General features: G+C 62.1%; 54 protein-coding genes and 2 pseudogenes (2 of these 56 running past the window's edge). 35 read left to right on the top strand and 21 right to left on the bottom strand.

From position 1 onward, the window contains the following. The 9 genes from ABID26_RS23165 to ABID26_RS23205 form a co-directional block, all read left to right on the top strand. Window positions 1–380: the final stretch of an APC family permease gene (locus ABID26_RS23165; protein WP_354416692.1), read on the top strand. The gene continues 1,075 nt to the left of window position 1, outside the view; only the last 380 of its 1,455 coding nucleotides appear in the window; the start codon falls outside the window, past its left edge; the stop codon is at window positions 378–380. Window positions 381–548: 168 nt separating this feature from the next. Next, a complete protein-coding gene (locus ABID26_RS23170; protein WP_354416694.1) occupies window positions 549–1,799 on the top strand; it encodes an SfnB family sulfur acquisition oxidoreductase in 1,251 nt (416 codons plus the stop codon). A gap of 517 nt (window positions 1,800–2,316) precedes the next feature. Beyond that, window positions 2,317–3,738, top strand: a complete 1,422-nt coding sequence (locus tag ABID26_RS23175) for an LLM class flavin-dependent oxidoreductase (protein WP_354416696.1) — start codon at window positions 2,317–2,319, stop codon at window positions 3,736–3,738. Then, complete coding sequence (locus ABID26_RS23180) at window positions 3,738–4,505, top strand: ABC transporter ATP-binding protein (protein WP_354416698.1); 768 nt, start codon at window positions 3,738–3,740, stop codon at window positions 4,503–4,505. The genes ABID26_RS23175 and ABID26_RS23180 overlap by 1 nt, the downstream gene beginning before the upstream one ends. A 7-nt stretch (window positions 4,506–4,512) precedes the next feature. Next, window positions 4,513–5,394, top strand: coding sequence for a branched-chain amino acid ABC transporter permease (locus ABID26_RS23185; RefSeq protein ID WP_354416700.1), 882 nt, complete (start codon window positions 4,513–4,515; stop codon window positions 5,392–5,394). 11 nt (window positions 5,395–5,405) lie between these two features. Then, window positions 5,406–6,455: a branched-chain amino acid ABC transporter permease gene (locus tag ABID26_RS23190; protein ID WP_435528601.1), complete on the top strand. Its 1,050-nt coding sequence runs from the start codon at window positions 5,406–5,408 to the stop codon at window positions 6,453–6,455. Between the two features lie 95 nt (window positions 6,456–6,550). Continuing rightward, window positions 6,551–7,891, top strand: a complete 1,341-nt coding sequence (locus ABID26_RS23195) for an ABC transporter substrate-binding protein (RefSeq protein ID WP_354416703.1) — start codon at window positions 6,551–6,553, stop codon at window positions 7,889–7,891. A gap of 28 nt (window positions 7,892–7,919) precedes the next feature. Continuing rightward, complete coding sequence (locus ABID26_RS23200) at window positions 7,920–8,690, top strand: ABC transporter ATP-binding protein (RefSeq protein WP_354416705.1); 771 nt, start codon at window positions 7,920–7,922, stop codon at window positions 8,688–8,690. A gap of 48 nt (window positions 8,691–8,738) precedes the next feature. Next, on the top strand, window positions 8,739–9,968 hold the full coding sequence (locus ABID26_RS23205) for an acyl-CoA dehydrogenase family protein (protein ID WP_354416707.1): 1,230 nt from the start codon (window positions 8,739–8,741) through the stop codon (window positions 9,966–9,968). A gap of 20 nt (window positions 9,969–9,988) precedes the next feature. Here the strand turns inward: ABID26_RS23205 and ABID26_RS23210 are convergent, their stop codons facing one another. Continuing rightward, complete coding sequence (locus ABID26_RS23210; protein WP_354416709.1) at window positions 9,989–10,126, bottom strand: hypothetical protein; 138 nt, start codon at window positions 10,124–10,126, stop codon at window positions 9,989–9,991. A 520-nt stretch (window positions 10,127–10,646) separates the two neighbouring features. Here ABID26_RS23210 and ABID26_RS23215 point away from each other — a divergent pair. The 11 genes from ABID26_RS23215 to msuE (ABID26_RS23265) all read left to right on the top strand — a co-directional run bounded on the left by ABID26_RS23215 (window position 10,647) and on the right by msuE (ABID26_RS23265) (window position 21,998). Further along, window positions 10,647–10,916, top strand: a complete 270-nt coding sequence (locus tag ABID26_RS23215) for a hypothetical protein (protein WP_127409947.1) — start codon at window positions 10,647–10,649, stop codon at window positions 10,914–10,916. A gap of 11 nt (window positions 10,917–10,927) precedes the next feature. After that, a complete protein-coding gene (gene ssuD / locus ABID26_RS23220) occupies window positions 10,928–12,100 on the top strand; it encodes an FMNH2-dependent alkanesulfonate monooxygenase (protein WP_354416711.1) in 1,173 nt (390 codons plus the stop codon). Then, window positions 12,097–13,515, top strand: coding sequence for an FAD/NAD(P)-binding protein (locus tag ABID26_RS23225; protein WP_354416713.1), 1,419 nt, complete (start codon window positions 12,097–12,099; stop codon window positions 13,513–13,515). Before ssuD ends, ABID26_RS23225 begins: the two co-directional genes overlap by 4 nt. 166 nt (window positions 13,516–13,681) lie before the next feature. After that, window positions 13,682–14,785 (top strand): dimethylsulfone monooxygenase SfnG, encoded by a 1,104-nt coding sequence (sfnG, locus tag ABID26_RS23230; RefSeq protein WP_354416715.1) that lies wholly within the window; start codon window positions 13,682–13,684, stop codon window positions 14,783–14,785. Between the two features lie 115 nt (window positions 14,786–14,900). After that, complete coding sequence (locus ABID26_RS23235) at window positions 14,901–15,824, top strand: ABC transporter ATP-binding protein (protein ID WP_354416716.1); 924 nt, start codon at window positions 14,901–14,903, stop codon at window positions 15,822–15,824. Further along, a complete protein-coding gene (locus ABID26_RS23240) occupies window positions 15,824–16,720 on the top strand; it encodes a branched-chain amino acid ABC transporter permease (protein WP_354416793.1) in 897 nt (298 codons plus the stop codon). The genes ABID26_RS23235 and ABID26_RS23240 overlap by 1 nt, the downstream gene beginning before the upstream one ends. Window positions 16,721–16,723: 3 nt before the next feature. Further along, a complete protein-coding gene (locus ABID26_RS23245; protein WP_354416718.1) occupies window positions 16,724–17,761 on the top strand; it encodes a branched-chain amino acid ABC transporter permease in 1,038 nt (345 codons plus the stop codon). A gap of 92 nt (window positions 17,762–17,853) precedes the next feature. After that, window positions 17,854–19,194 carry an ABC transporter substrate-binding protein gene (locus ABID26_RS23250; RefSeq protein ID WP_354416720.1) on the top strand — a complete coding sequence of 447 codons (1,341 nt, stop codon included), beginning with the start codon at window positions 17,854–17,856 and terminating at the stop codon, window positions 19,192–19,194. Between the two features lie 73 nt (window positions 19,195–19,267). After that, complete coding sequence (locus tag ABID26_RS23255; protein ID WP_354416721.1) at window positions 19,268–20,059, top strand: ABC transporter ATP-binding protein; 792 nt, start codon at window positions 19,268–19,270, stop codon at window positions 20,057–20,059. A 23-nt stretch (window positions 20,060–20,082) separates the two neighbouring features. Then, window positions 20,083–21,330 (top strand): SfnB family sulfur acquisition oxidoreductase, encoded by a 1,248-nt coding sequence (locus ABID26_RS23260; protein WP_354416723.1) that lies wholly within the window; start codon window positions 20,083–20,085, stop codon window positions 21,328–21,330. 107 nt (window positions 21,331–21,437) lie between these two features. After that, the gene (msuE, locus tag ABID26_RS23265) at window positions 21,438–21,998 is read left to right on the top strand and encodes an FMN reductase (protein ID WP_354416725.1); all 561 of its coding nucleotides are present in this window, start codon (window positions 21,438–21,440) and stop codon (window positions 21,996–21,998) included. Between the two features lie 111 nt (window positions 21,999–22,109). On the opposite strand, the gene ABID26_RS23270 is transcribed toward msuE (ABID26_RS23265), so the two are convergent. Beyond that, window positions 22,110–22,334, bottom strand: coding sequence for a hypothetical protein (locus ABID26_RS23270; protein ID WP_189406998.1), 225 nt, complete (start codon window positions 22,332–22,334; stop codon window positions 22,110–22,112). 126 nt (window positions 22,335–22,460) lie between these two features. On the opposite strand from ABID26_RS23270, the gene ABID26_RS23275 reads away from it, so the two are divergent. Genes ABID26_RS23275 through ABID26_RS23290 form a run of 4 tightly spaced genes read left to right on the top strand, consistent with a single transcriptional unit; the run spans window position 22,461 to window position 25,697 of the window. Continuing rightward, on the top strand, window positions 22,461–22,748 hold the full coding sequence (locus tag ABID26_RS23275; RefSeq protein WP_127410164.1) for a gamma-butyrobetaine hydroxylase-like domain-containing protein: 288 nt from the start codon (window positions 22,461–22,463) through the stop codon (window positions 22,746–22,748). 8 nt (window positions 22,749–22,756) lie between these two features. Then, window positions 22,757–24,493, top strand: a complete 1,737-nt coding sequence (locus ABID26_RS23280; RefSeq protein WP_354416728.1) for a fumarate reductase/succinate dehydrogenase flavoprotein subunit — start codon at window positions 22,757–22,759, stop codon at window positions 24,491–24,493. A 12-nt stretch (window positions 24,494–24,505) separates the two neighbouring features. Further along, window positions 24,506–24,739 carry a 4Fe-4S dicluster domain-containing protein gene (locus ABID26_RS23285; protein WP_128371421.1) on the top strand — a complete coding sequence of 78 codons (234 nt, stop codon included), beginning with the start codon at window positions 24,506–24,508 and terminating at the stop codon, window positions 24,737–24,739. Window position 24,740: 1 nt separating this feature from the next. Continuing rightward, complete coding sequence (locus ABID26_RS23290; protein WP_354416730.1) at window positions 24,741–25,697, top strand: HEAT repeat domain-containing protein; 957 nt, start codon at window positions 24,741–24,743, stop codon at window positions 25,695–25,697. Here the strand turns inward: ABID26_RS23290 and ABID26_RS23295 are convergent. Beyond that, window positions 25,611–26,519: a Crp/Fnr family transcriptional regulator gene (locus tag ABID26_RS23295; RefSeq protein WP_354416732.1), complete on the bottom strand. Its 909-nt coding sequence runs from the start codon at window positions 26,517–26,519 to the stop codon at window positions 25,611–25,613. The two genes, ABID26_RS23290 and ABID26_RS23295, sit on opposite strands and share 87 nt — an antisense overlap. Before the next feature lie 348 nt (window positions 26,520–26,867). Here ABID26_RS23295 and ABID26_RS23300 point away from each other — a divergent pair, with 348 nt between their 5' ends. From ABID26_RS23300 to ABID26_RS23310, 3 genes are read left to right on the top strand one after another with little or no spacing between them, the layout of a single operon-like run. Further along, window positions 26,868–28,292 (top strand): ABC transporter substrate-binding protein, encoded by a 1,425-nt coding sequence (locus tag ABID26_RS23300; RefSeq protein WP_354416734.1) that lies wholly within the window; start codon window positions 26,868–26,870, stop codon window positions 28,290–28,292. Next, window positions 28,289–29,074, top strand: a complete 786-nt coding sequence (locus ABID26_RS23305; RefSeq protein WP_354416736.1) for an ABC transporter permease — start codon at window positions 28,289–28,291, stop codon at window positions 29,072–29,074. The genes ABID26_RS23300 and ABID26_RS23305 overlap by 4 nt, the downstream gene beginning before the upstream one ends. Beyond that, a complete protein-coding gene (locus tag ABID26_RS23310) occupies window positions 29,071–29,898 on the top strand; it encodes an ABC transporter ATP-binding protein (RefSeq protein ID WP_126102203.1) in 828 nt (275 codons plus the stop codon). Before ABID26_RS23305 ends, ABID26_RS23310 begins: the two co-directional genes overlap by 4 nt. 404 nt (window positions 29,899–30,302) lie before the next feature. On the opposite strand, the pseudogene ABID26_RS37090 reads toward ABID26_RS23310, so the two are convergent. From ABID26_RS37090 to msuE (ABID26_RS23405), 18 genes and pseudogenes are all read right to left on the bottom strand, one after another. Next, window positions 30,303–31,445, bottom strand: a pseudogene (locus tag ABID26_RS37090) (IS110 family RNA-guided transposase). Between the two features lie 234 nt (window positions 31,446–31,679). After that, the gene (locus tag ABID26_RS23325) at window positions 31,680–32,756 is read right to left on the bottom strand and encodes an LLM class flavin-dependent oxidoreductase (protein ID WP_354416742.1); all 1,077 of its coding nucleotides are present in this window, start codon (window positions 32,754–32,756) and stop codon (window positions 31,680–31,682) included. A gap of 99 nt (window positions 32,757–32,855) precedes the next feature. Next, on the bottom strand, window positions 32,856–34,232 hold the full coding sequence (locus ABID26_RS23330) for an LLM class flavin-dependent oxidoreductase (RefSeq protein WP_354416744.1): 1,377 nt from the start codon (window positions 34,230–34,232) through the stop codon (window positions 32,856–32,858). Then, window positions 34,229–34,999, bottom strand: a complete 771-nt coding sequence (locus tag ABID26_RS23335) for an ABC transporter ATP-binding protein (protein WP_354416746.1) — start codon at window positions 34,997–34,999, stop codon at window positions 34,229–34,231. The genes ABID26_RS23330 and ABID26_RS23335 overlap by 4 nt, the downstream gene beginning before the upstream one ends. Next, window positions 34,975–35,862 (bottom strand): ABC transporter permease, encoded by an 888-nt coding sequence (locus ABID26_RS23340; protein WP_354416795.1) that lies wholly within the window; start codon window positions 35,860–35,862, stop codon window positions 34,975–34,977. The genes ABID26_RS23335 and ABID26_RS23340 overlap by 25 nt, the downstream gene beginning before the upstream one ends. A 23-nt stretch (window positions 35,863–35,885) precedes the next feature. After that, a complete protein-coding gene (locus tag ABID26_RS23345; RefSeq protein WP_127410691.1) occupies window positions 35,886–36,911 on the bottom strand; it encodes an ABC transporter substrate-binding protein in 1,026 nt (341 codons plus the stop codon). 504 nt (window positions 36,912–37,415) lie between these two features. After that, the gene (locus tag ABID26_RS23350) at window positions 37,416–37,928 is read right to left on the bottom strand and encodes a cupin domain-containing protein (RefSeq protein WP_127410563.1); all 513 of its coding nucleotides are present in this window, start codon (window positions 37,926–37,928) and stop codon (window positions 37,416–37,418) included. Between the two features lie 224 nt (window positions 37,929–38,152). Next, window positions 38,153–38,935: an ABC transporter ATP-binding protein gene (locus ABID26_RS23355; protein WP_354416748.1), complete on the bottom strand. Its 783-nt coding sequence runs from the start codon at window positions 38,933–38,935 to the stop codon at window positions 38,153–38,155. Continuing rightward, window positions 38,908–39,645, bottom strand: coding sequence for an ABC transporter permease subunit (locus tag ABID26_RS23360; RefSeq protein ID WP_210213628.1), 738 nt, complete (start codon window positions 39,643–39,645; stop codon window positions 38,908–38,910). The genes ABID26_RS23355 and ABID26_RS23360 overlap by 28 nt, the downstream gene beginning before the upstream one ends. A 169-nt stretch (window positions 39,646–39,814) precedes the next feature. Further along, the gene (locus tag ABID26_RS23365) at window positions 39,815–40,789 is read right to left on the bottom strand and encodes an ABC transporter substrate-binding protein (protein ID WP_354416750.1); all 975 of its coding nucleotides are present in this window, start codon (window positions 40,787–40,789) and stop codon (window positions 39,815–39,817) included. A gap of 374 nt (window positions 40,790–41,163) precedes the next feature. After that, the gene (locus ABID26_RS23370) at window positions 41,164–42,786 is read right to left on the bottom strand and encodes a copper resistance CopC/CopD family protein (RefSeq protein ID WP_354416752.1); all 1,623 of its coding nucleotides are present in this window, start codon (window positions 42,784–42,786) and stop codon (window positions 41,164–41,166) included. A gap of 8 nt (window positions 42,787–42,794) precedes the next feature. Then, window positions 42,795–43,334, bottom strand: coding sequence for a YcnI family protein (locus ABID26_RS23375; protein WP_354416753.1), 540 nt, complete (start codon window positions 43,332–43,334; stop codon window positions 42,795–42,797). A gap of 22 nt (window positions 43,335–43,356) precedes the next feature. Then, window positions 43,357–44,157, bottom strand: coding sequence for an ABC transporter ATP-binding protein (locus tag ABID26_RS23380; protein ID WP_354416754.1), 801 nt, complete (start codon window positions 44,155–44,157; stop codon window positions 43,357–43,359). Further along, window positions 44,151–45,170 carry an ABC transporter permease gene (locus ABID26_RS23385; protein ID WP_354416756.1) on the bottom strand — a complete coding sequence of 340 codons (1,020 nt, stop codon included), beginning with the start codon at window positions 45,168–45,170 and terminating at the stop codon, window positions 44,151–44,153. Before ABID26_RS23385 ends, ABID26_RS23380 begins: the two co-directional genes overlap by 7 nt. Window positions 45,171–45,180: 10 nt before the next feature. After that, a complete protein-coding gene (locus ABID26_RS23390; protein ID WP_354416757.1) occupies window positions 45,181–46,245 on the bottom strand; it encodes an ABC transporter substrate-binding protein in 1,065 nt (354 codons plus the stop codon). 46 nt (window positions 46,246–46,291) lie between these two features. Continuing rightward, a complete protein-coding gene (locus tag ABID26_RS23395) occupies window positions 46,292–47,404 on the bottom strand; it encodes an LLM class flavin-dependent oxidoreductase (RefSeq protein ID WP_354416759.1) in 1,113 nt (370 codons plus the stop codon). Between the two features lie 131 nt (window positions 47,405–47,535). Continuing rightward, window positions 47,536–48,591: pseudogene (locus ABID26_RS23400) on the bottom strand (acyl-CoA dehydrogenase family protein); the annotation flags it as partial. Window positions 48,592–48,617: 26 nt separating this feature from the next. Next, the gene (msuE, locus tag ABID26_RS23405; RefSeq protein ID WP_354416761.1) at window positions 48,618–49,181 is read right to left on the bottom strand and encodes an FMN reductase; all 564 of its coding nucleotides are present in this window, start codon (window positions 49,179–49,181) and stop codon (window positions 48,618–48,620) included. Window positions 49,182–50,186: 1,005 nt separating this feature from the next. Between msuE (ABID26_RS23405) and ABID26_RS23410 the strand changes: the two genes are divergently transcribed. The 8 genes from ABID26_RS23410 to ABID26_RS23445 all read left to right on the top strand — a co-directional run. Beyond that, the gene (locus ABID26_RS23410) at window positions 50,187–50,576 is read left to right on the top strand and encodes a hypothetical protein (RefSeq protein WP_354416762.1); all 390 of its coding nucleotides are present in this window, start codon (window positions 50,187–50,189) and stop codon (window positions 50,574–50,576) included. Window positions 50,577–50,758: 182 nt separating this feature from the next. Further along, window positions 50,759–51,169, top strand: coding sequence for a YybH family protein (locus tag ABID26_RS23415; RefSeq protein ID WP_354416763.1), 411 nt, complete (start codon window positions 50,759–50,761; stop codon window positions 51,167–51,169). 81 nt (window positions 51,170–51,250) lie between these two features. Next, window positions 51,251–51,628 (top strand): hypothetical protein, encoded by a 378-nt coding sequence (locus tag ABID26_RS23420; protein ID WP_354416765.1) that lies wholly within the window; start codon window positions 51,251–51,253, stop codon window positions 51,626–51,628. Between the two features lie 78 nt (window positions 51,629–51,706). After that, entirely contained in the window at window positions 51,707–52,153 is a 447-nt protein-coding gene (locus ABID26_RS23425) for a DsbA family protein (RefSeq protein ID WP_354416766.1), read from the top strand. Further along, window positions 52,119–52,310, top strand: coding sequence for a DsbA family protein (locus tag ABID26_RS23430; RefSeq protein WP_354416768.1), 192 nt, complete (start codon window positions 52,119–52,121; stop codon window positions 52,308–52,310). The genes ABID26_RS23425 and ABID26_RS23430 overlap by 35 nt, the downstream gene beginning before the upstream one ends. A 242-nt stretch (window positions 52,311–52,552) precedes the next feature. Further along, complete coding sequence (locus ABID26_RS23435) at window positions 52,553–53,107, top strand: UPF0149 family protein (RefSeq protein ID WP_354416769.1); 555 nt, start codon at window positions 52,553–52,555, stop codon at window positions 53,105–53,107. A gap of 396 nt (window positions 53,108–53,503) precedes the next feature. Further along, window positions 53,504–54,970 carry an NAD-dependent succinate-semialdehyde dehydrogenase gene (locus ABID26_RS23440; protein WP_354416796.1) on the top strand — a complete coding sequence of 489 codons (1,467 nt, stop codon included), beginning with the start codon at window positions 53,504–53,506 and terminating at the stop codon, window positions 54,968–54,970. 483 nt (window positions 54,971–55,453) lie between these two features. Then, window positions 55,454–56,449, top strand: partial view of a helix-turn-helix transcriptional regulator gene (locus ABID26_RS23445; RefSeq protein WP_354416770.1) — the 5' portion only. Its footprint extends 102 nt past the window's final position; only the first 996 of its 1,098 coding nucleotides appear in the window; the start codon lies at window positions 55,454–55,456; the stop codon falls past the right edge of the window.

Here is a 56,449-nt window from a genome sequence, read left to right on the forward strand (position 1 = left end):
TCGTGGCGCTGGTCTTCGCGCTGGGACTGTCTATCGCCGGATATGGCATCCTCGATGCTTACGGGATCCTCGGGTCGATCGCCACATATGGCTTCCTGGTGGCTTATGGGCTTGTGACGATCGGCGCGCCGGTTTTTCTGCGCCGCCGCGGCGAGCTCAGACCCTGGCATGTCATATCGGCGGTTGCAGCGTTGATCCTGCTGATCGTCACACTCGCGGGGACCGTCTATCCGGTGCCGGCCTGGCCGTACAACGTCCTGCCATATGTATTCCTCGTCTTGCTGGCGATCGGAGTCGCGTATTTCCTGGCGCTGCGCCGGTTGGCGCCGGCAAGGCTCGCGCAAATCGAAGCCGACCTCATAGGTTCCGCCGAGCCGTGAAATGACCGGAGGCCGTGCCAGCGGCGGAGCGCGGCTGCGATCGCGCCCGCGGCCGCCAGCCGTGGGCAACTACTACCTCAACGATGTCAGGCCGCCGCGTCACTCGTGGATCTAAGCTGCCGAAGAGCACCGAACGAAGACAAGAAGCGCCGAGGGAGAGATCGGACGATGGGCGCATCAGTCAAGAAAGCGGAGCCGCGTGGCCGCGAAGCCTTTCCTGCACCATCGCGGCCGACGCATCCCGCCCATATCATTCGAACCGATGAAGAGGCGGTCGCCGTGGCCAGGAAGCTGGCGGCGCAATTTGCAGAAGGTGCCGCCGAACGCGATCGCGACCGGCGCCTGCCAACTGCCGAACTGGACATATTCTCGCAAAGCGGACTGTGGGGGATCACGGTGCCGCGAGCGTTCGGCGGCGCCGGTGTCTCGCAGGCGATCGTGGCGGAAGTCTTCAAGATCATCGCCGCGGCCGATCCGTCGTTGGCCCAGATTCCGCAGAATCATTTCGAGATCACCGACCTGATCCGCGCGACCGGCTCCGACGCGCAGAAGCAGGCGCTGTTCGGTCTCGTCCTCTCGGGCCTTCGCCTCGGCAACGCCTTCTCGGAGTTCAAGGGCAAGAACGTCGAGGATTTCGAGACGCGCATCGCGCGCCATGGCGACGGCTACATCGTCAACGGCGAGAAATTCTATTCGACCGGCGCCCTCTTCGCTCATCTCGTTCCCATCGTTGCGATTGACGAAGACGGCAAGGTTCGCGTCGCCATCGTCGATCGCGACGCGCCGGGTCTCGAGATCATCGACGATTGGTCGAGTTTCGGACAGCGAACGACGGCAAGCGGAACGGTCGTCATCCGCGACGTCGTGGCACCCGCCGACCGCGTCCTGCCCGCCTATCTGGCATACGACCAGGCTAGTCCCGCGGGTCCGCAAAGCCAGCTCACTCATGCTTCCATCGACGCCGGCATAGCACGCGGCGCGATCGAGACGACGATCCGGCTGGTTCGCGACCATGCCCGGCCGTGGGTCGACAGCGGCAAGGAGCGCGCTTCCGACGATCCCTACACGATCGCGCAGATCGGCGAACTGAAGATCAGGCTGCATGCGGCCGAGGCGCTTCTGGAACGCGCGGCACGCGAGGTCGACGCGGCGATCGCCAGGCCCGAGATCGATGCCATCGCCCTTGCCAAAGTGGCCGTCGCCGAAGCGAAGGTCCTGACCACCGACATAGCCATCCAGGCCACGAACAAGCTGTTTGAGCTCGCCGGCACGCGTTCGACGCTTGCAGCCCATCACCTCGATCGGCTTTGGCGCGACGCGCGCACGCACACGTTGCACGATCCCGTACGCTGGAAGTACCACGCCGTCGGCCAGTACTACCTCAATGGGGTCAACCCGCCGCTTCACTCCTGGATCTGAACGTTGCTCTCCCGGGCACAATCAGGGGCCAGCGCTGCAGCCGACGACCCGCCTGGCTTTGCCTCGCTTCAGGCCGCCGAGGCATTCATCGCCGCCGAAGGTATCGAATTTATACGCTTCGAGCAGCCCGACGCGCATGACATCGCACGATCGAAAACGGTACCCGCACGCCACTTCGGGCGATTTGCCCGCGACGGCCTGAACTTTCCCCTGCCGCCGGTGGCGCTGGACGTGCAGTGCGTGTCTGGTCGCGACACTGGGTCAGGTCGCCCCGCATCCATCTGCGCGTCTGGCGCGCTCGATAAGGCTGCCTGTCGATCTCGTCTCATGCGTGTTGCTGCCGTATCATAGTCACCCGCCACAGGGTACCGCGCTTCCGGAAACCAGGATGCGCGCCAAGTGGAGAACTTTAATTCTCTATCTAATCCATAGACATTATATTCTGTCTTCGTTGACGACCGGCTTGCCGTTAGTTTCCTCCCGCTGTCGCCCGACAGGGCTATCAAAGGAGTGACGGATGGGTCGGCATATTCGCTTCAACGCTTTCGACATGAATTGCGTTGGCCACCAATCTCCTGGTCTGTGGAAGCATCCGCGCGACAAGTCCTGGAAATACAAGGACCTGGACTATTGGCAGGACCTGGCTCGGACGCTCGAGCGCGGCATTTTCGACGGCATATTCATCGCCGACGTCATCGGCTATTACGACGTCTACAAGGGCTCGAACTACCACGCGATCGAGCAGGCGGCGCAGATTCCGGTCAATGATCCCTTGCAACTGGCCGCGCCGATCGCGCTTGCAACCGAACATCTCGGCATCGGCATTACCGCCTCGACCTCGTTCGAACATCCGTACACATTCGCCCGCCGCCTTTCGACCGCCGACCACCACACCAAGGGTCGCGTCGGCTGGAACATCGTCACTTCGTATCTGGAAAGTGGCGCCAAGAATGTCGGCCAGACTGGCTTGAAAAGCCATGACAACCGCTACGAGGTCGCGGCCGAATATGTCGAGGTGCTCTACAAGCTGTTCGAAGGCAGTTGGGAAGAAGGCGCGGTGCTGCGTGATCCGGTCCGTGGCATCTTCACCGACCCCGGCAAGGTCCACGAGATCGGCCACAAGGGCAAGTTCTTCGAGGTGCCTGGCTACCATCTGTCGGAGCCGTCGCCGCAACGCACACCGGTTCTCTATCAGGCCGGCGCCTCGGGGCCGGGCAAGGCCTTCGCCGCCGCGCATGCCGAGTGCGTTTTCGTCGGCGCGCCGACCAAATCGCTGCTCAAGGCCTATGTTTCGGAAATCCGCCAAAAAGCCGCCGCCGCGGGCCGGGATCCGAAGAATGTCCTGATCTACAATCTCACCACGCTGATTGTCGATGAGACCGACGAGAAGGCCCGCAAGCGCTTCGCCGAATATCAAAGCTATACATCCTATGATGGCTCGCTGGTGTTCATGTCGGGTTGGACCGGCATCGATTTCGGCCAGTACGCGCCGACCGATGCACTCAAGAAGGTCGAGACCAACGCCATCGTTTCGATGGTCGAGCACTTCGCCGGCAAGGACAAGGCGTGGACCGTCGAGGAACTGGCGAAATGGGGCGGCATCGGCGGCGTCGGGCCTGTCTTCGTCGGCTCGGCCGGGGCAATCGCCGACATCCTGCAGGAATGGGTCGATGAAACCGGGGTCGATGGCTTCAACCTTGCCTATGCGGTGACGCCCGAAAGCTTCGAGGCCGCCGTCGACCTGCTGGTGCCGGAATTGCAGAAGCGCGGCGTCTATCCCACCGCCTACAAGCCCGGCACGTTGCGCGAAAAGCTGTTCGGGCAAGGACCCTATCTTCCCGCGACGCACCCCGCCGACGGGTACCGTGACATCGAGGCCGTCAAGCGTCGCGAAGCCGACCGTAGCTCGGCGTCCCGTCTCAAATCCGTGAATGTGTGATGACCGGCTTGCTGGAACTCCACGACGTATCTCTGTCCTTCAAGGGCGTGCGAGCGCTGAATGCGCTGAGCTTCAGCGTCGCCAAGGGTGAGATCTGCGCCTTGATCGGGCCGAATGGCGCCGGCAAGAGTTCGCTTCTCAACGTCATCAATGGCGTCTATCGCGCCGACGCCGGCGACATTGTCTTCGACGGGCTGCGCTTCGAGGCGATCCATCCGCAGAAGACGGCTCATCTCGGCATCGGCCGGACCTTCCAGCACAATGCGTTGTTTCGCCGCCTGTCGGTGCGTGAGAACGTGCTGGCCGGTCTCTCCCGTCATGGCAACGCCAGCTTTCTCGAAAACATCTTCCGGCTGGGCAGGGACGGCGCCGAGCGCCTCGGTTTCCTTGCCCGCGCCGAGCGCACCATGTCGTTCCTCGGGCTCGACCACCATGCGGGAAAGATAGTTTCGACGCTTCCCTATGGCCTGCAGAAACGCGTCGATCTCGCCCGGGCACTGGTCGCCGGCCCGAAGCTGCTGCTGCTCGACGAACCGATGGCCGGCATGAACCAGGAAGAGAAGGGGGCGATGAGCCGCGTGATCCGCGAGGTCAATCGCGTCTTCGGCTCGACCGTTGTGTTGATCGAACATGATGTCGGCATCGTGCTCAACCTCGCCAGCCATGTGGTGGTGCTCGATTACGGCCGCAAACTCGCTGACGGGGCACCCGACGAGGTGCGCAAGAACCCCGACGTGATAGCCGCCTATCTCGGCATGGTTCACTGAGGAACTCATGGCCTATTTCCTTGAAACATTGGTCAGCGGTCTGTTTGCCGGAGTGATGTACTCGCTCGTCGCGATCGGCTTCGTGCTCATCTACAAGGCATCCGGAGTCTTCAATTTCGCGCAAGGGGCGATGCTGCTGTTCGCGGCGCTGACCTTCGTCACCCTGGTCGAGAAGGGCATGCCCTTCGCCCTGGCCTTCATCGTCACATCGCTTGTCATGGTGGCGATGGCGATCCTGATCGAGTGGCTGGTGCTGCGGCCACTGCGAAACCGCGATCCGTTGACCCTGTTCATGGCCACTCTGGGATTAAGCTATGTCATCGAGGGCTTTGCGCAACTTTTGATGGGCATGGATGTTCACATGCTCGATCTCGGTATCCCCGATGTCGCCGTGCAGGTCGGCGGCATCTATGTCAGCCAGTTCGACATCATCGCCTCGTTGATCGCGCTGACGCTGGTCGCCACGCTGGCTATCGCTTTCAACAAGACGCGCATGGGTATCTCGCTTCGCGCGGTGGCCGCCGACACGCTTGCGGCGCAGTCAATCGGCATCCGCCTGCCTGTCATCTGGCGCATCGTCTGGAGCGTCGCCGGCATCGTAGCCCTGGTTGCCGGCCTTGTCTGGGGATCGCGCCAGGGCGTGCAATATTCGCTGTCGCTGGTGACGCTCAAGGCGCTGCCGGTGCTGATCATCGGCGGCTTCTCCTCGATCCCCGGCGCTATCGCCGGCGGCCTGCTTGTCGGCGCGACCGAGGCGTTGGCCGACATTTATGTCGGCCCGCTGGTCAATGGCAGCGTTTCCACCTGGTTTGCCTACATCCTCGCTGTCGGCTTTCTGCTGGTGCGCCCGGCCGGCCTGTTCGGCGACCGCGAAATCGAAAGGGTCTGATCGTGACCACGCTGCAGGAATCCGCCCCGTCCAAGCCGCTACGCCAGCCTGCCCTTGGGGTTGGCACCGTCGCCATCATCACTGGCCTGATCGCCGCCTTCGCGGTGCCGGCTCTTGCCGACGATTACTGGCTGAGCTCGATCATCATCCCGACGGTGATCATGGGGCTTGCCGGCATCGGGCTGAACCTTTTGATGGGGTATACCGGGCTCGTGTCGATTGGCTCGGCTGCCTTCATGTCGATCGGCGCTTTCTCGACCTATAATTTGCTGCTGCGTGCGCCGTTCTTGCCACTGCCGGTCGTCCTGATCTTTGCCGGCCTGATCGCGGCGATCGCCGGCGTCATCTTCGGGCTGCCGTCGCTGCGCATCAAGGGCTTCTATCTCGGCGCTTCGACGCTGGGCGCCCAGTTCCTGTTCGAATGGCTGTTCACCAATTTCAGTTGGTTTTCGAATGACAGCCAGTCGCTGACCATCTCGGCGCCTCGACTGCAGATCCTCGACTACGACCTCCAGTCGGCCACCGGCCGCTACTATCTGGTGATCGCAACCACGGTGCTGCTCATCGCGCTGGCCTTCGCCATCGTCAAAAGCCGTGTCGGCCGCGAGTGGATGGCGATCCGCGACATGGATGTCGCTGCCTCGGTCATCGGCATCCGCGTGGCGCGCCGCAAACTTCTATCCTTCGGGATAAGCTCGTTTTTCCTTGGCATCGCCGGCGCGCTCTGGGCCTTCGGATACCTTGGGACCTCGGACGCTCATGCGTTCAATCTCGATAAATCGTTCCAGATCCTGTTCATCGTCATCATCGGCGGCGTGGCAACCATCTTCGGCAATTTTCTTGGTGCCGCCTTCATCGTGCTGACGCCGATCCTGCTCCACCGGCTGTCGCTGATCATCGATCTGTCATTTCTTGGCGATCAGGGCGCGCTGGCAAACCTGCAGCACATCATCTTCGGCACGATCATCATCGTGCTGCTGATCAAGGAACCGGATGGGTTGTCGAGCCTGGGGAGGCGCGGCGTGGAAGCCCTTCGCTCGCGAGCACGATCATCCAACTGAACCCAGACAGACGAAACACCTCGGCGCCGGGTCTTTCGCCTCCTCCCAAGCATTGGTCGTCACTTACTCCAAATCACTCAAACAAGGGTTGCACAATGTCATTGCTAACCAAGACCATGTCGCTGGCGGCCGCTGCCGCTATGGCCGTCACGCTCATGAGCAGCGCGTCCTTCGCCGAAGACGGCACTGGCCAACAGCTCTATCCGCTATTTACCTACCGGACCGGACCCTATGCTCCATCGTTCATTCCGTTCGGTGCCGGCAACATCGATTATCTCCGCTACATCAATGAGGTCGAGGGCGGCGTCGATGGCGTCAAGATCCTGGTCCAGGAATGCGAGACGGCCTACACGATCGAGCGCGGCATCGAGTGCTACGAACGCTACAAGAACGGCTATAACGGCGCGCTGACGGCGGCAATCTATCCGCATTCGAGCGGTCTCGACGTCGCGCTCACCGACAAGGCTCGCATCGACAAGATCCCGATCGTCAGCCCCGGCGGCGGCCAGAACATCGCCACCGACGGTCGCGTCTTTCCCTACCAGTATCCGCTGGTGTTCGACTATTGGAGCGAAGCCCAGATCATCGTCGACTACATCGCCCAGCAGGCGGGCGGCTATGACAAGCTCAAGGGGCTGAAGATCGCGACGCTCTATCACGATAGCGGCTATGGCCGCGATACGATCGAGCCGCTCGGCATCCTGGCCAAGAAATATGGCTTCGAAGACATCCAGATCCCGGTTCCGCATCCTGGCGAACAGCAGCAGACACAGTGGCAGCAGATCCGTCGTGCAAACGCCGACTGGGTCTTTCTGCGCGGCTGGGGCGTCATGACGCCGGTGGCGATCAAGACCGCGGCCCGCGTCGGCTTCCCCGCCGATCGCATCATAGGCGATATCTGGAGCGGTTCGGAAGACGACGCCCGCCCGGCGGGCGCTGTCGCCAAGGGCTACCTCGCCGTCTCCGTCTTCCCGCCGGGCACCGACTACGGCATCTTGAAGACGCTCAAGGCGAATATCCTCGACAAGGGCAAGTCCGACCTGAAGGACAATTCGAAGTTCGGCACGGTTTACTACAATTATGGCGTGATCGAAGCCATCACCTTCGTCGAGGCGCTGCGCACCGGCCACAAGAAATTCGGCAACAGGCCATTGACCGCCGCCGAAGGCCAGTGGGCACTCGAACACCTCGACATCGATCAGAAGCGGATCGCCGAGCTTGGCGCCGAAGGCCTCATCAGCCCGCTGAAAACCTCCATCGACAATCACAAAGGCGAAACCATCGCCGCCAAGATCATCCAGTGGAACGGTCAGTCCTGGGATACAAGGACCGACTGGATAAAGGCCGATGCCTCGCTGTTTGCCGACGTCATCAAGGCAAAGGCAGCCGCCTACGCCAAGGAAAAGGGCATCGAGCCCCGCGTTGCAACGAACTGACATCAACCCGCACAGACAGGATCGACCCATGACCGTTGCAGCAACAAGCTTCCTCGAGATCCAGAATATGGAAGCGCTCTACGGTCAGGCGATCCTTGCTGTGCGCGACGTGTCGCTCAAGGTCGAGCAAGGCAAGATCGTTGCCCTGCTCGGCGCCAATGGCGCGGGCAAGACCACCACGCTGAAGGCGGTTTCCAATCTGCTTGGACCGGAGCGCGGCAAGGTCAGCCGCGGCAGCATCCTCTGGCAGGGCGAGCCGGTCAGCGGCCTCTCGGCGTCCCGGCTCGTCGCCAGAGGCGTCGTGCAGGTGCTGGAAGGCCGTCATTGCTTTGCGCAATTGACGGTCGAAGAAAACATCCTCTCCGGCGGCTTCGTCCGTAAGCCAAGCAGGGCAGACCTGCAGCGCGACGTCGAACGGATCTACACATGGTTTCCTCGCCTCAAGGAGAAGCGCAAGGTCAAGGCCGGCCTGACTTCCGGGGGCGAACAGCAGATGGTGGCCATCGGCCGCGCGTTGATGACCAAGCCGAGCCTTGTGCTGCTGGACGAGCCGTCAATGGGCCTCGCGCCGATCATCGTGCAGGAAATCTTCGAGATCATCCGCGTTCTGAACAGTGAGCAGGGCGTCAGCTTCCTGCTGGCCGAGCAGAACGCCAATCTCGCGCTTCGCTATGCCGATTACGGCTACATCCTCGAAAACGGCCGCGTTGTCCTGTCGGGAACGGCAGAGGAACTGCGAGCCCGTGAAGATGTCCAGGACTTTTACCTGGGCGGTGCCGACCTCGCCAAACCACACTGACCGCCTCGCCCGTGCCGGGTGGGACGGCCAACTTCAGGACAACGCAAAATGACACAGATCGACAGCGCCTGGGGCGCAGGCCCCAGCGCTCGCTATGAGACACTGGCCGAACGTTTCCGGCCGATCTTTGCACAGATCGCTGCCGGCGCCGTCGAGCGCGAGCTTGGCCGCGAACTGCCGGCAGAAGAGATTGCGAGGTTGAAGCAGGCGGGCCTCGGCGCGCTGCGCATACCCGAAGCCGAAGGTGGTCTCGGCGCGACGTTGCCCGAACTCGCCAATATTCTGATCGAACTGTCGGCGGCGGATTCCAACATCACCCAGGCGCTGCGCGGTCATTTTGGATTTGTCGAGGATGTCGTCAACAAGACCTCCAGCGAGAGCCGCAAGCGCTGGGCGGAGCGGATTGTCCGTGGCGAGATCGCTGGCAATGCCTGGACAGAGATCGGCGATGCCAAACAGGATGTCTTCTCGACCCGCATCTCGTACAAGGGTAACAGGCTGGTACTCAACGGCGCCAAATACTACACCACCGGCTCGCTGTTCGCAGACTGGATCGATGTCGGCGCGACGGGGCTCGACGGCAAAGGCATCGTGTTGCAGGTGCGGCGCGACGATCCGGGCGTCGATGTCATCGATGACTGGGACGGTTTCGGCCAGACGCTCACGGCCAGCGGCACCACGATCTTCACTGATGTCACGGTCGACCCCGACGATGTCGTCGTCGACGATGACAAGTTTCGCTATGGCGCCGCCTTCTACCAGTTGGTGCATCTTGCCACCCTTGCCGGCATCGGCCGGGCGATAGCCAACGAGACGGCCGTTGCCGTTGCCGCGCGCAATCGCTCGTACTCCAATGGCGCCGGCCCACGCTCGAGCCAGGATCCGCAGGTACTTCAGGTCGTTGGCCGCATTCGCAGTAACGCCTATGCGGCTGGCGCCATTGTTTTGCAGGTCGCGCAAGCGATCGAACGCGCTTATCAGGCACACTTTGCCGGCGATGCCGATTCCGAGGAGAAGGCCAACGCCATCGCCGAACTCGAGACATCGCAGGCGGTGACGGTCGTCACGGATCTGGTCCTTCAAGCGTCGACGATTATCTTCGATGCGCTGGGCGCATCCTCGACCAGAAAGCCGATCGGCCTCGATCGCCATTGGCGCAATGCCCGTACCCTATCTTCGCACAACCCACGCATCTACAAGGATCGCATCGTCGGCGACTACGCGGTCAATGGCACGCCACCACCCTATCAGTGGCGGATCGGGCGCAGCCCGTTGTAAGACCCATGCACATGACAGCTTCACGGGAGCGCCCGCACGACACTGGCCAAGTCTACTGGAGAAGAAGTTTTCTCTATCAATTCCATAAAGAAGATTGCGAGGCCGCCGATGACCGCCAGATACGCTTCAACGCCTTCGACATGAACTGCGTTGGTCATCAGTCGCCGGGCCGTTTAAGCCTTGCGAACGTCGCCTGGAAGCTCCGCCAGGAATCGAGAAATCCGTGCAGGAAGACGATGGGCGGTCCTGACGACCCGACCTGGACAGGTGATGGCGCAGCCCACCCTTCAGACGGATCCCGAGATGAGCGGGAGCAGGGGACACGTTGGTCACTGGCACCTTCGTCGCTGGTTGGGCCTTGTCTCAGCGGACTGCCAAAGATGCGGCGGTCGAACAATGGCTGAGACTGCCAAACCGCCTAGCGTCCACACGTACAATTTGAGGCCGTGCCGGCAGCAAGCCAACATGCGCTTTGCGCGTTGTTGACGAAGCCGATGAAAGTCTTTTCCAGTCGACCGCTGAGGAGAGGATCATTCTTCCGCTGCGCGTCGCTGCGCCGGGATCCAGTCATTGCAAAGTGACTCTGCGAGCCTTCAATACCAATCCCTGACCCGCATCAAGGCAAGGGGCTCCTCGAAATATCCGGAAACCGCCACTGCACCGATCGGTACTTGAGCCATGTCCGAGTCGATTTTGGTCTCAGGTGGCAGACAGAGCAGCCTGCAAGCGGGGCCACCTCTCACCATGCCGGCTACGACGCAAGGCCGCCGCTTCAGCTCGCCGGAAGTGTTTCTGGAAATCGGCAACCATCTAAAAAGCGGCGGAGGGCAGAAAAACGAATTCTACGGAATTTATATACAAAAGAAAATTGATTGGCGACGCACCATCCCTGGAAAGCCATCATGGCTCCATCGCGTTGCCGGAGCCACGGCTGCGCTCGTTATTTGATGGGATGCAGCATGGGCCACGAAATTCCCGATCGCATTAAGGTGCTGTGGTTTCTGCCAACGCATGGCGACAGCCGTTATCTTGGCACCTCGGAAGGGGGCCGGGCGGTCGACCTGCCTTATCTGACGCAAGTGGCGCAGGCGGCCGACACACTCGGCTATTACGGCGTGCTTCTGCCGACGGGCAGGTCCTGCGAGGATTCCTGGGTGATCGCGTCGGCGCTGGCGCCGCTGACGAAGCGGCTGCGCTTCCTCGTCGCGGTGCGGCCCGGCCTGCAGTCGCCGACGCTTGCCGCGCGCATGACGGCGACGCTCGATCGCATCTCGAACGGCAGGCTGCTGATCAACGTGGTCACCGGCGGCGACCCGCTGGAGAACAAGGGCGACGGCATCTTCCTGTCGCACGCCGAGCGCTATGAGGTGACGCAGGAATTCCTGCAGGTCTACAAGCGATTGCTGAGCGGCGAGACGGTCGAGCATCACGGCAAACATTTCCGCATCGAGGACGGCCGCCTGCTGTTCCCGCCAGTGCAGACGCCCTATCCGCCACTCTATTTCGGCGGTTCGTCCGACGCCGGGTCCGTCGTGGCTGCCGAGGAAATCGACAAGTACCTGACCTGGGGCGAGCCGCCGGCCGATGTCGAGCGCAAGCTCGACGGCGTGCGCAAGCTCGCAGACAAGGCGGGCCGCAAGCTCTCCTTCGGCATCCGGTTGCATGTCATAGCCCGGGAGACCACCGCGGAAGCCTGGGCGGCCGCCGACCGGCTGATCAGCCGGCTCGACGACGCGACCATCGGCTCGGCGCAGAAGGTTTTTGCGCGCATGGACTCGGTCGGTCAGGCGCGGATGAGCGCGCTGCATGGCGGCGACCGCTCCAAGCTCGAGATCGCGCCGAACCTGTGGGCCGGCGTCGGCCTGGTGCGCGGCGGCGCCGGCACGGCGCTGGTCGGTGATCCCGACACCATTGCCGAACGGATCGACGAGTATCGCCGCCTCGGCATCGACACCTTCATCCTGTCCGGCTACCCGCATCTTGAAGAAGCCTATCGCTTCGGCGAACTGGTGCTGCCGCATTTGCCGACCGAGCATCAGGTCAAGGCGCCCGGCTCGTCCGTCAACACCGGGCCGTTCGGCGAGACCATCGCCGGCGACCATCGTCCGAAATCGCTCGCCAGCGCCTCGTGAACGCGCTGCCGCCCCGGCCGCGCAGCCATGTCGTCGTCCTCGGCGGCGGCTTTACCGGCGCATCCGTGGCCTGGCACCTGGCGCGCCAGCCCGCGCGGCCATCGATCACCGTGATCGAGCCGCGCCCGTTCCTCGGCGGTGGGCTTGCCTATTCCAGCGAGGAGCCATCGCATCGCGTCAACGTGCCGGCGGCCCGGATGAGCCTGTCGCCGGACGAGCCGGATCATTTCTTGCGCTGGCTGGCGCATGACGGCGAGGCCAAGCGCGATCCGGACGCGGTGTGGCGCAACGGCGATATCTTTCCCAGGCGCAGTGTCTTCGGCCGCTATGTTGCCGAGCAACTGGCGCCTTGTCTCGACAGCGGAGCGATCCACCACATCCGAGCCCGTGCCGAGGAGGTGAGGCGCAACGGCGATGGTTGGACCGTGGCTGCTGGCGGGCAGCCGATCACCGCCGAAATGATTGTGCTCGCCATGACACATCCGTCGCCCGATGTTCCGACCGCGCTGCAGCCGATCGCGGATGCCCCCGGCTTCGTTGCCAATGTCTATTCCGCAGATGCGCTGGATTCCATTGCTGGCGATGCATCGGTGTTGATCGTCGGCTCAGGTCTGACGTCCGCCGATACAGTCGCGGAGCTCGACCGCCGCGGCCATCGTGGCCGTATCCTGGCGGTGTCGCGACACGGATTGCGTTCGCGCGGGCATCCGCAGCTGCGAGGCCCGCCCTTTGGCGACTTCACCTCCACGCCGGCAACGACGGTGCTCGGCTTGCTCAAAAATATCCGTTCGACGCTGGCTGCGGCGGATGCCGGCGGCGTCAACTGGCAGTCGGTCTTCGATCAGTTGCGATTGCAGGGACTGGCCATATGGTCCGCTCTCGCGCCAGACGAGCGCACACGGCTGGTGCGGCGGCTGCGCGCCTTCTGGGACGTGCATCGCTTCAGGATCGCACCGCAGGTCGAGGCAGTGCTCGACCGTCGTCATGCCGCAGGCACATACGACAACATCGCGGCAGCCCTGGCGGGCGCGAGCCGGGAAGGGGATCGCCTGGCGGTCAAGTTGCGGCGACGTGGCGAGAGACAGGCTGAAGCCCTGCAGTTCGATGTTGTGATCAACACGACGGGTCCGGCGCATGGAAGGGCGTTGCAAAGCAATCCCGCCCTTCGCTCGCTCGCCGATGCCGGCCTCATCCGGGGAGATCGCCATGGGCTCGGCATCGAAACCGGGCTCGACGGCCATGCCATCGGCCCGGATGGCGAGTCCGTGCCCGGGCTGTTCATTGCCGGTCCGCTGGCGCGCGGCACATTCGGAGAGCTGATGGGCCTGCCGGAAGTCGCCCGCCATGCGCAGGCCGTCGCGTTCGGGATTGGCAACCAGCTTGGCGCCTTTCCGGCGACGGAAACGGCTCGTTGAAAACCGGCGGCGAATGCAGCCGCGCAAAATTGGTATTTCTGTCCAGGCAGGGCCACCAAAACGGAAAATCCTACTTTGTATATATAATCAGTAGACTAATAAATTGGCGACAGCTTCCGGCCAAGGCTGGATCGATCGTTGGGACGGGCCAAGCCGGGAGGTTTCCATGCCGCAGAATGATCGCGACACAGTCAAATTCGCCTATTGGGTGCCGAACGTCTCGGGTGGGCTGGTCATCTCGAACATCGAGCAGAGGACCAATCATTCGGCCGAGTACAACCGCAAGCTGGCGCAGATCGCCGAGCAGGCCGGCTTCGATTATGCGCTGAGCCAGATCCGCTTCACCGCCGGCTACGGCGCCGACGAGCAGCATGAGTCGGTCTCGTTCAGCCATGACCTGCTCGCCGCCACCAAGACGCTGAAGGTCATCGCCGCGATCCTGCCCGGACCGTGGAACCCGGCGCTGGCGGCAAAGCAGCTCGCCACCATCAGCTATCTGACCGATGGTCGCGTCGCCATCAACCTTGTCTCCGGATGGTTCCGCGGCGAGTTCCACGCCATCGGCGAGCATTGGCTCGACCACGACGAGCGCTATCGCCGCTCGGAAGAGTTCATCCGCGCGCTGCGCGGCATCTGGACCGAGGACAGTTTTACCTTCCGCGGCGATTTCTACCGCTTCAACCAGTATTCGCTGAAGCCGAAGCCGCCGCAGCCGTTGCCCGAGATCTTTCAGGGCGGTTCGTCACGGGCAGCGCGCGACATGGCCTCGCGTGTTTCGGACTGGTATTTCACCAATGGCAACACGCGGACCGAGATCGCCAAGCAGGTCGACGACATCCAGGCAAAGGCCAGGGCCAACAACCACTCGGTCAAGGTCGGCGTCAACGCCTTCGCCATCGTGCGCGAAACCGAGGAAGAGGCGAAGGCCGTGCTTGCCGAGATTATCGCCAAGGCCAACCCGGAAGCCGTCAATGCCTTCGGCCATGAGGTCAAGAATGCCGGCAAGGCCTCGCCGGAAGGCGAGGGCAACTGGGCAAAATCGTCCTTCGACGATTTGGTGCAGTACAATGACGGCTTCCGGTCGAACCTGATCGGCACGCCACAGCAGGTGGCCGAACGCATCGTCGACCTCAAGCGGGCAGGCGCCGATCTCATCCTGCTCGGCTTCCTGCATTTCCAGGAAGAGGTCGAGTATTTCGGCAAGCACGTCATCCCGCTCGTGCGCGAGCTAGAAAACGCAGAGGCGGCGGCGGCCTTGGCCGCCGAATAGCAACGCCGGCCGCTAGCCGGAGATCGTCTGGCCAGCCGACGATGATGAACCGAACGCTCCATCGAGCGTGCGGCCGGGACCGTGCGTGCCTTCGCTACAGTTGGGGACGATTGGAATGCCGATATCCAACCATGCCTTCGGGGCGATCGAGGCTTCGGTCTACGTGCCGGAAATCTTCGCGCAAGGGCTGCCGGGGCCCCAACGGCAGGTTCACGACCATAAGCCTGAACAGGCGGTCGCTGAAGGTGCCGCGCCGCTTCTTTCCCTCGAAGGCATAGGTCTTTCCTTCGGCGGCGTAGTGGCGCTGGCGGATGTGGACCTGTCCGTTCGGCCCGGCGAGATACGCGCCATCATCGGGCCGAACGGCGCCGGCAAGAGCTCGCTGATCAACGTCATCAGCGGCGTTTATCGGGCTGATCACGGGAATGTGCGCCTAAACGGCGCGCGCTATGCGCAGGTCCCGACCCAGCAACTGGCGCGCCTCGGAGTCGCCCGTACCTTCCAGAACCTCGCGTTGTTCAAGGGGCTCAACGTTCTCGACAATGTCGCGTCCGGTCTCGCTTACCGCTCGAGGTCGAATTTCGCCGGTCAGATCCTAGGCGTCGGCCGCTCGCGCCGCGAGCAGGTCGAGCACTGCGGCCGCGCCGATCAGATCCTCGAATTCCTGCATCTGACCGACGTGCGCGACCGGCTCGCCGGCACCTTGTCCTATGGCCTGCAGAAGCGGGTCGAGCTTGCCCGTGCGTTGGTCGCCGAGCCGCGCCTCTTGCTGCTCGACGAGCCGATGGCCGGCATGACGGCGGGCGAGAAGAGCGAGATGGCGGCCTATGTGCGCGCCGCGCGCGATCGCTTCGCCACCACCGTGGTGCTGATCGAGCACGATGTCGGCGTCGTCATGGGCCTGTCGGACCGCATCGCGGTGCTCGACTACGGGCGCAAGATCGCCGACGGCGCGCCCGACGAGATCAGGAACGACCAGCGCGTCATCGATGCCTATCTCGGCGTCGCCTCCGACAATGAGGAAGGGGCAGGCATATGATCGGCGACTTCGACTACCAGTTCTTCCTCGAAGTGCTGACCGGCGGGCTGCTGTCGGGCGTCATGTACTCGCTGGTCGCGATCGGCTTCGTGCTGATCTACAAGACGTCCGGCGTGCTCAATTTCGCGCAAGGCGCGCTGCTTCTGTTTGCGGCGCTGACCTTCGTCAGCCTCGTCGAGCGCGGCGTCCCGTTCGCGCTGGCCTTAGCCGTCAGCTTCGCCATCATGGTGGCGCTCGGCATCGGCATCGAGCGCGCGGTGCTGAGGCCGCTCACCAACAAGCCGCCGATCACGCTGTTCATGGCGACGCTCGGCCTGTCCTATATCATCGAGGGCGCGGCCCAGCTGATCTGGGGCACGCAAGTCCACGGCCTCGAGCTCGGCATCGAGGACGTGCCGCTGGAAGTCGGCGGCGTGCTGATCAGCCAGTTCGACATCTTCGCCGCCGCGGTGGCCGCAGCCATGGTGCTGCTCTTGTCGCTGTTCTTCCGCTACACCCGCATCGGCTTGAGCTTCCGCGCCGTCGCCGACGATCAGTTCGCGGCGCTCACCGTCGGCCTGAGATTGCCGCTGATCTGGGCAAGTGTATGGGCAGCCGCTGGGCTCGTCGCGCTGGTCGCCGGACTGCTCTGGGGAGCTCGCCTCGGCGTTCAGTTCTCGCTTTCGCTGGTGGTGCTCAAGGCGCTTCCCGTGCTGGTGCTCGGCGGCTTCGATTCCATCCTCGGCGCCATCGTCGGCGGCCTCTTGATCGGCGCCAGCGAAAAGCTCGCAGAGGTCTATATCGGCGACTATTTCGGCGGCGGCATCGAAAGCTGGTTCGCCTATGTCGTGGCGCTCTTTTTCCTCCTGATCCGTCCGTCCGGCCTGTTCGGCCAGAAGCTTGTCGAAAGGATCTGAGCCATGAGCGCGATCGCAACCGAATTGTCCGCGGCCGAATTGTCCAAATGGATCGCGCCGGTGCTGCTCATCGCCTTCGCCTACATCGTCGTGCCGCTGATCGGCGGTAGCTATCTATTCGAGGCGATCCTGCTGCCCTTCCTGGCGCTCAGCCTGGCGGGCGTCGGGCTGAACATCCTCACCGGCTATGCCGGCCAGGTGTCGCTGGGCAGCGCCGCCTTCATGGCGGCCGGCGCCTTCGCCGCCTATAATTTCAACCTGCGTGTCGAGGGCCTGCCGCTTGTCGCCAGCATTATCTTCGCCGGCATTGTCGCCTCCGCGATCGGCATCGTCTTCGGCCTGCCCAGCCTGCGGCTGCGCGGCTTCTACCTGGCGGTCTCAACGCTCGCCGCCCAGTTCTTCGTGCAGTGGGCGCTGACGAAGTTCAGCTGGTTCTCGAACGACTCGGCCTCGGGCGTAATCGACGCGCCGAAGCTCTTCATCGCGGGTTTCGAGTTCGACGGTGCGGTCGGCCGGTACCTGTTCGCACTCACCGTCGTCGTCATCCTGACCTTCCTTGCGTATCGGCTGGTCTCGTCGCAGACCGGGCGCAACTTCATCGCCATCCGCGACAATGAAACCGCGGCGCGCATCATCGGCATTCCGGTGCTGAAGACGAAGCTTTTGGCTTTCGCCATCTCGTCCTTCATCATCGGCATCGCCGGCGTCATCTGGGCCTTCGCCTATCTGAGGACCGTCGAGCCGGCGGGCTTTGACCTCGACCGTTCGTTCCAGATCCTGTTCATCATCATCATCGGTGGGCTCGCTTCGATCCGCGGCGCCTTCCTGGGTGCCGCGCTCATCGTCGTCTTTCCGCTGGCGCTGTCGCGCCTCGGCAATTTCCTGCTCGGCGACCTGTTCGACTCCGGCGTGCTCGACATGAGCCAGCGCATCGTGCTCGGCGCGCTCATCATCCTCTTTCTGATCCTGGAACCGGACGGGCTGGTCGCCCTGTGGGACAGGGTCCGGAGACGGCTTCTGCTCGCCTGGCAATCGAGCTGAGCCGGTCTGGGAGCAACGCTCTCCAAACCAACGCAGACAATCGGAAAATAAACCAGGGCAACTCAAACGCCCATACTGGAGTACCTCTAACCATGACCTTCCTCAGCACAGTCAAGGCGCTCGCGCTGTCGGCGGCGCTGGCCGTGTCGGTGGCCTTGCCGGCCGCCCACGCCGACGAGCAGTATTTCCCGCTGCAGAGCTATCGTGTCGGGCCTTACGCGGCCGGCGGCACCGGCTTCTTCGGCGGCTTCATAGACTATCTCAACCTCATCAACATCCGCGACGGCGGCGTCAACGGCGTCAAGCTGACCTGGGACGAATGCGAGACCCAGTATGAGGTCGAACGCGGCGTCGAATGCTACGAGCGGCAGAAGAGCCATGCGGGCGCGGCCGCCTGGAATCCGCTCTCGGTCGGTATTGCCTATGCCATGATCGACCGCATCACCGCCGACAAGGTGCCGCTGATCACGGTCAATCACGGCCGCACCGATTCCACCGACGGGCGGGTGTTCCCATATGTCTTCCCGCTGCTGCTCAACCCCTACAGCGAAACGTCCGGCATCGTGAACTACATCGCCGCCAAGGAAGGCGGCATCGACAAGCTGAAGGGCAAGAAGATCGTCGTGCTCTATCACGGCTCGCCCTACGGCAAGGAGACGATCCCGATCTATGAGCTGCTGGCGCAGAAATACGGATTCACCGTGCAGCAGATCGAGGTGCCGCATCCGGGCAACGAGCAGCAGTCGCAGTGGCTGACGATCCGCCGCGCCAAGCCGGACTTCGTCGTGCTGCGCGGCTGGGGCGTGATGAACCCGGTGGCGCTGAAGACGGCGGTCAAGGTCGGTTACCCGGTCGACCACATCATCGGCAATGTCTGGTCGAATTCGGAAGAAGACGTCATCCCCGCCGGCGACGCCGCCAAGGGCTACACCGCCATCACCACGCAGGCTTCGGGCAACACCTATCCAGTGGTGCAGGAGATCGTGAAGACCGTCTACGGCGCCGGTAAGGGCAATCTCGAGGACAAGGCGCGCATCGGCTCGGTCTACCACAATCTCGGCATCGTCAACGGCATCCTCAATGTCGAGGCGATCCGCATCGCGCAGGAGAAGTTCGGCCATCGCACGCTGACCGGCGACGAGGTGCGCTGGGGCTTCGAGCACCTCAAGCTCGATCCGGCCAAGGTCGAGGCGCTCGGCGCCAAGGACCTGTTCCACTCCATCAATGTCAGCTGGGACAACCACGAAGGCGAAGGCTACGTGACCTTCCAGCAGTGGGACGGCAAGAAGTGGAACGTCGTCTCCGACTGGATCGCCCCCGACTGGGCGTTGCTGAGGCCAATCATCGAGAAGTCGTCCGAGGCCTATGCGGCCGAGAAGGGCATCAAGCTGCGCACCGCGGCCGATGCTGACGCGGTGGCCGCCACCAACTGATCCAACTGAACCGGCGCCGGAGCAAAGTTCCGGCGCCTGGTCCTCTTCCTTGCAGAACCGGGAAAGACGCGAGATGCCGGGCAATGACGTCATCCTTGTCGTGGACAATGTCCATGCCACCTACAACCACGCCATCACCGCGCTGCACGGCGTCAGCTTCGAGCTTCGGCGCGGCGAGATCCTGGCGCTGCTCGGCGCCAACGGCGCCGGCAAGAGCACGACGCTGAAGGCGGTCTCCAACCTGCTTCCGGCCGAGCGCGGCCAGATCAATGCAGGCACGATCCTGTTCGATGGCAGCGACGTTACCCGCCGCAGGCCGGGCGACCTCGTGCGAGCCGGGCTCGTCCAGGTGCTGGAGGGGCGTCACTGCTTCAAGAGCCTCACCGTCGAGGAGAATCTGGTTTCCGGAGGTATCGGCCGCAGCGGCCGGCGCGGCGAGATCAGCCGGGATCTGGAGCGTATCTATGGACTGTTCCCCAGGCTCGCGGAGAAGCGCCGCACGCTTGCCGGACTGACCTCGGGCGGCGAGCAGCAGATGACCGCGATCGGCCGGGCGCTGATGTCGCGGCCGCGCCTGCTGGTTCTCGACGAACCGTCGATGGGGCTTGCGCCGCTGGTCGTTCAGGACATCTTCCTGGCGCTGAAGAAACTCAACCAGGAGACGGGCCTGTCGATCCTGGTCGCCGAGCAGAACTCGGCCGTGGCGCTTAAATATGCCGACTACTCCACGGTGCTCGAAAATGGCGTCTCCGTTCTCTCCGGCGGCGCCACCAGCCTTCGTCAGCGCGAGGATGTCCGGGCCTTCTATCTCGGGCAAAAGGCACCGCCCGCCACGCCGCCCAGCCACCTCCATGCCGTCGTCTGAATCGAAATCTGAAGGAGACTGAAATGACTGTGTCCAACGTCAAGACCGGCAGGGCCGCGGCCGCCGTGCCGCCGGTCGCCAGGCCCGCCGAGCCCGCGCATATCATCAAGGACGACGCCGAGGCGATTGCCGTCGCGCAGCGGCTGGCGGCCGAGTTTGTCAAGGATTCTTCCAAGCGCGACCGCGACCGGGTCTGGCCTGTGGCCGAGCTCGACCAGTTCTCGCAGAGCGGCCTGTGGTCGATCAATGTGCCCAGGGCGTTCGGTGGCCCGGAAGTGTCTTACGCGACACTCGCCAAGGTGATCGAGATCATCTCGGCCGCCGATTCCTCGATCGGCCAGATCGCGCAGAACCATCTCGGCGTCGTCGCGGCGATCCGCACCGTTTCCGATAAGGACCAGCAGGCGCTGCTCTTCGCCGAAGTGCTGAGGGGCACGCGGTTCGGCAATGCCTTTTCCGAATTCGGCTCCAAGCGCGCGGCCGATTTCGAAACGAAGTTCACCGACGCCGGCGACCATGCGATCGTCAATGGCCAGAAATTCTATTCCTCCGGCGCGCTGCTCGCGCATCTGGTGCCGATCGTGGCGCTCGATGGCGAGGGCCGTGCCTGGTATGCGATCGCCGATCGTGGCGCGCCCGGGCTGACGGTGATCGACGACTGGTCGAGCTTCGGCCAGCGCACCACGTTGTCGGGCACCGTCATCATCGACAACGTCAAGGTGCCGAAGACACACCTGGTGCCGGGCTACAAGGGCTACGACAGGCCGACCGCCGACGGCGCGATCTTCCAGATCATCCAGGTCGCGGTCGACACCGGCATCGCGCAGGCCGCGATCGACGAGACGGTTCAGTTCGTCCGGACCAGGAGCCGCGCCTGGATCGACAGCGGCGTCGACAACGCCTGGGATGATCCCTACACGATCCAGGCGGTCGGCGACCTGACGCTGCGCCTGCATGCCGCGCAGGCGCTGCTGGAAAAGGCCGGCCTGGCAATCGACAAGGCAGTGGTTGAGCCGACCGCCGAGACGGTGGCGCATGCGCAGATCGTCACCGCGGAAGCGAAGATCCTGTCGACCGAGATCGCGATCGCGGCAACCAACAAGCTATTTGAATTGGCGGGCACCCGCTCGACGCTCGCCGAGCACAATCTCGACCGGCACTGGCGCAACGCCCGCACCCATACGCTGCATGATCCCGTGCGCTGGAAATACGCAATCCTCGGCAAGTATTTCCTCAACGGCGAAAACCCGCCCTTGCATGCCTGGAGCTGATCGGAGCCGCCGCCGGGACTTTACGCCCGGAGGAATCATTTTCGCCAAGCGGCGGCCCGGCAGGGCCGCCCCGTTCTCAATCGGAAGCGTCATTGGAGGTCCGTTCCATGTCCAGCCCAGCAATCGTCGGCTTTTCCGGCAACATCACCCGACCGTCGAAGACGCGCAGCTTTGTCGACCTTGTCGTCCAGGACATCGCCACACGCCATGGCCTGACGGGGCACACCTACGACATCGACGATGTCGGCCCGTCGCTGGGCGCAGCCAGATGGTCGCGCGATCTCGATGACCGAGGGCAGACGATCCTGGCGCAGGTCATTGCAGCCGACGTGCTCGTGGTCGGCTCACCGACCTACAAGGGCAGCTATACCGGGCTGTTCAAGCATTTCTTCGACCTGATCGATCCGTCGGCGCTGAGGAGCAAGCCCGTGCTGTTGACCGCGACCGGAGGCGGCGAGCGCCATGCCCTGATCGTGGAGCATCAGCTGCGGCCGCTGTTCGGCTTTTTCGAGGCTTTCACTCTGCCCACGGCGGTGTACGCGACCGACAAGGATTTCACCGACGGTGTGCTCCGGTCCGAACTCATTCTGAAGCGGGCGGCGCAGGCTGTTGACCACGTTGCGGTTCTGCTTGCCGACAGGCCGGGTGTCAGATTGGCGGCGGAGTAGATTGCAGCTGCCCTTAACCAGGGAGCCGCAAGAAACGTTAGCTTCGCCGAGGATCGATGGGCTGCAAAGCTGGGAAGGGTTCCGATTATATCATGCTACCCTCGCGCGCCGTCACGGCGCACCGATGTCCCCGGAAAAGCGCTTGACGTGGCGCCCTTGAACAGGAGACGCGGTCACCCCCAAGCCTTCGTCGTATAGTACATTGAGCGTCCAGCTGATCCAGAAGTCTGACATTGCCGACTGGCGAGCCGATGCGGTTTGCCGTCGTGAGGAACAGGTCGAGCCGGTCACGCGGCGGTGCCCGCGATGACCTGTCGATAAGGTCTGGGTGGTCATGGCTGCAGCCTTTGCCAGCCTACCGGGAGTTCGCTCGCCTGCAATTCGACTACGGAAGGCAGGCAATTTATTGCGTGTCCAATCGAGACTCACTCGTACAATGGCGTCGAACCACCGGGAAACGCCATGAAACCTTTGGAAATAAGGATCGATGCCGACCGTCGATCCCTAGCCATCACGTGGGACGACGGCAGTCGAGCTGGTGTCCAGGCATCACAATTGCGCAAACTCAGCCGAGCGGCCCATCAGATCCGGTCCGCCCTCGAAGGAAAGGAGCATTCCTTCGACGACGTTACAATCGTTAGTGCCGAGGCTATCGGGTCCTACGCCATGCGTCTGGTTTTTTCCGATGGTCACGACCGCGGCATCTATCCCTGGCGCTATCTGCGCGAAATCACCCACACTCAGCGTTGAGCAGCACAATGGACCACCTTGTCGATGGGCTAACCGAAGTCGCTTGCGATGTTCTGGTAATTGGTGGCGGCACAGCTGGCCCGATGGCCGCGTTGAAGGCCAAGCAGCGCAGCCAGGACCTAAAGGTCGTGCTGCTCGAGAAGGCAAATGTTAAGCGATCGGGCGCGATCTCGATGGGCATGGACGGACTAAACAATGCCGTTGTGCCTGGCTACTCCACACCCGAGCAGTACACCAAGGAGATAACAATCGCCAATGACGGGATCGTCGACCAGGCGCCCATTGTCAAATATGCTTCGCGTTGTCATGAAATCATCGAGGAACTGGATCGCTTCGGTATACGCTTCCAAAAGACCGCCAACGGCGATTTCGACCTGAAGAAGGTTCATCATCTCGGAACCTACGTCCTGCCGATGCCGAATGGTGACACGGTAAAAAAGGCACTTTATCGCCAGCTCAGACGCGAGCGGATTCTGATCTCCAATCGCTACATGGCTACCCGCCTGTTGACCGCGAAGAATGGCCGGATCGCGGGAGCCATCGCGGTAAATACACGCTCCGCCGAGTTTCTCGTGGTTCGCGCGAAGACCGTGATCTTATGCATGGGCGCGGCGGGCCGGCTCGGCTTGCCGCATTCAGGCTACCTGTTTGGAACCTATGAGAACCCGACCAATTCGGGGGACGGGTATGCAATGGCTTATCACGCAGGCGCCGCACTCGCCAATCTCGAATGTTACCAGATCAACCCGCTGATCAAGGATTATAATGGTCCCGCCTGCGCATATGTTGCGGGGCCATTTGGGGCATACACTGCCAACAACGAGGGCAAGCGCTTCATCGAGAGCGACTATTGGTCGGGACAGATGATGCAGGAGTTCTATAACGAGCTCAAGTCCGGCAAGGGGCCGGTTTTCCTGAAGCTCAATCACCTGCATTCCGACACGGTCAGCGAGATCGAAAGGATCTTGCACAGAGTCGAGCGTCCCTCACGCGGAAGATTCCATGAAGGGCGCGGGACCGATTACCGCAACAAAATGATTGAGATGCATATCTCTGAGATCGGCTTCTGTTCAGGCCATAGCGCATCTGGGGTGTTCGTCGATGAATATGCTCGCACGACCGTCGCCGGCCTTTACGCAGCGGGCGACATGGCCAGCGTTCCACATAACTACATGCTCGGCGCATTCACCAATGGCGCGATAGCTGGAGAACACGCGGCCGAAATCGCGGGTGAGGTTGACCTGCCGGAATTCGACAGCGATCTGCTCGGGCGGGAGCGGGAACGGGTGTTGGCGCCTACCCGGCGCGCCGACGGCATTCCGCCAAACCAGTTGGAATACAAGACCCGGCGCCTCGTCAACGACTATCTGCAGCCGCCAAAGGTCACCGCCAAGATGAAGATCGGGCAGGATAGGCTTGCCGAGGTGCGAGACGATCTGGAGACAGCACTTGTCGCCCGCGACGCTCATGAGCTCATGCGTTGCCTAGAGGTCTCTTCGATCCTCGATTGCGCAGAAATGGCAGCCCATGCTTCGCTCTTTCGCACCGAAAGCCGCTGGGGCCTCTACCATCATCGCGTTGATCATCCGGAGAAGGACAACGCGAACTGGTTCTGCCACACCCTGCTGCGCAAGATTGACGACCAAATGGTTTCCGAGAAGCGAGCCGTCCAACCCTACCTCGTCCCTATCGAGGACGAAGAGCGGACAGCCTACGATCGTCTGCGTGTTTCCAAAAATGCTTGACTGGGAGAATATATGCCTCTCGCGCTTTCGCCTACCAGCATCCCCGTAGTCGTAGACGATGCGAAATGCATCGCAGACAAGGGCTGCACCGTCTGTGTCGACGTCTGCCCGCTCGACGTACTGCGCATCAGCGATTTGACCGGCAAAGCCTACATGAAATTCGACGAATGCTGGTATTGCATGCCGTGCGAGACGGATTGCCCAACAGGTGCAGTCACCGTGAACATCCCCTACTTGTTGCGATGACATGAGCAACTTCGATCCCTTTGAAGAGTTCGGCGACATCGATGGAACAGTCGAACGCCTCAATGACACAGACAGCAGAGTGCGCCAGTTGGCGGTGATTGATCTTGGCGCTACCGGGTGGCCCGAAGTGCTCCCTCATCTTCTGGCCGCGATCGACGACCCAAGTGAGGCCGTGCGATTGCAGGTTGCGCTTGCCTTTGCCGAATTCGATTCGAAAGAAGCGGCAAGGGGACTCGTCAAGTTGGTCACGGATAATGACGAGCCCGTGGCAAAGGCGGCGGCCGACGGTCTTGCCGAAATCAAGGATCCTACTGCAGCAGAACTGATCAGACCGCTGCTCGAACACAAGAGCACTTTCGTCCGAGCAGCAGCCCTTCGAGGGCTAAGAGAGCTGCGATCGCCGGCATCGCTCGCCCCGGCCCTAGCAGCCATGCGCGACCAGAATCCTGATGTACGAGCCCAGGCGATTGGCGTTGTCGCCTACCTCAAACTAGAGGAGACATTGCCGTCGCTGATTGCCGCGACGCTGGACCTGGATGCTGGCGTCAGGACAGTCGCTATAAGTGCGCTTTCCTTCTCGAGCCAGCCGGCGGCCGCTGCGGCGGTCGCGGCAGCGCTTGGCGATGATAGCTGGCGGGTGCGCGCTGTCGCCGCGGATTCGCTCGGCCAACTTGGCCAAGCCGCGGTGATCCATGTGCTCACTGCGGCCTTGGAGGATGAGTACTGGCAGGTCCAACTCAGATGCCTGAACGCGCTTGGCAAACTCAAAGCCCATGCGGCAGTTCCGGCAATTTCAGAGTTGCTTCGAAGCGAGATTGCAGCCGTGCGCAAGGAGGCGGCCGCCGCGCTTGGCGAAATCGCTGCCCCGGCCTCACGCGACGCGTTGATGAATCACAGCGGCGATGCCGATCCCGACGTCCGCAAGACGGTGCGCTGGGCCCTGGCACGGCTCGGCTAGAACTGTCGAAGGCCGATTACTGGCGCCATCCTTCGAAACCATGTTCATTAGCTTGTGCGGGCGCTCGATGCGAATTTGACGCGGCGTGACCGTAACCAGCCCATCTTTCTGGAAGCGTTTCATCATCATCGTTACCCACTGGCGCGTTGACCCAACCATCGCGGCAATCTGATCATGCGTCACCTTGGCGTTTATGATTACGGCATGCCCGTCACGCACCCCATGGAGTTCTCCGAGATTCATCAGAAATTGGGCCAGGCGCTCGATCACCGAGCGAGTTCCCAGCATCTGCGCCATGGCCGAATAGCATCTGCCCTTTGCTGCTAGCCCCTGCACGAGACACAGAGCGAAGCCCGGAAGCTCAGTGAGGAGCCGCTTGAGCGCGGAGGCAGGCAGAAAAAGGATCTCGCAGTCACTAAGCGCCTCGCCGGACCAGATGTGAGCGCCTCCGCCGGTCATCTCGGGACCGCCGATAAAATGTCCGGCAGTCCAATAGGCGAGCGTGATCTCCCGTCCTGATGGAGCGGTATAAAAGACACGCACCTGCCCGCTTTCGATTATGAAAATGCCCCCGTGCCGATCGCCCTGGCTGAAGATCGCCTCACCGGTCGAGAAGGCGAGCCGCCGGCCGTGACCGTTGAGCCTCGCCACTTCGTCCGGGTTCAGCGTGTCCAGAAAATGCGCGCCTTCATCCAGCCCCTCGATGCTTTCGCTCAGGAAGAGTGCCTGGCCACCAGGGAGCAAAACCTGATTGGGAAGTGCTGGTCGTGGCTGCTGCCTTCGTTCGTTAGCCGCGCTTGTAGCGTTCCCTGGCAGGGTCATGATCGGTCCTCCATAAGAGCAGGAGGAAAACTATATAAGTTCTATAGACTATAAAGAAAAATGATTGCGCATTTTGGCGATGGCGGGAACGATTGTCTCGGTTCTGCGACCGGTGCCCGTTGCTGAGCGCTCCGTAAGCGTTTGAATTGTCGATAGAAGCCTGCCTGGCCTCAATACTTTGTCCACCTCAACGAACCGTCCGCTGGTCTGCTTGGGGGGCAAATAATTGCTTATCCCGCTAGCCAGGGCGCCTCATAACCAGCGGGACGGCGGTGAGCGTTCGTCCACCGGGTCGCCGAACCAAACAGCCACCGGGGGGAACCCGGACACAATGAATGGAACAGGACCATGAATTTGCGCACACCCTTCGCTGCAGTCACCCTGGCGGCAGCCGTCTTGGTTTCGGCTGCCCAAGCAGAAACCATTCGAGTGGCGATCGGCACACAGGACACGACGATCAATACTGCGACCGGCGGGCTTCTTATCCGCGAATTGAATCTCCTTGAAAAATACCTTCCACACGACGGCAGGTACCAAGCCGCCACCTATGACATTCAGTGGAAGAACTTCACGAGCGGCGCGCCAATCACCAATGAGCAGCTCGCGGGCAAGCTCGATTTTGGGGTCATGGCAGACTTTCCAGGTTCGTTGAACGGTCTTGCGCACCTCAAGGCGGGAAAAAAGAGTCTTTTCATTGCAGTGCTTTCGGGAAGCGTCAATGGCAGCGGCAACGGCATCGTCGTGCCGGCCAATTCACCCATCCAATCGCTGTCGGAGCTAAAGGGCAAGACGATCTCGGTGCCGTTTGCTTCGACTTCGCACGGGATGTTGTTGCGAGCCGTGCAGGCGCAAGGCTGGGATACCGAAAACGACGTCAAGATCATTACCCAAGCTCCCGAGGTCGCCGGTCCATCTCTCAAGGCGGATCAAATTGACGCGCATGCCGATTTCGTTCCGTTTGCGGAGCTCTTCCCGTGGCGCGGTTTTGCCCGCAAGATCTATGATGGTTCGCAGGCAAAGGTGCCAACCTTTCACGGCGTCTTGGTCGATGCTTCCTACGCCGAAAAATATCCCGAGGTCGTCATCGCCTACCTTCGTGCTGCGATCGAGGCAGACCAGCTCATCGGCAGAGAGCCCGAGAAGTACAGCGAGCTGATCGGGAAGATCACGGGCGTCGACGCCGAAGTGGACTATCTGTTCCACGGTCCGCTTGGATTGCAGACCCGCGATCTTACGTGGAAGCCAGAGTATCGACAGGCCGTGGCCACCGCAATTGGGACTCTTAAGCTCCTCAAGAAGGCGGACACCTCTCTTGATGTCGACACCTTCGTCGATGATCGTTTCATTCGAGCGGCGTTCAAGGCGTCAGGCTTGGATTATGAAGCGGCGCTGAACAATTACGAGCAGCTGCCGTTAAAGGCCAACGATGCTTCAACAGGTCAGCAGATCAACGATCCCAAGCGCGTCGCCGAGATCTGGGTCGAAGGCGAACCGCGGGTCCGATATTACGCCTCGCCGGAAAATGCCTTTTTGGCACTCAAGTCAATAGAAGGCGAGGGAAAGGCCGTAAGGGTATTCTATGCGCAAGACCGCGACAGCGGCATCAAGCTCTTAGGCAACCAGGCCTGGTTCGTGCGCTCCGATAGCGGCGTGGTCAGCGCGTTCCTTCTCAAGGAAAAAGCCGAGAGTTGGGCCAAGGCGAATGGGGGGAAGGTGCTGGATTTTGTCGGGGTCAGAGCTGCCTTGGTGGCAAGCAATCAAGGCGACCAATGATCGGCCTTCAACTCGGCCGCTGGCTACGCCGGGCGTGCTCTCTCGCCATCTGCCTCTCTTTTTGGCAGATGGCCTCCACTCTGAAATTGGACTTCGGCGTCGTTACCTTTTCGAATGTACCGCTTCCGGCAGACGTCGCGTCGGCTGGCCTTGAGTTCTTTCACTCACCGCGGCTCTTTTCTCACGTAGTCAGCAGCCTTGAGCGCGTCTTCGCAGGCTATGGAATCGCCGCTGTGGCGGGCGTCACATTGGGTCTGCTGATCGGTCGATTGCGATTTGCCGGAGACTTCCTACAGGCGCCTCTCGAGCTGTTGCGCCCGATCCCTGCTGTAGCATGGATCCCGCTGGCGGTTCTGATGTTTCCGTCTTCCGAGCTTTCGATGATCTTCATCACTTTCACGGGCGCTCTCTTTCCAATCCTGATCAACACCGTCCACGGTGTCGAAAACATCGATCCTCGGCTGATCGCATCCGCACGCAGCCTGGGCAGCACCCGCTCAGCCATGCTCCTGGAGGTGATCATCCCGGGCGCCGCACCGAGCGTTGTCACCGGACTGGTGATCGGGATGGGCACGTCCTGGTTCTGCCTGGTCACCGCGGAAATGATCTCCGGTCAGTACGGCATCGGCTACTACACCTGGGAATCCTATACGCTCCAGAACTATCCCGAGATCATTGTTGGCATGATCGTCATTGGGCTGCTTGGCATGGCGAGCAGTGCTGCGCTGAAGGCCGTGGGAGCGGCACTCCTCCCGTGGCACAGCAAGGAAGCTAAATCATGAATGTTCAGGAGCGCAAATTCCAGGCAACGTTAGGCCGCATCGCGGCCGAACGCGTCTCATTAAAGCTGGGCCGGGGCAGCGCGGCCTTTGAGGCGGTGAGCGATGTGAGCTTCGAAATCTCGCCGGGCGAATTCGTGTGTCTTTTGGGCCCGTCGGGCTGCGGGAAGTCTACCCTTCTCGGCGCCTTGGCTGGGCATATTGCGCCGCTTTCAGGCAGGCTTTGCGTCGATGGCCTGCCCGTGCGAGGCCCGCATCCGGAGCGAGGCATCGTCTTCCAGCATCACACACTTTTCCCGTGGAAGAACGCTCGTGACAATGTCGCGTTCGGACCAAAAATGCGCGGCGTCGGGCGCGCCGCACGCAGGCGCGAAGCGGACAGGATCCTGGAGCTCGTCGGCCTCAATGGTTTTGCAGACCGCTACCCCGGCGAGCTTTCCGGCGGCATGCAACAGCGCGTGGAGATCGCCCGCGTGCTTATCAATCAGCCCAGACTACTTTTGATGGACGAACCCTTCGCAGCGCTTGATGCGCTCACCAGGCTCAGGATGCAGGAACTGCTGCTGGAGGTTTGGGACCAATTCAGAACCACGATTGTCTTCGTCACCCACGATATCGACGAAGCGGTGCTGCTTTCGGATCGCATCATCGTCATGAAGGCGCAGCCGGGCCGCATCCATGAGGAGATCATTGTGGGTTTCGACAGGCCGAGAACGGCAGAAATGATCGCGTCCATTGAGTTTCTGCGTTTGAAGCAGCATTGTCTGAAGCTGCTTCGCAGCGACAGCCAGCCGGATACTTTGGCACGGCTTTCGCCGCTGGGTTGAAGTCGACTTTTGCAAGTCCCGTCGGGCCATTATCCGAGATTAAGCCAAGGACGTCATTTCCAGGTCCCTTCCGGCCTCAGGGCGGCTTGGGACTACTTGAACGAGTTACCGAGCGAACGAAACCTTTGAACCCCCCCCTCATATGAGGCGAGTTGTGTCAACGGTAGCGGCGGCGAAATCACCTCGGACGCTGTCGGGATCGGCCTCGCGGCGAATTGCGGAACAATTCCGGTCGGCTCGGGCGGAGCCTGCACCCATATCCCGCATGCACGGGCAAGTTTGGCGAGGCCGGGAAGGATGGGACCCATCTTTTTGACGGCGTTAACTGCCCTGGGGGGCGCCGGTCCACATCCATCCCGCTTCGTCGCAAGTGACGTTGGCCGCCCTCGCGTCGAACTTTTTCGTCAGGCCTTGGTCATGGCGCCCTCCGGCAGCAGGCCCTGGGTCAGATACCGCCACAAGGCGATTATCAGCTTGCGCGCCAAGGCGACGATCATGGTGCGGCGGATGCGTCCTTTGCGGCGCCGACGCGCTCATGAAACCAGCGCGCGAGACTGCTATCGGGCTGATGGCGCAGCCACATCCAGGCAAGTTCAATGGCGGTTCGTCGCGCTCGCGGATTGCCTGATCTCTGGATACCTTGATCGCGGCTGACCGCGCCGCTGCTCCAAGGGCTGGATGCAAGACCGAGATAGCCGGCGACCTCACGCCGGTTCTGGAAATCGCGAAAGAACACCTCGTTCGTCATTACGCTTGCGATCGTCAGGCCGATGCCACGCAGATGACTCAGTTGGACGATCCCGGGAGCTGTGGTCTCGGCGGCTTGACGCTGCTCAGCCTCGACCTCCATGATCATCTCGATTACTTGCCACAAGCGGCGGCACTCGCGCTTGATCTCGTTCTTCAGGCAGGGCGGTAGATTCCGCCCGTCAGCCGTGCGCAGCGTCTCGAGCTGCTCACGCCAGTCCCGTCTGGCTGGCTTGAAGTCGCGGATGCCCTGGGTCATCAAAAGCCCCTTGACGCGGCTCGAATGCTGGCCGCGTTCGTTGACGAGCCGAGCCCGTTCCCGGCTGCGACGGCGGTCGTTCGTTCTCCTGCTCGAGGCTCGGCACTCGCACAACCCGGCAGACCCTCGGCTCGCCACGTTCCAGCGCCATCAGCGTGCGCAGCAGCGCCGCCGCATCGAGGCGATCCGTCTTGGCGCGGCGTGACCGGCGGTCGACCAGGATGCTGGCCGCGTCCAGAACCTGATTGTCGATGCCGAGGTCGCACAGGAAACGATGCAGCCAGAAACCGTCGTAGCCGGCCTCGTAGCACGACATTACCCGAACCGGACGCGTCAAGGCGGCCTGCGCCTGTTCGCGCCGGTGTTCAATGAGAGCCATAAGCCCTTCGGTGTCGCCTCCTTGCAGGCGATGCAGGCTGATCTTGTCGACCGCCGGCGAGTGCAGGGCCACAAGCCAGGTCGACTTGCTCAATTCTAGTGCCATGAAAATTGTGGCAGTCTTCTCGTCGACGGGCGGCACAGCAACGGATGAGAGATTCATGAGACGTCTCCAGGGTTAGGATGTCGGACCCCGAAACCTTACCTGAGTTCCGCCGCCCGTCGCCTCATGGGATCTTTCTGGGGACCAGCTTGGATGCCGAGTTACGGAAACGTAGTCTCTGCTGAGTTGCGCGACTGACGCCACTTCAGCTTCTCGGCAGCGGGCCCACGATATCATGCGATCCGGGCCAAGGATTCGCGACGATCTCGCGACCAGCGCGGATGATCCGATGATTTAATCCGCTTCACTTAGCAGGGGAAGCAGCTGTTGCCCCTGCCGCTCGATCTCTGGCAGATACGGTGTGTCGGACAGCACGAAATGACTTATCCCAAGATCCCGGTAGTTGCGCAATGAATTGGCAACGTCCGCTGCCGAACCGACCAGCCAGGTGGTGCCGGCGCCGCCGCCGCCGAATTTTCCTGGGGCAGTGTAAAGATTGTCGTCGAGCACCTCGCCGCGCGCCTGCAGATCGAGCAGCCGTTTTTGGCCAACTGCAACGGACCGATGGGGATCGCTAAAGGAGACGCCTTCGCGCCTCGCGATTTCGGCAACTTTTGCTTCGGCATCGGTCCAAGCCTGGCCGGCGGTATCGCGGACCAGCGTAGTAACGCGTAACCCGAATTCCAGTGGGGGAAGGTCGCGATCCAACTTTTTGCTGAGGACCTTAAGACGCTCGATCCGCTGTGCTATGTCATCGAGCGGTTCACCCCAGAAGAGCTGGACATCCGCTTCGGTGGCCGATACCCGCTCGGCCGCCTCCGAAGCGCCGCCGAAATAGAGTTTTGGATGCCGACGGTCACCGCGCACCTCGATGCGTGGCACGACGGTGGATTGGGTCACCTGGAAATGTTCGCCGATATAGGTGACGTTCTTCTCGGTCCATAGCTTTCGGACAAGCCGCAAGAATTCCTTGGTTCGGGCGTAACGGTGCGGCTGGTCCCCCTCGCTGTCGCCATATGCTTCAAGGTTGTCCAGCCCCGATACGATGTTGATCCGCACGCGCCCGCCCGTCAGGTGGTCAAGCGTGGCTGCGGCGGACGCGAGGTTCGCCGGCCGCCAATAGCCAGGTCGGATAGCGATGAGCGGTTCGAAGGAGGTCGTCTGCGCTGCAAGGGCAGCGGCAAGCGTGAAAGTGTCGGGACGGCCCCAACCCGTTCCGATCAGGGCGCCCTTCCAGCCATTGTCCTCAAGCGCTTTCGCGTGGTCCGTCAGGGTCTGGAGGCTGTTGTGGTTTTCGACGACGTCGTCGCCCCGATGCCCGGACTTGACCTCGTTGGGGATGTACCAAAGAAATTCGGATTTGCTGCTCATGCGACCTGGTCTGCGATTTTGAGTGTGATAAGACGGCTGCGTCGTCGGCCCGGACCACCCGAAGGGAGTCGACAATAGTTCTGGGCCGCGACGACTATGTCATCCCGCTATCCGCGCTTCAGGCACACGGTGAACCTGGAGGGCAAAGCTGTTGGGCGGACGCCGCAGCCCCAGGTTCTCCCTGAGTGTGGTGCCTTCGTATTCGTGTCGGAACAGGCCGCGTTTGCGCAGAATGGGGACCACCTGATCCACGAAGTCGGTCAGGCTCGTCGGCAGTATAGGCGGCATGATATTGAAGGCATCGGCAGCGCCGTTCTCGAACCATCCCTGCATCGAGTCGGCGATCTGTTCAGGCGTGCCCACCACTGTGCGGTGGCCACGGGCAGTGGCGACTGCGAGATAGAACTCACGCAGCGTCAAATTGTTACGTTCCACCAGGTCGGAGACGAGTTTCAGGCGGCTTTTGTTGAGCTCGGTATCGTGCGGCAGGGGCGGGGCCGGATCGTCGAGCGAATAGCCGGAGAGATCGAGCCCTTGGTAATGGTGGGCGAGGATGTTCCAGGCGATGGAAGGATGAACGAGGGACTGGAGGTAGTCATAATTCGCCCGGGCCTCAGCCTCGGTTCCTCCAAGAACAGGAAATATGCCGGGACTGATCAGTAGCTCGTCGGGTCCGCGGCCGTAGCGCGCAAGCCGTCCCTTGACGTCTGAATAGAATTCTTGTGCGTCCTCGAGGGTCTGGTTGGCGGTGAATATAATCTCGGCCGTCCGGGCCGCGAGTTCACGGCCAGGTTCCGAGGCGCCGGCCTGCACGATCACAGGGTAGCCCTGCACGGGTCGGCCGACATTGAGAGGGCCGGCTACCGAAAAGAACTGCCCCTTATGATTGACATGATGCACCTTCTCGAGATCGAGGTAGACGCCGCTTTCCTTGTCGCGAATGAAGGCATCATCCTCGTAGGAGTCCCACAATCCCTTGACCAGATCGACGAATTCCTCGGCGCGCGCATATCGGTCAGCGTGAGCGGGATGACCGGGGATCGAGAAGTTCGCCGAGACATCTGCTCCGGTGGTGACCACGTTCCAGGCCGCACGCCCTTTTGAAATATGGTCGAGCGAAGCGAACTTGCGGGCGAGAAGATACGGATCCTCATAGGTTGTCGAGGCGGTGGCAACGAAGCCGATGTGGCTCGTGGCCTGCGACAGCGCCGCCCACAGTGTTATCGGCTCGAAATGCGCGTGCTGAGCGGTGCGGCGGACCGCTTCCGGATCCTTGGCACGCTCCCACACGGCCGGACTGTCGGCCACGAAAACCAGATCGAATTTGCCGCGTTCGGCGGTCTGGGCAAGCGCCCGGTAGTGGTCGATGTTCAGACCGGCATCGGCCTGTGCGTCCGGATGGCGCCAAGCCGCGGCATGATGGCCTGTCGCCATGATGAACGCTCCGAGCCGCATTTGTCTCTTCTGTGTGCTCATTGGCTTGCCTCCAAGACCTTCGGAACCTTGCGGCCGGGCACGTCCACTCCCAGCCGGCTGAGCAGCCGGGCTCGATACTGAGCAAAGCGTGCGTCGCCATGATCGCGCCGTGTCGGAAAATCGATCCGGAGATCCTCGATGAAGCGGCCTTCTTCGAGAACCAGGACCCGGTCCGCCAACGAAATTGCTTCGTCGACGTCATGGGTGACGAGCAGCACTGCGGGACGATGCCTTGCGCAGAGTTCTCGCAACAGGTCGTGCATCTTCAGGCGGGTAAGCGCATCGAGCGCCCCGAACGGTTCGTCGGCAAGCAACAAGGCAGGTTCACGTACCAGCGAACGAGCAAGAGCTACTCTTTGCTGTTCTCCGCCCGAAAGCTGGTTCGGCCAAGCATCCTCCCGCCCTTTCAGCCCGACTTCGGCTAGAGCTCTTTTTCCACGGTCCTGAGCGGGCGTGCCCGGCAGGCCCAGCGTGACGTTCTGAATGACGCTTCGCCAAGGCAACAGGCGCGCGTCCTGGAAAACGACTGACAAGTTCTCCGGCACGCCGAGGATACCGGTTCCCTCGACCTCGCGGTCCAGGCCGGCCAGAGCCCTGAGGAAAGTGCTCTTGCCGGAGCCGCTCTTGCCGAGCAGAGCGACGAACTCGCCCTCTGCGATATCAAGCTCCACGCCGTCCAGGATGGTTTTCGTTCCAAACCTGCGCACAAGGCCGCGTATATGGACGGCCTGGATTCCAGGCTTCAGTTGGCCAGGGTGCGGCGCCATGACAGGACCCTTCGTTCAAGCAGGCGCACAAGACCGTCCGAAACCAGGCCCAGCAGCACATAGACCGTCAGGCCGACCAGGATGACGTCGGTCTGCCCGTAATTGCGAGCGAGGTCGATCATGTAGCCGAGCCCGCTTGTGGCATTGATTTGTTCGACCACGACAAGCGAAACCCAGCAGAGCGTCACGGCAAACCGCAGGCCCAGCAGAAACCCGGGCAGCGCGCCGGGCAGGATGACCTCAAAGATGAAATCCTTTCGGGACATGCGCAGGGTTTCGGCCAATTCGACATAGCGGCTGTCGATGCTGCGAAGTGCGTTGTGGGTATGAATGTAAACCGGAACGATGACGGCAAGCACGATCGTGGTGACCTTCATGCCCTCACCGATACCGAACCAAAGGATCAGAAGCGGGATCAGCGCCAAGGTCGGGATAGCGCGCTTGATCTGAACCGGGCCGTCGATCAAAGCCTCGCCGATGCGGGAAAGGCCAGCGATGACGGCCAGGAGCGTGCCGATGACGAGGCCAACGCTGAGCCCTAACAAAGCACGTGTCGCCGATGTCGCGAAGTTGTCCTGCAGGCGGCCCTGTTCGATGAGCCTTGCGAAGGCCTCAATGACCGTCCAGGGCGCGGACAGGATGCGCGGATCGATCCAGCCGAGGCCTGAGCCGATGACCCACACCAGCAAAAGTATCGCTGGCCCGAGTTGCAGTCCGAAGGGTATCGCGGGGCCTGGTCCCAATCTGCGGCGCAGCCGTGGACGCCCGCTCGCACGTGTCGTGTCCGCGTGCGCATAAGGAGCGATGCTATGCCTGTACGTTCGGGCCGACTTCCCTTGATCCAAATCCCAGGTCGTTGACATGATCAATATCCTTTCCGGATGGCTCATTGGCTCTTGGCCAGAGCAGCGGCGGCCAGCTTTTCGAAGCGGTTGTCAAAGATCTGTTCCACGCTGTAGGGCTCGTATCCCAACTCCTGCGCCAGGAGATTGATCGTCTCCTGATGACGCTTCTTCACCTCGGTCCAGTCGGCAGGCACGATTTGCTCGCCTTCCAGATGGACGAGATACTCGCCATCTTCGCGGCTGAGACCCTGCTGGCCGACATAGTATTCCTTGATCCAGATTTCCGGGTTCTGGTTGACCCATTCGATGGCTCTGGCCCACAGGCCGACATATTCCGCAAGCGCCGCAGCCTTCGCGGGATCATCCAGAACCCATTGCGGCGCATAGAGATGGGCTGGGTCGTCACGCAGGCCGTGCTCCAGAAGGCTTGCCCCCTCCGGTCCATATTGATTGATGTAACGGCGAATATTGACGCCGCCGAGCGGAGCGATATCGACCTGCCTGCTTGCCAGCGCCTTCGGGTAGACATCGCTGGTGCTCGGCAGTTCGATCAGGGTGACGTCGCTCTTTTGCAGGCCGGCCGCACGGAGCGCGCGCAAGACCAGCGTTCCCTGAGCCTGACCCGGGCTGAAGGCGATGCGCTTGCCGCGGAAGTCCGCAAGCGACTTGACATTGACGCCTGGGGCAATGCCAAAGCGATAAATCGGATTGGCAATCGGATTCCGGTGTTCACTGTAGGCGATGTTGCGGACGGGCAGGTTGTTCCAGTTCGCGAAGATCGACGGGATTTCCGCGACCGCTCCTACATCAAGCGCCTTTGCGCGGAATGCCTCGGAAGTCTGAGGCCCGCCGCTGATGTTGGCCCAATTGACCTTGAAGGTCAGTTCCTTGTCGAGCCCTGACAACTCGAGGGCTTTTTGTGTCTCCGGGTCACCGATGGTCAGGACCGTTCCTGGCGGAACTTTCGAAAGAAGAGGAGCGTCCGCCTGGGCGTTCGCCGTGCCGCTGACCGCTCCAAGCGCAAGCAGACTGAACAGTGCGGCCTTCAAGTTGCTTTTGAATGTCATCGTTGTTCCTCTTTTGGATTTGCTCGCAGGAACGGTGCCTGGCAGAGCAATCAGAAGTCTATAAGATCTATAGAGATACCTAAGATATTTTATTTCTTTCGCCCAACGGTGCGGAGAAAATATCCCTACAAAAGGCCAAAGCGGCGGCTTGGCTGTTGGACTATTCGATAAGCAAGGGCATCCCGCTGAGGCGCCTGATCATAGGCAAACTGCTATCCCACGCGGCAACCGTGCGAACGCCATCTTGCAGCAATATGACATCAGCTTTGCGAGTGGGTCAGTCGTTTTCCAGCTCTTCTTGAAGATGCGGCCAAGCCGCACCGTGCCATGATCCGGCCGTGTGCCCTGGGACGACAGCCCGGGGTTGAAAACGTGATGACGTCCAGCGCCGCACGGCCGGACCGAACGGAGAAGGAGCCTCGTCGCCTCTCCCAGGCGACTGGCGACGACAAAGTCCTACGGGCTCGTATTCGAAGCTTACTGTCGGATCCGTCGCTTACAGCGTTAGTCCGGATGTTTGTGAATGGGATCGACCCAATACACCTCTTCGGGCTTCTCGACAGGTTCCACATCGGTGATGTTGACCACCACGGCTTCGTTGTCGGATCGCACCAGCACGCATTGCAGCGGGTTTTCAGGGTCCGCATTGATTTCCTGATGCGGCACATATGGCGGTACGTAGATGAAATCGCCGGGGCCGGCTTCGGCAACGTATTCAAGCCTGTCGCCCCAACGCATGCGCGCTTTGCCGCGAACGACAAAAATCACGCTCTCGAGTGGACCATGATGATGGACACCGGTCTTCGCATTGGGTTCGATCGCCACTGTGCCGGCCCAGATTTTCTGCGCGCCGACTCGGGCGTGGTTGATGGCCGCCTGCCGATACATGCCCGGCGTCTGGGCTGTGTTGGGATCGAGCTGATCCCCTTTGATGACGCGAACGCCATTATGCTTCCACCGATCCTCTCGGTCCTGATGGGCATGGCCGCGCTCATGCTGATGGTGGTTATCCGACATCCGCGTCTCCGTATTTCAGTACTGGGCGTGCTCCCTGAGGCAGCACGAGGGCGTGGGGACCCGTTAGGGTCAAAGGCATGGCAGCGGGGAGAGTGATCTGACGATCTGCTGCAGATTGCTGAGGTCCTTCACCTGACCTAGTTCCAAGAGCTTTGGATCGACCTGACGAATACGGAGAACGGTGTTGATCTAGATTGGAAAGACACTCTTGGCTTGGCTTTTCGTCAGTGAGCGCGCGCGGCGCCATGGCGCACGCCCAGCCAGTCGAGCAGCGTGCCGCGGGTGCGTGCAAAGACCGGTTCGGCTACATCGCGCGGCCGCGGCAGACTGATGCGCTCCTCATGGGCGATGACGCCGTCCTTCATCACCAGCACACGGTCGGCGAGCAGCACCGCCTCTTCGACATCATGGGTGACGAGCAGGACGGCGCAGCCGTGCCGCTGCCAGAGCTCGCCGACGAGTTCCTGCGCCTTGATGCGGGTGAGCGCGTCCAGTGCGGCGAAGGGCTCGTCGAGCAGCAGCAGGTCTGGCTCGCGCACCAGCGCGCGGGCGAGCGAGGTGCGCTGCGCCTCGCCACCCGAAAGCACCTTGGGCCATTGGTCGGCGCGGTGGCCGATGCCGACCTCATCGAGCGCGGCGAGCGCCCGCGCGCGGTCGGGCCGACCGGGAAGGCCCAGCACGACATTGCGCCATACCGTCTTCCACGGCATCAGCCGGGGCGCCTGGAAGGCGACGGCGCGGCGGGCCGGGACCTGGACCTCGCCCGATATGTCGCGATCGAGTCCGGACAGGATGCGCAGCAGTGTGCTCTTGCCGCAGCCGCTGGCGCCGAGCAAGGCGACGAATTCTCCCGCGGCGATGTCGAGGTTCAGATCGGCCAGCACCGAGCGAGTGTCGAAGCGCCTTGAGAGGCCTCGCACCCGCACGGCCGTCTCGCCCGGCTGGCGCGCAGCGGGGGGAGGTGCCTGATCCGCGATTTTCAAGTTCCGCTGAAGGCCGGTCGCCATGACAGAAAGATCCGTTCAAGAGTGCGCACGATGAAATCGACGGCAAGGCCGAGCAGCGCATAGACCACGAGGCAGACCACGATCACGTCGGTCTGGAAGAACTCGCGCGCATTGGCCATCAGGTAGCCGATGCCGGCCGTTGCGTTGATCTGTTCGCCGAAGACGAGCGCCAGCCAGGCAATGCCTAACGAATAGCGCAGGCCGACCAGCGCGTTGGGCAGGGCACCGGGCAGCACGACATGACGGATCAGCGCCGCGCGGGAGAGCCCGAGCGCGCGACCCGCTTCGATCAGCGACAGGTCGACATTGCGGATGCCGGCATAGACGTTGAGATAAAGAGGGAAGGCCGTGCCGAGCGCAATCAGGGCGACTTTCGGCGCTTCCCCGATGCCGAACCAGATGATCAGGAGCGGAATGAGCGCGACCGAGGGCACGGTGCGCATCATCTGGATCGGCGAGTCGATCAGATCCTCGCCAAGCCGGGACAGGCCGGAAAGCACGGCCAGCGTGACGCCGATCGTTCCGCCGAGGGCGAGCCCGAACAGCGCACGCCCGAGCGAGGTGATCATGGCGGCCTGCAAATCGCCGGTGGTGATCAGTCCGGCCGCGCTGGAGATCACAGTCGAGGGGCCAGCCAGCACCTCCGGCGGCAGCACGCCGGTCTCCGACGCGGCGTGCCAGGCAAGAACGAGCAGCACCGGGCCTGTCATCCGGCGTAGCCACCGCGGGGCGCCCCTCGGTGAGGTCGAGATGGGCGTGATTCGCTCCAGAGCGGGTGCCTTGATTTTCGACGGTTCACGCGCGACCGCGGCTGGCCGCGAGAGCGGAAATGTCGAGGCAGATTCAATCGAGCTCATGCGCCGTCTCCGGAATTTCGGCTCAATCTGTCGGCAGCGTGCGATAGACGTAATCGGCGAGATTGAGGTCGCCGCTTAACACGCCCGCCTCTTTCCAGGTCTCGAAGACATTCTGCAGGGAAGCCGTCAGAGCGTCGTCGATGGGCTCGCGCTTGTAGCCCGCCTCGCTCTGATAGAGGTACTCGACAGTCGCCCGATCTTGCTTGGTGAAGCCGGCGTAGAAGTCGAGAAAGGCTTCCTTGTTCTCGCGCGACCAGGTGTAGCCGCGGTCCACGCGCGCGATGAAATCCGCGATCGCCGCAACCTTGCCCGGATCGGCGAGCGCGTGATCCGTCGCGCTGTACACGCCTTTGCCCGTGTTGATGCCAACTCCATCGATCAGCACCGTTGCCTTGAGCGTTCCGATCGAGCGGGCAAGATAGACTCCCCAGGTGCCCCAGGCGTCGATGCCTCCAGACTGGAACGCGGCGCTTGCGTCGGCTGGGGTGAGGAAGGCGAGCTTGACGTCCTTGGCGGTCAGGCCGGCTTTCTTGAGCACGCCGAGCGTGAGGAAGTGCGCGACGCTGCCGCGCGTGGTCGGCGAGATCGTCTTACCTTTCAGATCTTGGATGGTCTTGATCGGGCTGCCGGCCGGAATAATCAGCGAGCTCCCCAGACCGCCATTGGAGAAACTGGCGACGACCTTGATCCTGGAGCCTCCGGCGATGGCGCTCACCGTCGGCGAGTCGGCGGCGCTGCCGATATCGACCGCATCGGCTTTCAGCGCCTCGTGCAGGTTGACGGCGGCCGGATAGACCGACCATTCGATCTGGTAGGGAACCTCCTTAAGCAGGCCGGCGGCTTCCAGCTTGGCGCGCGTCGCCCCGGTCTGATCGCCCACGCGCAGCACCACCTTGCTCAGGTCCTCGGCGGCGACGGAAGCCGATCCTCCGGCGAACGTCAGAATGGCAAAGCTGCCGAGCGCTAAGTTGAACAGGCGGCGGGAGGTTCTGATCATGGCGATGTTCGCTTTCGGATGGCGGTTGGACTAAGGAGAGGGAGGGCTACTCGGGTCGTGACATTATTGCCTGCCGGGCATAGCGGTTTCACCGGGTCTGCCGAGATTGTCGCCGAAAGTCGACGAGCCATATTCGCTGCGGTGGTGCACACTTCTGCTCATGCCGACGACGGGGAGCCAACAAGCCGAGCTTCAACGGTCGCTTCTTACCCATTACTGTCTCCTTATCCACCACTTGCTGGCCGGATCCGGTTCAACGAGCCAAGATTAATTACACTAAGACTGTAGACTAGATAATTTATTCTGATTTTGCGGGCGGAAGGGGACTTCGCTTCCAAGCCGCGGCGGTCCCCGGACCGCTCGAACCAGCTCCTTCAGTCAGTCGCTTTGCGCACATCGAACACGTTAGTCAGCGTCACCGAGCGGAAGTCCGAGACCAGGATGGTGGCCCGCACCACCCAGAATCCGTCGAGCGGCAGCAAGTATCCGCCGGCGATGTAAGTTCCGCGATCGCTGGCCTTGGCTTGCCTTGCGAACGGCCCGATGCCGTAGGAAGGCTTACCGAGTTCCACGATGACGCCAAGTGGGACCAGAGGCTTGCCGGCGGCGGTGACCTCCGACACCTCGACGCGCACTGGTCCCGCGATCGGCGGATGGATCGACAGAAGCGCGCTCACATCCTCATTTGCGACGCTTACCTGCTGGACCTCGAAGCGCGCCGGATTGGCGGCGACCACGCGCGGAGGCGGCGTGAAGCGCCACAGCCCGAGCACGCAGATGACGGCAATGCCGAGTATGATCTCGGCCGCGATGCTGCGCGAAAGCCGGCGCGCGGCCACTACGTCACCCTTTATGGCCGGTCGCGTGAGCGCATAGCGATTGACGGCGGCGAGCAGCAACATGGCGGCGACCAGGCCGAGCTTGATGAGGAGAACGCGGCCGTAGTTGCTCGTCAGCAAGGCGCTCGGCGTGTGAACCTGGACGACGCCGATGGCGATCCCGCTCACGAAAAGCGCGCCGATGATAGCGGGGATAAAGTTGGAAAAGCGCTTGAGCGCAAAGACGGCATCCGGCCCTCCGCAGGCAATCGCCGCGCCGAGCGGCGCCAGTGCGCCCAGCCAGAGCAGCACTGCGACAGTATGGACGAACACGGCCGGTATCATCAGCCACTTCGGCGGCGCAGAGGCGGCGTGGCCGGCCGAGGCGAACGCGAGGCCCGCAGTAAGAAGCGCCAATCCGCCAAGGATACCTGTGGTGCGCTTCCGGCTCTGTTGAAACGCTGCCAAGCCGATCAGCAGGGCTATAGCGGCGGCGAGGGTAGCGTGGCCATAACTCATTGCCCACAGGCCGGCGTTCCAGACATCGAAGCTGAAAGCAGAGTTGAGCGGGGCACCCAGGGCGTCGAGGCCCTGAAACGGTATGAGTACAGTCGCGCCGGCGAGGCCGGCAACTAGCGCGGTCGAGACGAAACACATCGCGGCCGGCGTGGCAGTACCGGCTACCAGCGACCGGAACACGGCGCCGCCGATCCCGAACACCAGCCCGCAGATGATGAGGAAGCGTGCGATCCAGATGCCGGTCCGGATCGCAGGCTCGGTCTGTCCGGCCGCCGCTGGCGCGCTCGCGCTCGGCGCGCCGATCGAGAACAGCAGGCCGCCCCCGATTGGATGTCCATCGGAGGACGTGACCCGCCATGACAGGAGATGCGTACCTTGCTCCAGCCCTGCCGGGAGCCTGACGACGATGGTCTTGTCCTTCACGCCGATGTCGGAAAGCGCTTGTGTGCGTCCCCGCGAATTACTGAGCCTGGCGACAAGCGGACTGACAGGTTCGGAGAATTTTAGCGTCAGCGTTTCGGGTGGCTGCGGCAGCACCGCACCGTCCGGCGGATCGGAGGCTATGAGCTGCGCATGGGCGAAGGCCGGCGCGCCGCCGGTAAACAGAATGGCGGCGACGATGAATGCCGCCGCCGCTTTCTTCAGCGCTCCAGCCGGCATTCGGGAGGTCAGCGCACTACTTTTACCGAGGGCGCCGGAAACCTGAGGTCGTCCGCCGAGCCGCCGGAGGCCGGGATCTCGATCCACCGCTCGAGGCCGGCCTCGCATTGCTGCACGACAGGGACAAACAGGTCTTTGCCGGCTGCGGCGGCATCGACCTTGGCGCGGAATATGAATTCGTCGTGGCGCGCGTCTTCGAGTCGGCCCGACCAGGAGATTTCCTCGACCGCCGCGCCGCCAGGTCCGGCATGCGCATCGTCGCCGGCCTCGGTCGAGGCTGTGGTCTCGGGCCCCGCGCTGACGATGTCGAGCGTCCAGCCCGGCTTGGACTGCGGATTGGCTTCGGAAAGCCCCTCGGGGATCGAGATACGGACGGCGATGGTCGCTGAGCCGGCGCAGCCATGCGGCACGCGCAGCACGAACCTGGCCGTCGCACCGGCTTTCACCTCCTTGGCTTCGAAGGTGATATGGGCGGAAGCCGGCTGGGCGGCTGCGACAGCCGCTGCGGTGAGCGCAATGCGCAGCGCAGTTCCAAGTTTCGCGGTCATTCGTGTTTCCTTCTTGGAGGGATCACCAGGTTGCCGCCAGGCCGAGATGACCGAGCGCCTCGCGACGAAACTCCGCCAGCCGCGGATCGCCACGATGGCGTGGATAGGGCAGGTCGACCGTAATGTCGGCGACGATGCGCCCCGGGCGCGTCCCGAAGACGAGAACGCGCTCAGTGAGGAACAACGCTTCCTCCACGTCATGGGTGACTAGAAGCGCGGTTAGTCCAGCTTCCTGCCACAGCTTAACGATCTCGCCCTGCATCGTGAGGCGGGTAAGCGAATCGAGCTTGCCGAGCGGCTCGTCGAGAAGCAGCAGCCGCGGCTCGTTGACCAGCGCGCGGGCGAGCGCCACGCGCTGCGCCATGCCGCCCGAAAGCTGGTGCGGATAGGCCTTCTCGAAGCCGGTGAGCCCGACCAGCCGCACCGCATCGTCCACGCGCTGGCGCGCTCTCCTCAATATGCCCTGCGCCTCGAGGCCCAGCGCGACATTGTCCCAGACGGTGCGCCAGGGAAACAGAGTCGGGTCCTGGAATACGAGGATGCGCGACGGATCCGGGTTGCCGACCGTTTCGCCGTCCACCTTCACCGCGCCGGCACTCGGATGGTCGAGCCCAGCAAGCAGCCGAAGCAGGGTCGACTTGCCGCAGCCCGACGGGCCGAGCAGCGCGACGAAGGAACCGGACTCTACCGAGAAGCTGACATTGTCGAGGACCGGCAGCGGCTCGCCCTTCAATTCGAACCGGTGCGAGACGTTCTCAAAGTCTATCCTCAGGCCAGCCGCGAGAAGCTCCGATGCCGGCTTTAGCGCTGCGCGCGCTACCATCTGACGAGGCCCTTCTGCCAGGAGAGCGTCCAGTCGCGTAGGCGGAAGAGCACGGTGATCAGGCCGGAGCACATCAGCGCCATGACCAGCAGCGCCGCGTACATGTTGCTGTAGGCCGCCCAGCCCTGGGCCCATTGCAGGTACCAGCCAAGCCCAGCCTTGACGCCCAGCATCTCCGCCACGACGAGCACGGCGAAAGAGGTACCCAGCCCCATGAACAAGCCGACGAAGACATGCGGCAGCGCCGCAGGTACCGCCACCTTCAGGATCAGGAACCAGGGTTTAGCGCCGAGCGTGCGGGCGATGTCGTAGTAATCGCGGTTGACGCTGGCGATGCCCGACCAAGTGAGGATAGTCACCGGGAAGGCGGTGGCGAGCGCGATCAGGAACACGCTGGCGGTACCGCTGGTCGGGAAGATAAAGAAGGCGAGCGGCAGCCAGGCGGTCGCCGGAAGGGGGCCGATCAACCTCAGCACCGGATGGACCCAGTAGCTCGCCGCTTGCGACCAGCCGACGGTGATGCCGGTGACAAATCCGGCAAGCGCGCCGAGGACATAGCCCTTCGTCAGTAGCAGAACCGAATACCAGATGCTGATGCCGAGCCGGTTCCAATCGTCCAAGAACACTGCGAGAACACTTTGCGGGGAGGAGAAAAACGGTACCGGCAGCAGGCCGGTCTTGGCCGTCAGGATCTCCCAGATCGCGACGATCACTGCGCCGGCGATGAACCACGGCCCGTAGTAGCGGACGCTATCGGAGATCGCTCCGAGCAGCCGCCCCGTTGCGACCACCACGACCAGCGCTGCGGCGATGACGAGCGCGATCAGGGCGAGTTGGCCGCCGTAAGGCTGGGGGATGATCTCCGGCCACAGCTCGATCAGGGCCGCGACCCCGACCCACCCGGCGGCAGCCAGCAGGCCAAGCGGCCAGATACCAAGCCGGGTCCATCCGGCTGCGCGCGCGCGAACGGCGCCCTCAATGCGCTCGGAAAGCGCCGGCTCGATCGATGCCATCTTGAACCTCCTATACCGTCAGCACGTCCGCATAGACCTGGTCGGCGAACTGCTTTGGATCGGTGGATTGCTTGAATACCTGCACGTCGCGCAGCTCCTCGGCATAGAGCGCGATCTCCCTGCGCAGGTCGGCGCCGACCGGGTTGTGATTGTGAGTCTGGTCCTTGAGAACACCGACCAGATCCGCGAGCGTCTTACCCTTGGGAGCCTGCGACAGGAAGGCCTGGGCGGCGAGTTCGGGCTTGGCGACCGTAAGGTCCTGCGCTTCGAGCAGGGCGCGCGTCAGTGCCGTTGCGGTCGGCAGGTCATCGCGGATGAGGCTGCCGCGCAGGCCGACGATGCAGCAGACACGGTTCTCGAAGCCGTGGTCGAGATTGGATGCGATCTGGATGTACTTGGGATCCTGCAGCCAAAAATAAGCTTTCGGATCGCCGTCGGCGATGGCGTGGATCTCTCCCTTCTCGGCGGCAAGCTGCAGCAGCTCGCCGGGATATTGGCGCCACTCGACATCGGCCACCGGATCAATCCCTTCCTTGTGGAGCAGGATGGAGAAGAAGTTCTTGCCGGGGCTGGCGAGATCGGAAATGCCGATCGATTTGCCCTTAAGTTGGCTAAGCTGGGTGATGCCAGTCGACTTCAAGGCCACCAGGCGCGAGCAGCCGCCATGCGTGCCGGCGGTGATCTTGACGTCGAAGCCCTGCTCCAGCGCCTTCAGCCAGCGCAGCGCCATGCCGACGCCACCATCCGCCTTGCCGGTGGCGATCGCTTCGAGCAGCGTTTCGGTGGAGGCGCCGAAATTTACCAGCTCCACCTCCAGCCCGAACTTCCTGAAGATGCCGCGCTCCTGCGCGACGAACACCGGAGCCAGGCATATGGCGGTGGCGTTGGTCGCGAACCTCACTTTCTTCAGCTCGCCGGCCGGCGCGGCGGCCTGAGCCCACAGGCTGCCAGCCGAGATCGCGCCGAGCGGTGCGGCAAGGCCGAGCGCTCCCGCGGTCTTGAGGAAGGAACGGCGGTCGATGCCGGTTGCAAGGCTGCCTGCGTCGGAGGCGGGATTCCGTATGCTCCAGCTCATCTGTCTCTCCTGGTTCAAGGCTCGGTTCACATAGGCAAGCGGTTTGCTACTCGGCGGCCTGCACGCGTCGGGTCCCGCTCTCACGCTTGGCGACGAGCGCGCGGACCCGCGGAATGAGGTCGCGGCCGTAATGGAACGCGTCCTCGAGCGGATCGAAGCCACGGATCAGGAAGGTGGTGACGCCGAGGTCGTAGTAGTCGAGCATGGCTTCGGCCACCTGATCCGGCGTGCCGACCAGCGAGGTGGAATTGCCGCTTGCACCGGTCAGTGCCGCGATCTCGGTCCACAGCCGTTTGTCCAGGCGCTTGCCTTGGGTGGCGGCCGCGAGCAGCCGCCGCGAGCCTTCGTTGGCTGGCTGTTGGCCGGCGGCATTGCCGCGGATCAGGCGCTCGCCGCTGGCGTGCAGCGCCTTCGCGCGCTCGAGGATGCGGTCGGCCTTTGCCCAGGCTTCTTCCTCGGTGTCCGCCAGGATCGGGCGCAGCGACAGGCTGAAGCGCGGCGAGCGGCCGTAAGGAGCGGCCGCGGCGCGCACGCGCCGGATCGTTTCCGCTACCTGCGCCAGCGTCTCGCCCCACAGCGCATAAATGTCGGCATGCTTGCCGGCGACCGCGATCGCCGCGTCGGACGAGCCTCCGAAATAAACCGGAATGCCGTCCGGCCCCTGCGGCTTGACCTCGGAAAAGGCTCCGGTGACGCGGTAGAACTTGCCCTCGTAATCGAATGGCTTAGCGCTCGTCCATTCCTGGCGCAGGATGTCGAGATATTCGCTGGTGCGGGCGTAGCGCTCTTCCTTGGTCAGCTGATCGCCGTCCTGCGCCAGCTCCTGGTCGTTGCCGCCTGTGATGATATGGACCGCTATGCGGCCGTCGCTCAGATGGTCGAGCGTCGCGAACTGCCGGGCGGCGAGTGTCGGGGCCGTGAAGCCTGGCCGGTGGGCGACCATCAGCTTCAGCCGCCGGGTCCGCTCGGTCACGTGCTGGGCGACGAGGATGCTTTCCGGAGAGGTGGAATGGAAGGCGAGGAGCACGCGGTCGAAGCCGCCGTTCTCGTGGATCGCCGCCGCGGCCGCGATATGATTGCGGTCAATGATCGAGCCGGAGCGCTTAATCGTCTCCGAGGCGTTGTGGTTGCCGATGTATCCAATGAATTCAATAGGCATAATCTTCTCCTTTTTATGTGAAACCCAGCGCGACCCGGCCGGCACCAATGCGCACCGTGTCTTCCTGGGGGGAAATGGATGCGGCCGCACAGCACATCGCGATGATGCCGCTCCAGCGGATTGTTGCGCGATACCCCATGATTGCCGGTGAGCTTCAGCGCCTTCTCCACGGCGGCGATTGCGTTTTCCGTGGTGACGACCTTGATCAGGCCGGCCTCCGATTGGCTGAATGGACGCCCCTCGTCGTAATCTCGGGCTGCCGACAAAATCAGCCGGCGATTGACGGCGATCAGTTCCTCGATCTCTCCCACCGCCTGCTGGATGCGGGGTACGGTGGCCAGCGGTGTGCCGAGATTAGTCGGGGCGCGCGTCTTGAGGAAGCCGACCAGCCAGTTGCGCGCCGCCTCGGCGACGCCAGTGTAGAGCGCGCCCGGCAGCGTGCCGAACCATGCCGCCTGGCCTTCGCCGCGGGCGTCCCATTCCAACGGCAGGCGAATGTCGGCGGCATGGTCGAGCGGCACCTCGACATCTTCGAGCAGGGCGTCGTGGCTGCCGGTGGCTCGCATGCCAAGCGGGTTCCAGGTCCGCTCGACGCTGAGACCCGGCGCATCGGCTGGAACCAGGAAAGCGCCGACGCGGGGCTCGACCTCATCCGTTTTTGCCCAGACGATCGCCCAGGTCAGGCCCTGGATGCCAGTGGAATAAATCTTGCGGCCGCTGATTAACCAGCCGCCGGCCGTCCGCCGCGCCGTCGTCGCGGGCAGCCCGCCGCGGATCGGCGTTCCAAGCTCTGGCTCGACGCGTAGCGCATTGATAAGCGCGCCTTTCTCGACCGCATCGGCAACGACCCGGCGCACCAGGTGCTGCGGCCAGCGTCCCTTCGGCAAGGTCGCGAGGTTAATATACTGCATGATCAGGATCAGCGCCGTCGAGGGTTCGCCGCGCGCGATCATGCGGATGACCTCTGACGTTGTCGCCAGCCCAGCTCCGCGGCCGCCAAGCTCCATCGGAGCGGTCAGTGCAAGTAGGCCCGCCTCGTGAAGGAGCCGGAAATTCTCGCGAGGAAAGGCGGTGCTCTCGTCGATCACAGAAGCCTTGTCCGCGAAAACCCTGGCAAGGTCGGCGGCTGTTTCGACCGGGTCGGGCGGGCTGCTGTCCAGTCTGGGTCGGAGAGGCATGACCGTCATTTGCGAGGCTTCCTCTTTCAGCGCTGCTACTCGGCGGCGATCGCGGCCGGCTTGGTCGCCGCTCCGACGAAGGGTGCTAGTTCCGCCACCGCTTGCCGCACCCGCTGCCGAATTGGTTCGGCCGCGAGACGGTAGTCGACAAATTCGCGGTCGGCCGCGTAGACGGCCGTCGGCAAAGCATGCGCTTGGAAAAATCCGAACAGCGGCCGAAGCTGATGCTCGACGATAAGCGCATGGCGATCCCCGCCGCCGGTCGCGGTCAGGATCACCGGCGTGCCCAAAAGAGCGCTAGGATCGATCAGGTCGATGGCGTGTTTGAAGAGCCCGGTGTAGCTGCCCTTGTAAGTCGGCGTGCCGACCACAAGCACGTCGGCATCGGTGATCTGACGCAGGACCGTCTGCGCCTTTGCGTCCAGATCCGCGAAGCGACGCGCATTGCCGAGCGAAGCGCCGAGGTCGTTAATGTCGTAGACGTTCGCCGTCACGTTGTATCGCTCGGCGGCAAGATCGGCCACCAGCTCGACGAGCGCGCGGGAACGCGACGGGCGGTTGAAACTGCCGGTGAACCCGACCAGTTTGCGATGCGTCATCCTGGAAGAACCTTTCCTCTATTTTGGTTTGCCGGCGTCGGAACAGATCATGGCTGGCTGGCCGCCGCCTAATTTCTACTATATTTGTAGAAAAACATCAGAATAGATCGATTGTTCTGAAACTGCCGCCGCCGCCGGAAAATCGTGCCATTGTGGACACACTTTTGGGGAACGACCGCGTGGGCAACCTAGCTTAAGGATGAGGCGCAGTAGATTTAGGATGAGGCGCAGTAGATTTCTGGAAACAGCCGGAACTCACAATGGGGACTGGAGCTGTTGCCGTTTATGTTTGCGACTCTGATTCACATCTGCTGATGCGATTGCCTACGGCATCGACATGGCCTGCGGCGAGGGGCGTGACAATTGTCTCCGATCGAACGTCGATATTCAGCATCGAGGTGAGCGTGGCGAGATTCACTAGGTCGGGCGTGTTTCGACGCCTTCGTGACCGCCGCATTATGCCGTGGTCAGTAGCCTCGAGATGCCCGTAGCCCTGCTCCAGCACACTGCCCGATGGAACGATCAAGAAAACGCGAATAATGATAACGTGTCCTACGATCGTAAGCACGCCAAAGACGATCACAGTATCGCGACAACAATCGGTGGGAGAACTCCGGTCCGAACCACAGCCAAGGGCGCAAGCGTGAAGAACAGCGCTGCGACGCAAGTAGTCGCAGCCCATTGGATCGGCAGCCTCCGTAGCGTGTCACGGTGCTTCTCTTTTGCGCTACCTGTCAGGTGAGCCGGCAAGGAAGAGCGATGGAGTCGCCTCGGTCGATCAACGTCGTCCTGTCGCCTAGCACGAATCCCACTGCTCGGATCAAGTGCTTGCGAGACTGGAGCCGAGGGAATGATAGCAGCAATTCGTTTCTGATCATGACCCAATTGGGTGATGAACGGTTGTAGGAATGGTCTATTCTTCTGCTGGGGCATACTGTGGGCGGGGCGCCGAAATGATCGGCAGCATCCGCTAGATTCGGCATCGCGCCCGCTTGCGAGTTCGTCATGAAACGTAAGCATGTCGTGTCGCTGTTATGGCTTGCGCTAGTCGGCCAGTCGGACGCTCACGGCTGCTACATCGACAAGACGGACCCTGTCCTTCATTACAAGTGCTGCGGCAACGAAGATTGCCATCCGCTTGATCCGGACGACGTCAGGCCGGCTCGGGGCGGCGGCTACTTCGTCAGGCAGCCGCAGCCCGTCTACCGAAACGATCCGCCGACGGGGGAGTGGTATATTCCGAAGGATCGCGTCCAGACAGCGCCGGATGACCGCTACCACATCTGCGAGCCTCTGGTGCCGACGCGTCGCGTCGGCTGGCTAAAGCGCAGATGGACATGCTTCTTCGCGCCGATGGGCACAAGCTCTGTGACGCGAAACGAGGAAGCGCAGTGATGGCAGGGAAGGGTTCCATCAGGCACGTGTTGGGACCCGCCGGTTTGCGCGACATATTAGTAAATGCTAAACTGGATTATTAAACCCATAGGGATGTGATGTGATGCGCTCACGAGCATTCGGGCGATTGCTCTCCACTATGGAGAACCGGTAATCAGAAAACCGGAACACGGGAGGATGAAATGACTTTCAAGCATTGTCTGCTGGCCGTCGTTTTCACATCACTCTGCATGGGATCTGCACAAGCCCAGTCTGCGAAAGAAGCCATCGAAGCCGCTAATGCCGAGTTCGTGAAGGCATATAACAGCAAGGATGCGGCCGGGGTTGCCTCGAAGTACGCGGATGATGCAGCCGCATTCCCGCCGGACATGGCGCGGGTCGACGGCCGCCAGAATATCCAGAAGCTATGGCAGGGCGCGATCGATATGGGCATATCGGCGCTCACGCTCACGACGCTTGATGTCCAGGAAAGCGGAGATTTTGCGTTCGAATCCGGGAGTTTCTCCTTCAAGGTGCCGGGCAAGGATTCGAAGCTGGTGGATGCGGCCGGGAAGTATGTGGTGGTCTGGAAGAAGGGACAGGACGGCGGCTGAAAACTTTACCGGGACATATGGAACTCCGACCCCGGGAAATGAAGGCTAGATAGCCAGCCGGGCCAGTTCCCCGAGGAGCACATGGCGAAACTCACCATTGATCAGTATCTGGTGGCGGCGGGTGCGCGACTTGGCCATCTGACGCAGACATATGCGATCATTTTTTTCACCAGTATCGCGACTATGTTCGCGATACTGGCGTACGCACCATCAGCTGGACTAGCCGCCAGGTTCGCGCTCGCGACGATCGTGGTCGCAATCACGGTTTATGGGGTCTTGGCAGCCAAGGCCGCCATGGACGACTTGAAGGCGATGCTGGACGATGCGGTCGACGACTTCTCGGCCAGCCGTTTCGGCGCTCACTTAAGGCAGATACCTACGACGCTGTTCATCAGAGTTAGCGTCATTCTCGTCCTTGCGATGGGCGTGACGCAGCTATGGGCGATCATTTCGGCCTGACTGCGGCTGGTCTCGGCCGTGCTCGGCTCGCAAGTTCGCTGAGGTGTCGGTGGGCAGCCATGGGCGGAGGCGGTGGGAATGAAGCAGCTCGACTTCTTCTATTTCTTCGGGAGCGGCTATGCCTATCTGTCGGTGATGCGCATTGACGCGATGGCGAAACAGTCGGGCGTTGCCGTTCGCTGGCGCCCCTTCAACGTTCGCACCGTCATGGCCGAGAACAACATTGCCCTCCGCACCCAGGCGGCAAAGGTAAAGTACATGTGGCGTGATGTTGAGCGGCGCGCGGCGACGCACGGCGTGCCTTATGTCGGGGCACCCGTCTGGCCGACCGATCCGGACCTTCTGGCCAACCGTGTCGCAATGGTGGCGGCCGAAGAAGGCTGGTGCGAGGTCTACACCGTAGCGAGCTTCAGGGCGTGGTACCTGGAAGGCATGGAACTGGGCAGCCGCGCCCATTGTGCTGGCTCCCCTCGGTCAGGATGTCGACGATGTGATCGCCAAGGCCGACGGTGCCCGCGCCCATGAGCGGCTCAAGGCCGAAACCGATGCGGCCCGCAGCTACGGCATTTTCGGCTCCCCGGCGTTCGTCGTGGATGGCGAAACGTTTTGGGGCGACGACAGGCTCGAAGAGGCGCTTGCCTGGGCTGTCGGCCGACATGATCTGCAAACTTTGAATGGATAGGACTGAGCGCGCGACGCCTGGAATACTTCCGCATCGCGCAACGTCCTTCGATCGATGATTGCCGGGGAATGCCTAGCGATAAAAGATGACAATTCAATCATGTTCAGAGCGGTGGCGCGTTATGCCAGGATGGCTGCTTGCCGGTACGAGTCGACACCAAGCGTGCTCGCCAATCGAAGCCGCTTGCCGTGGGCCTGGAAGGCCGAACGCGAGGGCACTGCAAATCAGGAGCGACGGGCTGCATGACACAGAACAGCCAGGGGACGACAGCACGACCGAAGCTCGATGACGAGGCGTTCGAAGCCTTCATCAGGGCACGTCGTCCAGTGTCGCCGATCTGGTCGATGAGCGACCTCGACGGCTATCTCACGGCTCTCATCATCGGCCCGAGGTTTATCGACCCACGTCAGTGGATCCCGGAGCTGACTGGCCCGGAGGCCCTGAACCTGCCAATGGAGACAACCGAGCATCGGGCCGTGCAGACCATCGTTACGGAATACAACCGGATATCGGCAAGCCTCGCCGAAACGCCGAAAGACCACCGGCCCAGGTTCACCAGGATCGATGATCTAACCTTTGATGCCATGGACTGGGACGTCTGCTTTCTGATAGGAACCGGGTTCGCCCCCAAGCTGTGGCGGCCCGTCATTCGCGGCCATGCCGTCACCGGTGATATGATCGCGCCAATCCGCAAACTCAGCGAGACTAAAGGGTCTGCCACCCACGAGGATGTTGCTGCCGTCGCCGAAGCGCTCGTCAATATCCGAAGCTACTTCAAGCCAAAGCGCGCAAAGTAGAAGTTCTGAAACAACGGACGGCTCCTCGCCGTCAACAGGCTAAAGCCGTGGGCTGTTACGCTCACGACAGAACAGTTCGTCCGATCGTGAAAGCCAGAAAGAGGCGGCGGCCCTCGCGCCGTCCCTGCGCTCGTATGCCACTGGATCAGGTTCAACGGGTCACTGCGCGCTATTGGCAGTATCTCAGCCCCTTGCCAGGACTACCCTGGTGAGGTGCGCAGGTTGGACGATGCGACGCTGCCCTGTCAACTCAAGTGAGTCCTGTTTCGACAATCGGCTGCCGGCCAGGTTCGACAAAAATGGTGACGCTGGGATAAATGCCGAATGTCGCGCTGCGGCTAAGTTGCGTTCCGCGCTGTTCCGAGAACGATAAGGAGCTTTTCTGTGTCGGGCATAATGAGTTCGCTGCTTAGCCATCTCAAACAACCGGGTCTGTTCGCGACACTGGATCGCTTGGCATCCCCGGGTGAGCAATGGGATCGGAGCGTGTTCAAGGTCTTCAACCCCTCGACCGGCGAATTGCTTGCCGAGCTTCCCGATATGGGCGTGGATCAAACGAAGGCCGCGATCGACAGGGCCTATGTCGCGCAAGCCAGATGGGCAGCTCTGACTGCCCGCGACCGCAGCGACACATTGTGGCGCTGGCACCAACTGATTCTTGATCACACCGATGATCTCGCTGCGATCCTGACCGCCGAGATGGGTAAGCCGCTGCCCGAGGCAGTATCGGAAGTCTCGCACGCCGCCGCCTACTTGCAGTGGTATGCGGAAGAAGCCAATCGCATCTACGGCGAGACGATTTCTGCTCCTTCGACGGATCGGCGCATGCTGGTGATCAAGCAGCCGATCGGCGTCGTCGGCACCATCACCCCCTGGAACTTTCCTGCTTCGATGGTGGCCCGCAAGATTTCGCCGGCGCTGGCAGCCGGTTGCGCGATCGTGCTGAAACCGGCTGAGCAGACCCCGCTCGTCGCTGGCGCGATGTTCGCACTGGCGGCGGAGGCGGGTTTCCCCGACGGCGTCGTCAATTTGATCTATGCCTCGGAAGGTGCAGCGGTCGGGCGCGAACTCTGCACCAATCCAAAAGTGCGCAAGATCAGTTTCACGGGCTCGACCGAAGTCGGGCGGCTGCTGATGCGCCAGTGCTCGGATCAGGTCAAGAAAGTCAGCCTCGAACTGGGCGGGAACGCGCCATTCATCGTCTTTGACGATGCCGATGTCGATGCTGCCGTCGATGGCGCGATCCAGGCAAAGTTTCGCAATGCTGGGCAGACCTGCGTTTCCGCCAATCGGCTCTATGTGCAATCGGGCGTGCACGACGAATTCGCCGAGAAATTTGCCGCACGGGTTCGCTCGCTCTCGGTTGGCGACGGCTTCAAACCGGGTGTCGCCATCGGACCGTTGATCGACACCCACGCGCTCCTCAAGATCGAGGCTCATATTGCCGACGCGATCCAGAAAGGCGGCGCGATCTGCTGCGGCGGAAGCCGGGCGGGTCCCGGCGGCACTTTTTTCGAGCCGACGGTTCTGACGGGCATCACCAGTGAAATGCTGCTCGCTCAGGAAGAGACCTTCGGGCCGCTTGCGCCGATCATCCGTTTCGAGGACCCCGATCAGGTGGTGCGCGAGGCCAATGATACGATCTACGGCCTCGCCGCCTATTTCTATGCCTCCAATCTCAAACGCGTCTGGCATGTGGCCGAGGCGCTCGAATACGGCATGATCGGCATCAACACCGGCCGGATGTCATCGGAAGCCGCTCCCTTTGGCGGCATGAAGCAATCGGGGATCGGTCGCGAAGGCTCGCGACACGGCTTGGAGGAGTACCTCGAGATGAAGTATCTCTGTATGGGTGGACTCTAGCTCAAACGTTAAAAGCCAACCACCAGTGACCCGCCGATCAGACCTGCGCCGGCCACCGCCCATAGTCGGCGATGTTCTTGATGACGCGCTTAACCGGAATGTGCCCCATCCAACTTCGCGCTGTGGCGGAGAAGATCCAAGACTGTCGGGTTGTGGAGAAAGTATCCTGCCAACATGGAGAGGATTCTCGTAAAGACGGCTTTAAACGCTTTCGATCAAAGCGCGACTACGAACTTGGCAAACAATTGTCGGACTATCCCATGGACCGAGCTCGTCAATAGTATAAACGCCAGGAGAAGAGGCTTCGGGCTCACCTTGTCCCTTCCGGTCCTCCGCCAAACAGAGCTGAACAGCGAAATCATATATCGGAAGCTGGGCATCCCCATCGCCGCGCGCCACGTGAGCCGGCATGCCGAAAAGGCATTGAATTCCTTTTTATATTCGTGTTCATCACTGCGAGTATTTTTCTGGATCTCTGCACCGATGAACGAGCTTGACGGCAGTGTTTTGGATGCGATCTTTGAGGCGGCCGTTCTGCCCGAGCTGTGGCCGGCCGTATTGGACAGGTTGGCCTGCCGCGTTGGAGCAGTCGGCGGCGTCCTGTTCGCTGTCGACAATTTGAAGAAGGGTCGGTGGACGGCCTCAAAACGATTGTTTGACGTTATGCAACGTGTCGCAGAGAGTTTTGCTGAACGAAACACCCGCCCCCAGCGTGCACTGTCCAAAGGTTATGCTGGCTTCATGGCCGACCTGGACTTTTTAACGCCTGAGGAAAAAGAAGAAGATCCACTCTTTGCGGAACTTTTGAAGCCGAACGGTCTAGGTTGGGCTTGTGGCTCGGTCATTCCAGTTCCCAATGGTGATCTGCTGGTCTTCGACTTCGAGCGAGCCACCGAGGCAGGCAGCTTCGATCGTGCGTCCTTGCATCTTCTAGACGGCTACCGCCCTCATCTGGCAAGAGCGGGAGTGATGGCATCGCGCCTGCAAGTCGAGCGCGCGCAGAACGCAGCCGCGGTAATGCAGGCACTCGGCTTGCCGGGCGCTGTGCTCGGGAATAGCGGCCAGGTTCTCGCGATGAATCCGCTGATGGAACAATTGGAGCCACAGATATACGCGAGGGCCCGCGATCGACTTACATTGGCGCATCCACGGTCGAACGAAATACTCAATATGGCGCTGGCGGAGATCGAAACCGACAATGCTGCCGTTCGCTCCATAGCTGTGCCTGCGGTTGAGGGCAAATCGAGCCTAGTTGGTCACGTTATTCCGATACGGCGGCAGGCTCATGACATTTTCTCCCGTGCTACGACCCTTTTCGTTGCAACACCTCTCGCTGCTCCCTCCGCACCTCGTCCAGGCCTGCTTTGTGGCCTGTTCGACCTCACCCCGGCGGAGGATCGAGTCGCGAGGACGATCGCTGAGGGACACAGTGTCGAAACCGGCGCCGCCGCTCTCTCGGTTTCGACGGAAACCGTCCGC

This window comes from Mesorhizobium shonense (assembly GCF_040545255.1).
GTDB lineage: Bacteria > Pseudomonadota > Alphaproteobacteria > Rhizobiales > Rhizobiaceae > Mesorhizobium > Mesorhizobium shonense.

What these genes read in the sequence shown, in the direction of transcription:
- ABID26_RS23335 (WP_354416746.1), bottom strand. Translation starts at nt 34,999, where the DNA reads ATGGCGCCGCACCCTGGCCAACTGAAGCCTGGAATCCAGGCCGTCCAT.
- ABID26_RS23305 (WP_354416736.1), top strand. Translation starts at nt 28,289, where the DNA reads ATGATCGGCCTTCAACTCGGCCGCTGGCTACGCCGGGCGTGCTCTCTC.
- ABID26_RS23275 (WP_127410164.1), top strand. Translation starts at nt 22,461, where the DNA reads ATGAAACCTTTGGAAATAAGGATCGATGCCGACCGTCGATCCCTAGCC.
- ABID26_RS23280 (WP_354416728.1), top strand. Translation starts at nt 22,757, where the DNA reads ATGGACCACCTTGTCGATGGGCTAACCGAAGTCGCTTGCGATGTTCTG.
- ssuD (WP_354416711.1), top strand. Translation starts at nt 10,928, where the DNA reads ATGGGCCACGAAATTCCCGATCGCATTAAGGTGCTGTGGTTTCTGCCA.
- ABID26_RS23340 (WP_354416795.1), bottom strand. Translation starts at nt 35,862, where the DNA reads ATGTCAACGACCTGGGATTTGGATCAAGGGAAGTCGGCCCGAACGTAC.
- ABID26_RS23210 (WP_354416709.1), bottom strand. Translation starts at nt 10,126, where the DNA reads ATGACCAACGCAGTTCATGTCGAAGGCGTTGAAGCGTATCTGGCGGTC.
- ABID26_RS23390 (WP_354416757.1), bottom strand. Translation starts at nt 46,245, where the DNA reads ATGAGCTGGAGCATACGGAATCCCGCCTCCGACGCAGGCAGCCTTGCA.
- ABID26_RS23185 (WP_354416700.1), top strand. Translation starts at nt 4,513, where the DNA reads ATGGCCTATTTCCTTGAAACATTGGTCAGCGGTCTGTTTGCCGGAGTG.
- ABID26_RS23415 (WP_354416763.1), top strand. Translation starts at nt 50,759, where the DNA reads ATGACTTTCAAGCATTGTCTGCTGGCCGTCGTTTTCACATCACTCTGC.
- ABID26_RS23370 (WP_354416752.1), bottom strand. Translation starts at nt 42,786, where the DNA reads ATGCCGGCTGGAGCGCTGAAGAAAGCGGCGGCGGCATTCATCGTCGCC.
- ABID26_RS23215 (WP_127409947.1), top strand. Translation starts at nt 10,647, where the DNA reads ATGTCCGAGTCGATTTTGGTCTCAGGTGGCAGACAGAGCAGCCTGCAA.
- ABID26_RS23420 (WP_354416765.1), top strand. Translation starts at nt 51,251, where the DNA reads ATGGCGAAACTCACCATTGATCAGTATCTGGTGGCGGCGGGTGCGCGA.
- ABID26_RS23325 (WP_354416742.1), bottom strand. Translation starts at nt 32,756, where the DNA reads ATGAGCAGCAAATCCGAATTTCTTTGGTACATCCCCAACGAGGTCAAG.
- ABID26_RS23345 (WP_127410691.1), bottom strand. Translation starts at nt 36,911, where the DNA reads ATGACATTCAAAAGCAACTTGAAGGCCGCACTGTTCAGTCTGCTTGCG.
- ABID26_RS23180 (WP_354416698.1), top strand. Translation starts at nt 3,738, where the DNA reads ATGACCGGCTTGCTGGAACTCCACGACGTATCTCTGTCCTTCAAGGGC.
- ABID26_RS23380 (WP_354416754.1), bottom strand. Translation starts at nt 44,157, where the DNA reads ATGGTAGCGCGCGCAGCGCTAAAGCCGGCATCGGAGCTTCTCGCGGCT.
- ABID26_RS23170 (WP_354416694.1), top strand. Translation starts at nt 549, where the DNA reads ATGGGCGCATCAGTCAAGAAAGCGGAGCCGCGTGGCCGCGAAGCCTTT.
- ABID26_RS23310 (WP_126102203.1), top strand. Translation starts at nt 29,071, where the DNA reads ATGAATGTTCAGGAGCGCAAATTCCAGGCAACGTTAGGCCGCATCGCG.
- ABID26_RS23195 (WP_354416703.1), top strand. Translation starts at nt 6,551, where the DNA reads ATGTCATTGCTAACCAAGACCATGTCGCTGGCGGCCGCTGCCGCTATG.
- ABID26_RS23205 (WP_354416707.1), top strand. Translation starts at nt 8,739, where the DNA reads ATGACACAGATCGACAGCGCCTGGGGCGCAGGCCCCAGCGCTCGCTAT.
- ABID26_RS23395 (WP_354416759.1), bottom strand. Translation starts at nt 47,404, where the DNA reads ATGCCTATTGAATTCATTGGATACATCGGCAACCACAACGCCTCGGAG.
- ABID26_RS23410 (WP_354416762.1), top strand. Translation starts at nt 50,187, where the DNA reads ATGAAACGTAAGCATGTCGTGTCGCTGTTATGGCTTGCGCTAGTCGGC.
- ABID26_RS23235 (WP_354416716.1), top strand. Translation starts at nt 14,901, where the DNA reads ATGCCGATATCCAACCATGCCTTCGGGGCGATCGAGGCTTCGGTCTAC.
- ABID26_RS23295 (WP_354416732.1), bottom strand. Translation starts at nt 26,519, where the DNA reads ATGACCCTGCCAGGGAACGCTACAAGCGCGGCTAACGAACGAAGGCAG.
- ABID26_RS23355 (WP_354416748.1), bottom strand. Translation starts at nt 38,935, where the DNA reads ATGGCGACCGGCCTTCAGCGGAACTTGAAAATCGCGGATCAGGCACCT.
- ABID26_RS23250 (WP_354416720.1), top strand. Translation starts at nt 17,854, where the DNA reads ATGACCTTCCTCAGCACAGTCAAGGCGCTCGCGCTGTCGGCGGCGCTG.
- ABID26_RS23375 (WP_354416753.1), bottom strand. Translation starts at nt 43,334, where the DNA reads ATGACCGCGAAACTTGGAACTGCGCTGCGCATTGCGCTCACCGCAGCG.
- ABID26_RS23440 (WP_354416796.1), top strand. Translation starts at nt 53,504, where the DNA reads ATGAGTTCGCTGCTTAGCCATCTCAAACAACCGGGTCTGTTCGCGACA.
- sfnG (WP_354416715.1), top strand. Translation starts at nt 13,682, where the DNA reads ATGCCGCAGAATGATCGCGACACAGTCAAATTCGCCTATTGGGTGCCG.
- msuE (WP_354416725.1), top strand. Translation starts at nt 21,438, where the DNA reads ATGTCCAGCCCAGCAATCGTCGGCTTTTCCGGCAACATCACCCGACCG.
- ABID26_RS23360 (WP_210213628.1), bottom strand. Translation starts at nt 39,645, where the DNA reads ATGACAGGCCCGGTGCTGCTCGTTCTTGCCTGGCACGCCGCGTCGGAG.
- ABID26_RS23300 (WP_354416734.1), top strand. Translation starts at nt 26,868, where the DNA reads ATGAATTTGCGCACACCCTTCGCTGCAGTCACCCTGGCGGCAGCCGTC.
- ABID26_RS23350 (WP_127410563.1), bottom strand. Translation starts at nt 37,928, where the DNA reads ATGTCGGATAACCACCATCAGCATGAGCGCGGCCATGCCCATCAGGAC.
- ABID26_RS23200 (WP_354416705.1), top strand. Translation starts at nt 7,920, where the DNA reads ATGACCGTTGCAGCAACAAGCTTCCTCGAGATCCAGAATATGGAAGCG.
- ABID26_RS23255 (WP_354416721.1), top strand. Translation starts at nt 19,268, where the DNA reads ATGCCGGGCAATGACGTCATCCTTGTCGTGGACAATGTCCATGCCACC.
- ABID26_RS23245 (WP_354416718.1), top strand. Translation starts at nt 16,724, where the DNA reads ATGAGCGCGATCGCAACCGAATTGTCCGCGGCCGAATTGTCCAAATGG.
- ABID26_RS23285 (WP_128371421.1), top strand. Translation starts at nt 24,506, where the DNA reads ATGCCTCTCGCGCTTTCGCCTACCAGCATCCCCGTAGTCGTAGACGAT.
- ABID26_RS23385 (WP_354416756.1), bottom strand. Translation starts at nt 45,170, where the DNA reads ATGGCATCGATCGAGCCGGCGCTTTCCGAGCGCATTGAGGGCGCCGTT.
- ABID26_RS23435 (WP_354416769.1), top strand. Translation starts at nt 52,553, where the DNA reads ATGACACAGAACAGCCAGGGGACGACAGCACGACCGAAGCTCGATGAC.
- ABID26_RS23175 (WP_354416696.1), top strand. Translation starts at nt 2,317, where the DNA reads ATGGGTCGGCATATTCGCTTCAACGCTTTCGACATGAATTGCGTTGGC.
- msuE (WP_354416761.1), bottom strand. Translation starts at nt 49,181, where the DNA reads ATGACGCATCGCAAACTGGTCGGGTTCACCGGCAGTTTCAACCGCCCG.
- ABID26_RS23260 (WP_354416723.1), top strand. Translation starts at nt 20,083, where the DNA reads ATGACTGTGTCCAACGTCAAGACCGGCAGGGCCGCGGCCGCCGTGCCG.
- ABID26_RS23365 (WP_354416750.1), bottom strand. Translation starts at nt 40,789, where the DNA reads ATGATCAGAACCTCCCGCCGCCTGTTCAACTTAGCGCTCGGCAGCTTT.
- ABID26_RS23290 (WP_354416730.1), top strand. Translation starts at nt 24,741, where the DNA reads ATGAGCAACTTCGATCCCTTTGAAGAGTTCGGCGACATCGATGGAACA.
- ABID26_RS23425 (WP_354416766.1), top strand. Translation starts at nt 51,707, where the DNA reads ATGAAGCAGCTCGACTTCTTCTATTTCTTCGGGAGCGGCTATGCCTAT.
- ABID26_RS23270 (WP_189406998.1), bottom strand. Translation starts at nt 22,334, where the DNA reads ATGACCACCCAGACCTTATCGACAGGTCATCGCGGGCACCGCCGCGTG.
- ABID26_RS23330 (WP_354416744.1), bottom strand. Translation starts at nt 34,232, where the DNA reads ATGAGCACACAGAAGAGACAAATGCGGCTCGGAGCGTTCATCATGGCG.